The sequence below is a fragment of the Nakamurella sp. genome, assembly GCF_048594475.1.
Classification (GTDB): domain Bacteria; phylum Actinomycetota; class Actinomycetes; order Mycobacteriales; family Nakamurellaceae; genus Nakamurella.
Genome location: NZ_JBMDXT010000111.1, coordinates 1 through 47,858 on the forward strand (window position 1 = coordinate 1; position 47,858 = coordinate 47,858).

The 47,858-nt window shown below is 69.0% G+C and carries 49 protein-coding genes and 1 pseudogene; 29 read left to right on the forward strand and 21 right to left on the reverse strand.

Translation table 11 applies throughout. The annotated features are described in order from the left end of the window. From ACOJUF_RS05665 to ACOJUF_RS05685, 5 genes are all read right to left on the reverse strand, one after another. Positions 1-218, reverse strand: a 218-nt coding sequence (locus ACOJUF_RS05665; RefSeq protein ID WP_420120889.1) for an aldehyde dehydrogenase family protein, incomplete at its 3' end; no start/stop codon positions are given. Positions 219-300: 82 nt separating this feature from the next. Next, on the reverse strand, positions 301-1,251 hold the full coding sequence (locus tag ACOJUF_RS05670; protein WP_420120890.1) for a ketopantoate reductase family protein: 951 nt from the start codon (positions 1,249-1,251) through the stop codon (positions 301-303). 68 nt (positions 1,252-1,319) lie between these two features. Beyond that, the gene (locus tag ACOJUF_RS05675) at positions 1,320-2,630 is read right to left on the reverse strand and encodes an MFS transporter (RefSeq protein ID WP_420120891.1); all 1,311 of its coding nucleotides are present in this window, start codon (positions 2,628-2,630) and stop codon (positions 1,320-1,322) included. Positions 2,631-2,741: 111 nt separating this feature from the next. Further along, entirely contained in the window at positions 2,742-4,349 is a 1,608-nt protein-coding gene (locus ACOJUF_RS05680; RefSeq protein WP_420120892.1) for a thiamine pyrophosphate-dependent enzyme, read from the reverse strand. 150 nt (positions 4,350-4,499) lie between these two features. After that, entirely contained in the window at positions 4,500-5,267 is a 768-nt protein-coding gene (locus ACOJUF_RS05685) for an IclR family transcriptional regulator (RefSeq protein ID WP_420120893.1), read from the reverse strand. 295 nt (positions 5,268-5,562) lie between these two features. Here ACOJUF_RS05685 and ACOJUF_RS05690 point away from each other — a divergent pair, with 295 nt between their 5' ends. The 5 genes from ACOJUF_RS05690 (at position 5,563) to ACOJUF_RS05710 (ending at position 11,196) form a co-directional block, all read left to right on the forward strand. Beyond that, complete coding sequence (locus ACOJUF_RS05690; protein ID WP_420120894.1) at positions 5,563-7,455, forward strand: beta-glucoside-specific PTS transporter subunit IIABC; 1,893 nt, start codon at positions 5,563-5,565, stop codon at positions 7,453-7,455. Continuing rightward, entirely contained in the window at positions 7,442-8,890 is a 1,449-nt protein-coding gene (locus ACOJUF_RS05695) for a glycoside hydrolase family 1 protein (protein ID WP_420120895.1), read from the forward strand. Before ACOJUF_RS05690 ends, ACOJUF_RS05695 begins: the two co-directional genes overlap by 14 nt. A gap of 37 nt (positions 8,891-8,927) precedes the next feature. Then, positions 8,928-9,776, forward strand: a complete 849-nt coding sequence (locus tag ACOJUF_RS05700; protein ID WP_420120896.1) for a PRD domain-containing protein — start codon at positions 8,928-8,930, stop codon at positions 9,774-9,776. 80 nt (positions 9,777-9,856) lie between these two features. Continuing rightward, positions 9,857-10,096, forward strand: coding sequence for a hypothetical protein (locus ACOJUF_RS05705; RefSeq protein ID WP_420120897.1), 240 nt, complete (start codon positions 9,857-9,859; stop codon positions 10,094-10,096). Between the two features lie 923 nt (positions 10,097-11,019). Next, positions 11,020-11,196: a hypothetical protein gene (locus ACOJUF_RS05710; protein ID WP_420120898.1), complete on the forward strand. Its 177-nt coding sequence runs from the start codon at positions 11,020-11,022 to the stop codon at positions 11,194-11,196. A gap of 88 nt (positions 11,197-11,284) precedes the next feature. Here ACOJUF_RS05710 and ACOJUF_RS05715 read toward each other — a convergent pair. The 3 genes and pseudogenes from ACOJUF_RS05715 to ACOJUF_RS05725 all read right to left on the reverse strand — a co-directional run. Beyond that, positions 11,285-11,464, reverse strand: a pseudogene (locus tag ACOJUF_RS05715) (hypothetical protein); the annotation flags it as partial. 98 nt (positions 11,465-11,562) lie between these two features. Continuing rightward, a complete protein-coding gene (locus tag ACOJUF_RS05720) occupies positions 11,563-12,180 on the reverse strand; it encodes an antibiotic biosynthesis monooxygenase (RefSeq protein ID WP_420120899.1) in 618 nt (205 codons plus the stop codon). Positions 12,181-12,242: 62 nt separating this feature from the next. Next, positions 12,243-13,538 carry an MFS transporter gene (locus tag ACOJUF_RS05725; protein WP_420120900.1) on the reverse strand — a complete coding sequence of 432 codons (1,296 nt, stop codon included), beginning with the start codon at positions 13,536-13,538 and terminating at the stop codon, positions 12,243-12,245. Positions 13,539-14,156: 618 nt separating this feature from the next. Between ACOJUF_RS05725 and ACOJUF_RS05730 the strand changes: the two genes are divergently transcribed. The 5 genes from ACOJUF_RS05730 to ACOJUF_RS05750 all read left to right on the forward strand — a co-directional run bounded on the left by ACOJUF_RS05730 (position 14,157) and on the right by ACOJUF_RS05750 (position 18,482). Continuing rightward, a complete protein-coding gene (locus ACOJUF_RS05730; protein WP_420120901.1) occupies positions 14,157-15,248 on the forward strand; it encodes an MBL fold metallo-hydrolase in 1,092 nt (363 codons plus the stop codon). A gap of 143 nt (positions 15,249-15,391) precedes the next feature. Further along, on the forward strand, positions 15,392-16,573 hold the full coding sequence (locus ACOJUF_RS05735; protein ID WP_420120902.1) for an MBL fold metallo-hydrolase: 1,182 nt from the start codon (positions 15,392-15,394) through the stop codon (positions 16,571-16,573). Between the two features lie 157 nt (positions 16,574-16,730). Continuing rightward, complete coding sequence (tatA, locus tag ACOJUF_RS05740; protein ID WP_420120903.1) at positions 16,731-16,988, forward strand: Sec-independent protein translocase subunit TatA; 258 nt, start codon at positions 16,731-16,733, stop codon at positions 16,986-16,988. A gap of 126 nt (positions 16,989-17,114) precedes the next feature. Further along, complete coding sequence (gene tatC, locus ACOJUF_RS05745) at positions 17,115-18,026, forward strand: twin-arginine translocase subunit TatC (protein WP_420120904.1); 912 nt, start codon at positions 17,115-17,117, stop codon at positions 18,024-18,026. Between the two features lie 60 nt (positions 18,027-18,086). Then, positions 18,087-18,482 (forward strand): hypothetical protein, encoded by a 396-nt coding sequence (locus ACOJUF_RS05750; RefSeq protein ID WP_420120905.1) that lies wholly within the window; start codon positions 18,087-18,089, stop codon positions 18,480-18,482. A gap of 78 nt (positions 18,483-18,560) precedes the next feature. Here the strand turns inward: ACOJUF_RS05750 and ACOJUF_RS05755 are convergent, their stop codons facing one another. Beyond that, the gene (locus ACOJUF_RS05755) at positions 18,561-19,421 is read right to left on the reverse strand and encodes an IclR family transcriptional regulator (protein WP_420120906.1); all 861 of its coding nucleotides are present in this window, start codon (positions 19,419-19,421) and stop codon (positions 18,561-18,563) included. A 61-nt stretch (positions 19,422-19,482) separates the two neighbouring features. Then, positions 19,483-19,608 carry a hypothetical protein gene (locus ACOJUF_RS05760; RefSeq protein WP_420120907.1) on the reverse strand — a complete coding sequence of 42 codons (126 nt, stop codon included), beginning with the start codon at positions 19,606-19,608 and terminating at the stop codon, positions 19,483-19,485. A gap of 28 nt (positions 19,609-19,636) precedes the next feature. Here ACOJUF_RS05760 and ACOJUF_RS05765 point away from each other — a divergent pair, with 28 nt between their 5' ends. The 6 genes from ACOJUF_RS05765 to ACOJUF_RS05790 are packed head-to-tail and all read left to right on the forward strand — an operon-like array spanning position 19,637 to position 25,124. Next, a complete protein-coding gene (locus ACOJUF_RS05765; protein ID WP_420120908.1) occupies positions 19,637-21,256 on the forward strand; it encodes an FAD-dependent monooxygenase in 1,620 nt (539 codons plus the stop codon). Positions 21,257-21,260: 4 nt separating this feature from the next. Next, a complete protein-coding gene (locus tag ACOJUF_RS05770; protein WP_420120909.1) occupies positions 21,261-22,523 on the forward strand; it encodes a DUF3500 domain-containing protein in 1,263 nt (420 codons plus the stop codon). Then, on the forward strand, positions 22,520-23,074 hold the full coding sequence (locus ACOJUF_RS05775; protein WP_420120910.1) for a quercetin 2,3-dioxygenase: 555 nt from the start codon (positions 22,520-22,522) through the stop codon (positions 23,072-23,074). Before ACOJUF_RS05770 ends, ACOJUF_RS05775 begins: the two co-directional genes overlap by 4 nt. Further along, positions 23,074-24,039: an alpha/beta hydrolase fold domain-containing protein gene (locus ACOJUF_RS05780; protein ID WP_420120911.1), complete on the forward strand. Its 966-nt coding sequence runs from the start codon at positions 23,074-23,076 to the stop codon at positions 24,037-24,039. The genes ACOJUF_RS05775 and ACOJUF_RS05780 overlap by 1 nt, the downstream gene beginning before the upstream one ends. Then, on the forward strand, positions 24,036-24,893 hold the full coding sequence (locus ACOJUF_RS05785; protein WP_420120912.1) for a fumarylacetoacetate hydrolase family protein: 858 nt from the start codon (positions 24,036-24,038) through the stop codon (positions 24,891-24,893). Before ACOJUF_RS05780 ends, ACOJUF_RS05785 begins: the two co-directional genes overlap by 4 nt. 57 nt (positions 24,894-24,950) lie before the next feature. Further along, entirely contained in the window at positions 24,951-25,124 is a 174-nt protein-coding gene (locus tag ACOJUF_RS05790; RefSeq protein ID WP_420120913.1) for a hypothetical protein, read from the forward strand. A gap of 294 nt (positions 25,125-25,418) precedes the next feature. On the opposite strand, the gene ACOJUF_RS05795 is transcribed toward ACOJUF_RS05790, so the two are convergent. Continuing rightward, complete coding sequence (locus ACOJUF_RS05795; protein WP_420120914.1) at positions 25,419-26,309, reverse strand: alpha/beta hydrolase fold domain-containing protein; 891 nt, start codon at positions 26,307-26,309, stop codon at positions 25,419-25,421. Between the two features lie 265 nt (positions 26,310-26,574). Here ACOJUF_RS05795 and ACOJUF_RS05800 point away from each other — a divergent pair, with 265 nt between their 5' ends. The 3 genes from ACOJUF_RS05800 to ACOJUF_RS05810 all read left to right on the forward strand — a co-directional run bounded on the left by ACOJUF_RS05800 (position 26,575) and on the right by ACOJUF_RS05810 (position 28,963). Then, positions 26,575-26,805, forward strand: a complete 231-nt coding sequence (locus tag ACOJUF_RS05800) for a hypothetical protein (protein ID WP_420120915.1) — start codon at positions 26,575-26,577, stop codon at positions 26,803-26,805. A gap of 569 nt (positions 26,806-27,374) precedes the next feature. Continuing rightward, positions 27,375-28,049: a hypothetical protein gene (locus tag ACOJUF_RS05805; protein WP_420120916.1), complete on the forward strand. Its 675-nt coding sequence runs from the start codon at positions 27,375-27,377 to the stop codon at positions 28,047-28,049. Further along, on the forward strand, positions 28,049-28,963 hold the full coding sequence (locus ACOJUF_RS05810) for a helix-turn-helix domain-containing protein (protein WP_420120917.1): 915 nt from the start codon (positions 28,049-28,051) through the stop codon (positions 28,961-28,963). The genes ACOJUF_RS05805 and ACOJUF_RS05810 overlap by 1 nt, the downstream gene beginning before the upstream one ends. A 573-nt stretch (positions 28,964-29,536) precedes the next feature. On the opposite strand, the gene ACOJUF_RS05815 is transcribed toward ACOJUF_RS05810, so the two are convergent. Beyond that, positions 29,537-31,654: a KAP family NTPase gene (locus ACOJUF_RS05815; RefSeq protein ID WP_420120918.1), complete on the reverse strand. Its 2,118-nt coding sequence runs from the start codon at positions 31,652-31,654 to the stop codon at positions 29,537-29,539. 621 nt (positions 31,655-32,275) lie between these two features. Between ACOJUF_RS05815 and ACOJUF_RS05820 the strand changes: the two genes are divergently transcribed. The 8 genes from ACOJUF_RS05820 to ACOJUF_RS05855 are packed head-to-tail and all read left to right on the forward strand — an operon-like array spanning position 32,276 to position 40,440. Beyond that, positions 32,276-32,572, forward strand: a complete 297-nt coding sequence (locus ACOJUF_RS05820; protein ID WP_420120919.1) for a DUF6112 family protein — start codon at positions 32,276-32,278, stop codon at positions 32,570-32,572. 10 nt (positions 32,573-32,582) lie between these two features. After that, positions 32,583-33,290 carry a hypothetical protein gene (locus ACOJUF_RS05825; protein WP_420120920.1) on the forward strand — a complete coding sequence of 236 codons (708 nt, stop codon included), beginning with the start codon at positions 32,583-32,585 and terminating at the stop codon, positions 33,288-33,290. Beyond that, positions 33,287-34,453 (forward strand): M15 family metallopeptidase, encoded by a 1,167-nt coding sequence (locus tag ACOJUF_RS05830; protein WP_420120921.1) that lies wholly within the window; start codon positions 33,287-33,289, stop codon positions 34,451-34,453. The genes ACOJUF_RS05825 and ACOJUF_RS05830 overlap by 4 nt, the downstream gene beginning before the upstream one ends. Continuing rightward, entirely contained in the window at positions 34,450-35,193 is a 744-nt protein-coding gene (locus tag ACOJUF_RS05835; protein WP_420120922.1) for a DUF6112 family protein, read from the forward strand. The genes ACOJUF_RS05830 and ACOJUF_RS05835 overlap by 4 nt, the downstream gene beginning before the upstream one ends. 34 nt (positions 35,194-35,227) lie before the next feature. Continuing rightward, complete coding sequence (locus tag ACOJUF_RS05840; protein ID WP_420120923.1) at positions 35,228-36,682, forward strand: hypothetical protein; 1,455 nt, start codon at positions 35,228-35,230, stop codon at positions 36,680-36,682. Next, a complete protein-coding gene (locus ACOJUF_RS05845) occupies positions 36,679-38,142 on the forward strand; it encodes an SCO6880 family protein (RefSeq protein WP_420120924.1) in 1,464 nt (487 codons plus the stop codon). The genes ACOJUF_RS05840 and ACOJUF_RS05845 overlap by 4 nt, the downstream gene beginning before the upstream one ends. A 2-nt stretch (positions 38,143-38,144) precedes the next feature. Beyond that, positions 38,145-39,674 (forward strand): ATP-binding protein, encoded by a 1,530-nt coding sequence (locus tag ACOJUF_RS05850; RefSeq protein ID WP_420120925.1) that lies wholly within the window; start codon positions 38,145-38,147, stop codon positions 39,672-39,674. 7 nt (positions 39,675-39,681) lie between these two features. Next, a complete protein-coding gene (locus ACOJUF_RS05855) occupies positions 39,682-40,440 on the forward strand; it encodes a hypothetical protein (protein WP_420120926.1) in 759 nt (252 codons plus the stop codon). Between the two features lie 6 nt (positions 40,441-40,446). On the opposite strand, the gene ACOJUF_RS05860 is transcribed toward ACOJUF_RS05855, so the two are convergent. From ACOJUF_RS05860 to ACOJUF_RS05885, 6 genes are all read right to left on the reverse strand, one after another. Next, the gene (locus tag ACOJUF_RS05860) at positions 40,447-40,647 is read right to left on the reverse strand and encodes a hypothetical protein (protein WP_420120927.1); all 201 of its coding nucleotides are present in this window, start codon (positions 40,645-40,647) and stop codon (positions 40,447-40,449) included. Continuing rightward, a complete protein-coding gene (locus ACOJUF_RS05865; protein ID WP_420120928.1) occupies positions 40,631-40,915 on the reverse strand; it encodes a hypothetical protein in 285 nt (94 codons plus the stop codon). The genes ACOJUF_RS05860 and ACOJUF_RS05865 overlap by 17 nt, the downstream gene beginning before the upstream one ends. Positions 40,916-41,024: 109 nt before the next feature. After that, positions 41,025-41,621, reverse strand: coding sequence for a hypothetical protein (locus ACOJUF_RS05870; RefSeq protein WP_420120929.1), 597 nt, complete (start codon positions 41,619-41,621; stop codon positions 41,025-41,027). Continuing rightward, positions 41,618-42,088, reverse strand: coding sequence for a hypothetical protein (locus tag ACOJUF_RS05875; RefSeq protein WP_420120930.1), 471 nt, complete (start codon positions 42,086-42,088; stop codon positions 41,618-41,620). Before ACOJUF_RS05875 ends, ACOJUF_RS05870 begins: the two co-directional genes overlap by 4 nt. Beyond that, a complete protein-coding gene (locus ACOJUF_RS05880; RefSeq protein WP_420120931.1) occupies positions 42,088-42,324 on the reverse strand; it encodes a hypothetical protein in 237 nt (78 codons plus the stop codon). Before ACOJUF_RS05880 ends, ACOJUF_RS05875 begins: the two co-directional genes overlap by 1 nt. Before the next feature lie 88 nt (positions 42,325-42,412). Next, a complete protein-coding gene (locus ACOJUF_RS05885) occupies positions 42,413-42,664 on the reverse strand; it encodes a hypothetical protein (protein WP_420120932.1) in 252 nt (83 codons plus the stop codon). 404 nt (positions 42,665-43,068) lie between these two features. On the opposite strand from ACOJUF_RS05885, the gene ACOJUF_RS05890 reads away from it, so the two are divergent. Together ACOJUF_RS05890 and ACOJUF_RS05895 are read left to right on the forward strand one after the other, a co-directional pair. Continuing rightward, positions 43,069-44,925 (forward strand): type IV secretory system conjugative DNA transfer family protein, encoded by a 1,857-nt coding sequence (locus tag ACOJUF_RS05890; protein ID WP_420120933.1) that lies wholly within the window; start codon positions 43,069-43,071, stop codon positions 44,923-44,925. A gap of 73 nt (positions 44,926-44,998) precedes the next feature. Continuing rightward, entirely contained in the window at positions 44,999-45,289 is a 291-nt protein-coding gene (locus ACOJUF_RS05895) for a hypothetical protein (protein ID WP_420120934.1), read from the forward strand. A gap of 37 nt (positions 45,290-45,326) precedes the next feature. Here ACOJUF_RS05895 and ACOJUF_RS05900 read toward each other — a convergent pair whose 3' ends face one another. From ACOJUF_RS05900 to ACOJUF_RS05910, 3 genes are all read right to left on the reverse strand, one after another. After that, positions 45,327-45,914, reverse strand: coding sequence for a dihydrofolate reductase family protein (locus ACOJUF_RS05900; RefSeq protein ID WP_420120935.1), 588 nt, complete (start codon positions 45,912-45,914; stop codon positions 45,327-45,329). A 94-nt stretch (positions 45,915-46,008) separates the two neighbouring features. Next, positions 46,009-46,956, reverse strand: a complete 948-nt coding sequence (locus tag ACOJUF_RS05905; protein ID WP_420120936.1) for a hypothetical protein — start codon at positions 46,954-46,956, stop codon at positions 46,009-46,011. Further along, a partial coding sequence (locus ACOJUF_RS05910) for a hypothetical protein (RefSeq protein ID WP_420120937.1) occupies positions 46,953-47,858 on the reverse strand: 906 nt, incomplete at its 5' end. The genes ACOJUF_RS05910 and ACOJUF_RS05905, both read right to left, overlap by 4 nt.

A 47,858-nucleotide genomic window follows, 5' to 3' on the forward strand; every position in this document is an offset into this window, starting at 1 on the left:
ACCGCGGCCCGCCGGTCATAGGACAGGGCGGCCCAGTCCCGCTGGGCGCCGGCGGCGGTCTCGGCGGCCCGGCGGACGTCCTCCGCGGTCGCCGCGCCGACCTGGGCCAGCGTGTCACCGGTGGCCGGTTCGGTGGCCGCGAACTCACCGCCGGATCCGGGCACCCAACCACCCGAGTAGATCTTGCCTTCCCACGTGCTCCGATCGAGCAGACTCATGGTCGTCACCTCTCTGTGTCGGTTGTTGCTGTGGTTGTCGTGCTGTATTGGCGGTGCGGGGTCTGGGTGGTTCCGGTCGGCGTCAGTGCGGCAGCTCGCTGATCCGCTGGTCGCGGGTGGCCTCGGCCATCCGGATCAGGTGCCAGATGAGCTCGTTGTGTGGCGTGGGGATGTCGTGAGCGCGGCCGCGGCGGACGATCTCACCGTTGAGGTGCTCGATCTCGGTGGGCCGCCGGTTGATCAGGTCCTGCAGCATGGACGGCAGGTGGTGCCCACTCATCTCGGGATCTGTTGCCGCCGCGATGGTCTGGCGCACCTTGGCGCCGTCGACGGTGACGTTCTCGGCCGCTGCGACCTGCACGATCTCGTCGATGATGCCGCCGGCCACCGTCCAGAACTCGGGGTAGGCGGGCAATGCCGATACGGGGGCGTACATCTGGGAGCACAGGGTGTTCAGCACCGAGTTGAAGGCGACCTTGCTCCAGATCATGATCTGCACGTCGGGTGAGACGTCGACCGTGATCGGTGACCCGTCGAAGGCCGCGAGCACGGTGCCGACGGTCGAACCCTGCCGCCCGTCGGCCTGCATCACATGGGTGTCGCCGTCGCCCAGCGAACGGATGCGGCCCGGTCCGAGCAGCTCGGTGCCCAGGGTGGTGACGCCGGCGACGATGCGATCGACCGGCATGAATTGCGCAATCGCCTCGATGTTGCCCAGCCCGTTCTGGAGGGTGAGCACCACCGTGGTGTCGGTGATCAGATGCCGCACGGCCCCGATCAGCGATGCGGTCTGCATGGCCTTGCCGAACACCAGGATCAGCGTGGGGGAGCCGGTGCCGTCGGCGGGCAGGTTGGCGGTCAGCTCGACCAGCCGGCTGGACGACTCGTCCTCGACCAGCAGGCCACCCTGCCGGGTGATCGCCGCGACATGGTCGACCCAGGGATCGACGAGCTGGACCTGGTGCCCGGCGCTGTGCAGGGCCGCGCCGAAGCGGCATCCCATGGCCCCGGCGCCGACGACGGCGATCTCCACGACGAATTCCTTCCCGATGAAATGCTTCTGATGAGTGAGTGGGGGCGGGCCGGCGCGGCCGGCCGGGGTCAGCGGTCGACCAGCTTGCTCGGGACCTTGAGCATCAGGCCGACACCCAGGAGCAGCACGACGGCCAGCACGACGGTGGCCCAGGTGGTGCTTCCAGTCAGGGTCGTGATCCAGCCGACCATGTAGTTGGCGACGAAACCGGCCAGGTTGCCGATGGAGTTGATGGTGGCCAGCCCGACCGCGGCGGCGCCACCCGCCAGGAAGGCGGTGGGCAGGCTCCAGAACAGCGGCAGCGCGGTGAAGACGCCGGCGGTGGCGAGCACCAGACCGATCATGGTGAGGATGAGGTGCCCCCCACCGGCGGCGCTGACGATGAACAGGCCCGCGGCGCCGAGAACCGCGGCGCCGCCGACGTGCAGCCGGCGCTTGCGCGTCTTGTCCGAGCTCTTGGCGGCCACCACCATCAGGACGATCGCCGCACTCCAGGGGATCGCGCTGAGCAGGCCCACCTGCAGGAAATCGCTGACGCCGGCGCCCTTGATGACCTGCGGCAGCCAGAACGCGATGCCGTAGGAGCCCAGGACGAAGCAGAAGTAGATCGCGGCGAGCAGGAGGACCTTGGGGTCTTTCAGCCCCGCCCAGGTGCTGTGCACCGGCTTCGCGGTGTCCTCGGCGCTGAGATCATCCTGGACGACTGTCTTTTCCTCGGTGGTCAGCCACTTGGCCTTGGCCGGCACGCTGGGCAGCCAGATCAGGACGGCGATGCCGAGCAGGACGGCGGGAATGCCCTCGATGAGGAACATCCACTGCCAGCCGTAGAGGCCCTTGGCGCCGTCCAGCGCGGTGAGCGCCCACCCGGACAGCGGGCCGCCGACGACTCCGGCGAACGCGACGGCGGTGAAGAAGAAGGCGGTGGCCCGGGCCCGCCGGGCGTTGGGGTACCAGTAGGTCAGGTAGAGGATGACGCCTGGGAAGAACCCGGCCTCGGCGACGCCGAGCAGGAATCGAATGAGGTAGAACTGCCAGGCCTCCTGGGTCACCATCAGCAGCGCCGACAGGATGCCCCAGCTGATCATGATCCGGGCGATCCAGACCCGGGCGCCGTACTTTTGCAGCAGCAGGTTGCTGGGGATCTCGAACAGGAAGTAGCCGATGAAGAAGATGCCGGCGCCCAGGCCGTAGACGGCGGCGGAGAACCCGAGGTCCTCGCTCATCTGCAGCTGGGCGAAGCCGATGTTGACCCGGTCGACGTAGCTGAAGACGTAGGCCAGGAACAGCAGCGGGAGGAGGCGCCAACCGATCTTGCGATAGGCGCGGTTGCGGATGCCGGTGTCGCCCGGCAGCTCGGTGGTGGTGTCGGGGGTGGTCATGGGTGCTCCGGTTTCGGTGGGCAGCACGAACTCCGGCCCGGTCGGCGGGCCGTTGGTGGCAGAAAGGGGGGTGGGGGTCCGGTCGGGCCGGCAGCGGGTGGGTCGCCGGAACTACTGGACCGCGACGTCCAGGACGAGCGGCTCATGGCGCTCGCTCAGGGTCGGGACGATCTCGTCCAGGGCGGTGATGAGTTCGTCGTAGGTCTCGATGCGCCGGGCGGGACAGCCGAGCCCGTCGGCGATCCGGCTGACGCGAAGGTCTTCGAAGGACGGCCAGGGCGCCGATCCGCGGCCGTCCGGGGTGGTTTCCCCGTGCATCCGGGCGAGCCGGTCCATGATCGCGTAGCGGCCGTTGGACATGACCACGACGAGGACACCGGTGCGGTACCGCGCGGCGCTCCACAGGGCCTGGATCGCGTACATCGACGACCCGTCGCCGACGACGGCGACGACCGGCCGGTCGGGCTGGGCCAACTTGACTCCGATCGAGGCGGGCCGGCCGAACCCGAGGCCACCCATCGCCGCGCTGAGGAAGCCCAGGGGTTCGCGGGCCGGCAGCAGGGCATGCAGCGACGCCCGGCTCGACGGGCTTTCCTCGACGATGACGGTGTTGCGCGGGATGCGGTCGGCCAGCGCGGCGAAGACCTGGGGGGCCTGCATCGCACCGTCCCCGACCGGGCGGCCGGGGTGCTCGACGGCCGGCCGGATCTGTTCGGCCGGCGCGGGACGGGCGGTCAGCCGCTCGGCGAGCAACGCGCACACCGCGGCCGGCGGAGCCACCACGGCCAGATCCGCGGGGCTGCCGTTGGCCTCGGCCGGGTCGTCGGTGATGATGGCGATCCGGGTGCCCGGCTCGACCAGCGGCCCGGCCTCGTGCGGGTACTGCCGGAAGACCGGCGCGCCGACGGCCAGAATGACGTCGTGTTCGGCGAGCACCTTGCGCAGGTCGGATCGGCCGGAGGGCAGGTGGCCGGCGAAGTAGGGGTCGTCCTGCGGGTAGCCGGCGCGGGCACCGAAGGCCTCCTGCCACACCGGGCCCTGGAGCCGGCCGGCCAGCGACTGCAGCGCGGCCCAGGACTGCTCGTCATCGGTGCCTGCGCCGACCACGATGACCGGGGCGGTCGCACCGTCCAGGAATGTCACGAGCTCGTCGACGGCTGCCGTGTCGACCCCGGTGGCCCGGACCACGCGGGCCGGCGCGGCCACCGCGTCGTCCCCGTCCGCCGGTGCGTCCCAGTCGTCCATCGGGACGATGACGATGGCCGGCCCACGATGCTCGGTGGCCTCGTGCCAGGCCCGGGCCAGGGCACCCGGCACGTCCTGCGGGCGGGCCGGTTCGTTGACCCATACCGGGTAGTCGCCGGCCAGCTCGTCGAGCCGGTGACCGGCCAGGAACGGGTTCATCGCCAGGTGCCGTCGGTCCTGCTGGCCGACCAGGACGACCAGCGGCGCCTTGTTGACCCGGGCGGTGGCCAGCGCGCCGACGGCGTTGCCCAGACCCGCGGTGGTGTGCAGGATGACGACGGCCGGCGCCTGGTTCGCGATGGCCCAGCCGGTGGCCATCCCGACCACCGATCCCTCGTGCAGGGCGAGCACGAACTTCAGATCCTCCGGAAGGTCGGTGAGCAGGGAGATCTCGGTCGACCCCGGATTGGAGAACAGAGTGGTGCCGCCGAACCGGCGGAGCACGTCGAAGGCGGCGTCGCGAACGGTGCGCATGAATCGTTCCTCACTGAACAGGTCAAGCAGGGTCTGGGCGGGTGGGGCGCCAACTGGAGGTTCCGGTGGGCGACAGGTTGAAGTGTCCGGCGTGGGCAATCACGCCGTCCACGACGTCTCTCGTTCAACGGAAAATTTTGTGCGGGGCGGTCAGGACTCCGGTGGCGGGCCGGCCAGGGCCCGGGACAACCCCAGGGCAGCCATCCGGACGGGGGGAACCAGCAGGGTCAGCGACCGGTCGTCGCTGGGCACGACCACCGACACCGCGGCGATGACCTGGTTGCGCGCGTCCCTAACCGGCGCCGCGACCGAGGACGTACCGTCGGTCATCTCGTCCCGGGACAGGCAGAAACCCTGCTGACGGATCGCGGCCAGCGCCTGCCGCAAGGCCCCGGGGTCCGTGATCGTCCGCTTCGCGTGGCGGTCGAGCCCGGCCGCGATCACCTCGTCGAGCAGGGGCGGCGGGGCGTGGGCGAGGAGTACCTTGCCCGGGCCGGTGGCGTGCAGCGGCAGCCGCCGTCCGACCTGGGACTGCACCGCGATATCCGGTCGGGCTTCGAGTTTCTCGATGTACAGGGCTCGCCGGGCGTCCAGCACGACAAGGTGCACGACCTCGTGCGTCACCTCCAACAGGTCCTGTAGAAACGGCAGCGCCAGATCGCGCAGTGCCCGTCCGGCCGGAGCCTGCGACCCGAGCCGCCACAGTTGCATGCCGATCCGATAGCGGCCCCACGCCGTGCGCTCCACCGCGCCCCAGGCGACCATCTCCGCCAGCAACCGGTGCACTGTGGCCGGTGAGAAGCCAGTGGCCCGGGTGATCGATCCGTGGGTCTGCTCCGGGTGGTCCACGAAGGTGTCCAGGATCGCGAAGGCCCGGCTCAACACGGTCAACCCGGCCGTGTTCGAACGACCCGACACCGCCCACCTCCTCGTGGCTGTGGTCACCGGCGACCCGCCCGAGTATCCGCCACCATGGGATCTGACGCGGCCCGCTCAGCCGGCGGCGCGTGGCCGAGCCGGTCCGGTCGACCGCGAAAAGGCACGGTTGACAGCGCTGGAGATCCGTGGTCTCCTGATTTCGGACATGTCACTGGTTAGGCCAGGCAGGATCCAAGTGAGTTCGGCGCACCTAGGGCGCGGTTCTGGCTTGGGTCCTTTTTTTGTGCCCTTTTCCGGTAGATCAGAGCAGATTCCTACTCACGAGGCAGGCATGATGGACTACAACAAGACTGCGGCAGACATTCTGCAGCAGGTCGGCGGCGCGCCGAATGTCGGTGCCGTTTCCCATTGCTCGACCCGGCTCCGGTTCAACCTGGTCGACGACGGCAAGGCCGACCTGGAGGCGCTCAAGCGCATTCCCGGGGTGCTCGGCGCGGTGCAGGCCGGCCAGACCCAGATCGTCATCGGCAACGAGGTTGTCGAGGTTTACGGGGCGCTGCTGCGGCTGCCCGGTGTGGGGGTCGGGGCGGCGACCGCTGCCCCGACGGGCGAGAAGAAGAAGCGTGCCCACCCCGGCCGGGTCTTCGTCGACTTCCTGGTCGCGGTGTTCCAACCGCTGGTCCCGGCCATCGCCGGCGCCGGCATCCTCAAGTCACTGCTGATGCTGCTGACCGTCCTGGGCTGGATGGATCCCAAGGGCGACGCCTACGCCATTTTGATCGCCATTCCCAACGCCGTCTTCTATTTCCTGCCATTGATGGTGGCGGTCACCACGGCCACCAAACTCGGGACCGACAAGTTGGTCGCATTGGCCGCGGTCAGCGTGCTGATCCTGCCGTCCCTGACTACGCTGGTCGCCTCGGACACCGGCCTGCACCTGTTCGGCTTCGCGGTCACCAACGTCAACTACAGCACGCAGGTCTTCCCGGCCATTCTGGCCGTGCTGTTCCTGTCGGTCAACGAGCGATTCTGGACCAGGGTCTCGCCCAAGCCGATCCGGATCTTCTTCGTCCCGATGATGAGCCTGCTGATCACCGTGCCGGTGACGCTGTTCGTGCTGGGCCCGCTGGGCTTCCAGGCCGGCACCTGGTTCACCGCCGGGATCGTGTGGCTGTACGCCACGCTGGGCTGGGTCGCCACCGCGCTGCTGGCCATGCTGCTGCCGTTCCTGATCTCGGTGGGCATGCACAAGGCGCTGCTGCCGCCGACCATCAACCAGATCACCACCACCGGCAAGGAGAGCCTCTACAACCCGGCGTCTTTGGCGCACAACATCTCCGAGGCCGGGTCGAGCTTCGGCGTCGCTATCCGCACCAAGAGCCCGGTGCTGCGCGCTACCGCCATCTCCGCGGGTATCTCCGCGCTGTTCGGCATCACCGAGCCCTCCCTGTACGGCGTCACCCTGCAGAACAAGCGCGCCCTGCTCAGCGTCCTGTCCGGTTGTTTCGCCGGCGGTGCCTACCTGGGCCTGACCCATGTGACCAGCTTCGCCGCCGTCGGCCCGGGCCTGGCCAGCATGTCGATGTTCCTGGACCCCGACAACCCGATGAACCTGGTCAACGCCGGCATCGGCGCGGGCATCGCCTTCGTCGTCGCCATGGCCGTCTCGCTCACCCTGTGGAAGGACTCGGCGTCGGCCACCCTGATCGTCGCGCACGACCCGGCCGCCACCGCCGACCAGCACACGGTCACCGCGGTCAGCCCGGCCGCCGGCATCGCCCTGCCGCTGTCGGAGGTCAACGATCCGGTCTTCGCCGGTGGTGTGCTCGGCGCCGGCCTGGCCATCGTGCCCCAGTCGGGGGAGTTCCACGCCCCGATCTCCGGCACCGTCGCCATGGTCTTCGACTCCCACCACGCGATCGGCCTGACCACTGACGACGGCGTCGAACTGCTCATCCACGTCGGCCTGGACACCGTGCGGCTGAACGGCGAGCACTTCACCGCCCACGTCGCCAAGGGTGACCGCGTCGAGGCCGGGCAGCTCCTGCTGACCGCCGACCTGCCGGCGATTGCCGCGGCCGGCTACGACATCACCACGCCGATCGTGGTCACCAACTCCACCGCCCACGCGGTGACGCCGATCGCCCCCGCCGGCCATGTCGCCGCCGGCGCCCCCCTGTTCGGCATCGCCGTGGACGCGAAGGAGTCGGTCGATGTCGTTTCCTGACGGCTTCCTCTGGGGTGGCGCCATCGCCGCCAACCAGACCGAAGGGGCATGGAACGTCGACGGCAAGGGACCGTCGGTCGCCGATGTGGCGATGTACCGGCCCAAGCTGGACCCCAAGGACTACGCGGCGCACCACGCCGTGTCCACCGCGAGCATCGAGGCCGCACTGGCCGACCCCGACGGCACCTACTACCCCAAGCGGCGCGGCATCGACTTCTACCACCGGTACCCCGAGGACCTGGCGCTGTTCGCCGAACTGGGCCTGAAGGTGCTGCGGGTCTCCATCGCCTGGACCCGGCTCTACCCGACCGGGGAGGAGACCGAACCGAACGAGGCCGGGATCGCCTACTACCAGGCGTTGTTCACCGAGATGCGACGGCTGGGCATCGAGCCGCTGGTCACGCTGTCGCACTACGAGAGCCCGGTGGCGCTGTCCGTGAAGTACAACGGGTGGGCCGACCGGCGGGTGGTCGAGTTGTTCACCCGGTTCACCTTGACCTGCTTCGAACGGTTCGGGTCGCTGGTGAACCGGTGGCTGACGTTCAACGAGATCGACAGCGTCATGCGGCATCCGTTCACCTCGGCCGGGATCATCCCGGAGAACTGCCCGGACGGGGTGCAGGCGGCGTGCTACGCCGCGCTGCACCACCAGTACCTGGCGTCGGCGATCGCGACCGAGCAGTGTCACCGGCTGATCCCGGGCAGCCAGGTCGGCTGCATGCTGACCAAGCTGACGACCTACCCGCGGACCTGCGCGCCGGAGGACGTGGCGGCCACCCAGCACAAGAACTTGGACAACCTGTGGTTCGGCGACGTGCACGTCTTCGGGGAGTACCCGCGGCTGATGTTGGCCGACATCGCGCGGAAGGGCGTCACCCTGCCCATCGAGCCCGGTGACGAGGACATCCTGCGGTCGCATCCGGTCGATTTCGTGTCGTTCAGCTATTACCAGTCCTCGACCGAATCGGTGGACCCGGATGCCGAACGCACTCCGGGGAACACCATCCTCGGGGTCAAGAATCCGTACCTGCCGTCCAGCGAGTGGGGGTGGCAGATCGACGCGGTCGGCTTCCGAATCTCGTTGATCGAGCTGTACGACCGCTACCGTAAGCCGTTGTTCGTGGTGGAGAACGGCATCGGCGCGATCGACCAGGTCACCGAGCAGGGTGAGATCCACGATCCCTACCGGATCGCCTACTTCCGGGAGCACTTCACCCAGATGAAGCAGGCCGTGGACGAGGGCGTGGAGCTGCTCGGCTACACCAGCTGGGGCACCATCGACCTGATCAGCGCCTCCAGCTCGCAGATCACCAAGCGGTACGGCTTCATTCATGTCGATCAGGACGACCTCGGAGCCGGCACCGGCGCCCGTCGTCGCAAGGACTCCTTCTGGTGGTATCAGAAGGTGATCGCCACCAACGGCGAAGAACTCTGAACCACCCGACAACTCGGCGAAGGGAGCGACGAGGCTCATGCTCATCATCAAGAAAGTGCTCAACTCGAGCGTGATCCTCGTCGAGGACCCGCAGGGCCGGGAGTCGATCCTGCTCGGGAAGGGCATCGGGTACGGCCGGAGACCCGGAACCCCGGTGCCCACCCGGGGGCAGGGCGAAGACCAGGACCAGGTCTTCATCCCGGTGGTCAACACGGACGTGCAGAACCTGGTCGAGCTGCTCACCGCGATCCCGACCGACTACCTGGAGATCACCCGTGAGATCGTCACCCACGCCCAGCAGCTGGGGATGACGCTGCACCCACACATCTACCTGGCGCTCACCGACCACCTGCACTTCGCCGTCGAACGGTCCCGAGAGAACCTGGTCGTGACCAACCGGCTGGCCTGGGAGATTCAGCACTTCTACCCGGAGGAGTACGCCGTCGGCCGCCATGGGCTTACCCTGCTTCGCGACCAGCTCGCCGTGGAACTGCCCGAGGAGGAAGCGGCCAACATCGCGTTCCACGTGGCCAACGCCCGGCACGGGGATGCCTCGACCACGTTCGACACTCTGCAGGCGGTCAAGCTGATCGACGCGGTCGTCACCATCGTCCGGTACAGCATGAACCTGCAGCTGATGGACCAGAGCCTGCACTTCGCGCGGTTCATGAGCCACATGCGTTACTTCGCAACGCGGTTCCTGGAGAACCGGATGCTCACCAGCACCGACGACTTCCTGTTCGGGCAGGTCAGCCGGCGCTACCCGCACGCCCACGAATCCGCCGAGAAGATCCGCACCCACATCGCGGCCCAGTACGGCCAGCAGATCTCCAACGAGGAAGTCGCGTATCTCACGCTGCACATCGAGCGGCTGGCGTCCCCGTGAACAGCCCGGGACTGCATTCCCGGAGTGGGGCAGTCCGGATAACGGTGGATACGGGTCTGGTCTGACCGAGGGAACGGGCCATGGCTGAGACCATCGAAGTCGTGACGGATGGCGAGGAACGGGTTGGTTGCAATCTCAGGATGCGCAGGTTGCGTGGTGACCTCTACGAATTCCACACCGTGATCTCCAATGTGACGGTGTCGCCTTCTTGGCTTGTAAGTCGGAGAGTCGCGAACCATTCATTTGAAAGTCGCAGACAATGTAAGGGGACGTCGCTCAATTCGCTGACTGGTATCGACGTGTTGGGCTTGCTGCTGTAGGTAGTCAGAGTCGAACAAGTGTCGAAATCGGCTACGGATCGATTCGGAGCTTTCGCTACATCGACGTACCACATGTCGAGTACGCCGACGATGTATTGTACGGACCCACTTTCCGTCGAGCCGGTGTAGTAACTCTTAGCTCCCCATTTCGGATCGCTTGGTGGCGACAGAAGGCATACGCCATCGCCGTCTTCGGCGAGAGTGACGCTACCCTGATGGTAGACGGAGCCACCTGTCGGCGCAGCCTGGCTCGTGGTCGGTGACAAAGTAGGCCGTTAACGTGCCGAAAAGAGCTGTGGCACAAGTAAGAAGAGCCAGTAGAGCCTTACCGACGGTGCTAAGCCGGTCAAACCAACTGCGCGATGTCGGGGATCCCTGGTGGCGGTGTCCCCGTACCCGCAGAACCATTGCCCATCGTGGCCCCCTAGTGCTAGCTGTTGCGTCGCGAAGCTACCGCGGCCTAGGTAGTCGCTCCGACCAAGTTGAGACATTCGGGGATTCACGATCAAACGATTGGCCCACACTTGGACGACCAGATCAGCGTTACTTGCGCTGCAGCGCTTCGCCCCGCTCCTTGTCGAAGGAGGGCTGCCCGGCGCGCCTGGCTTGATCACGAGCCCCGTGCGGCTCGGACGGCGCCGGCCGACGGTTGGGCCGTGCTCGATCTGTGGTGAGGTCCACGACGGGGACCCCGACGAGTGCCCGTGGGACCTGTTCGCACAGGGCATTGGGCCGCGCCCGGAGCGCCAGAATGGCCCACCCGGCGAGCCTGTAGGTCGCCGGAGACGTGAAGACCTGGTGGAGGTCGAGATGCCGATGGACGCGCCGGAGAAAGCCGGCAGGAGTTCACCTCGCCAGCCGGCCAGTGTGGAGGAGATGCAGACTTCGGCGATGTCGACTCGGTGACCCGGGCGGTCTGCCTCATGGACGAGTTGGCCGCTCCGCCCGAACTGGTCGATGAGATCGAGGTCGCCGGCGTACCAACGGAGGAGGCTGCGCTTGCGGATGGCATCCGCGAACTGATTGAACATCTTTGGGTCCAGGCTGAGGCAATCGCCTCGCTGGGGGATCGGCTCGAAAGGATCGCACCGCCTCGGTGATCTGGCCGTCCGCACCCCCTCCCTCGACCGCGGGCTTCTCCAGCGCCCCCCACTCCACCAGCTCTGCCGCACGACGATGGACGGTCGGCAGAGAGACGCCCGCTCGGCGGGACAGCTCGCTGAGCGTCAGGACTGGCGATTCGGCGGAAAGGCGGCGAGAATCGCGAGCACCTTGGCTGCCACGGACTTCTGCGCCTGCGTCGTGGACCTCTGTCCGAACTTCCTCCGAGACGCGTATGGGTTCACGCTGCCACAGCCGTGGAAGCAGATTTCAGCATCACCAACGGTGCCGCCGCCACCCGAAGACGTCCGCTCCACCGCGGAACGACCGGGCGGCGCAGGTTCTCGCATCGCGCCCGTTGTCGGTCACGACCCTCCGATACCGGTGCCGGAGGGGCCAATAGCGGCAGTGCCGCCACTTTGGGTGCGGGTGCCGTACAGCCACCCGGCGAGCCACCTGGACAGCCGCGGCATGACGATCCAGGTCATGATCGCCACGACCGGCAGGACGACGGTGATCGAGCGGACGATGAGTGGCCAGGTGCCGATGAGTGGGCTCAGCGCGTAGGTGAACGTGAGTTGCAGGATGAGAATGACCGTGGCGGTCATCAGGAAGGTCTTCCATCGCGGTGGGGGTCCGGTCGACGTCACCGGTGGTGCGGTCCATTCATCGATTTCCTGGATTCGCCTTTCGGACACCGTCCGCATGAAGTCTGCGCCGCTGGCGAGCAGGCGCGTGCGGTCGGGTGATGCTTCCCAGGTATCGAGGTGTTCGGTGGTGTCGAACCGATAGACGATGTTCCAGTCCCGGCTGTCGGGTGCGCTGCGCAGCAGGCCCCACCCTAGGAAGCCCGGGTGTTGGCGGGCGGCGTCGGTGATTGCTTCGGCGAGTTCGCGGAAGTCGTCCTCATGGCCGGTCGTGACGGTCCGCTCGACAATGACCGTGGTGGGCTTCCGGTCGGGTGCCGTTCCTGGTACCTGCATCAGAGCCTCCTTCTTGCCCCTGTGGTGAGCCGGTCGGTGCGGGCCTGTCCGCGGTTGTCCGGCTATCGGATGCGGCGGACGAACATGACCGCGACGGCGGACAGCAGGGCGAGGACGGCGAGCACGAGGAAGAACACCGGGTAGTTCTCCCCGCCGCTGACGGTCAGCACGGCGACGGCAGCGATGGGGGCCAGGACGTTGGGCAGCAGGGTGGCGACCTGGAAGACGCTCATCGCCTTGCCGGCCTGGGCGTCGTCGGGGACGACCGCGGCGGCGATCGCGATGTCGACGGTGAGGTAGATCGCCTGCCCGACGGTGAGAATCAGCCAGGCGACGAGGAAACCGGTCAGGCTCTGGGTGACCGCGGCGATGACCAGGGCGCCGGCGATCAGGATCGCACCCATGACGACGAACGCCTTCCGCCGGCCGAGGCGGTCGGACAGGAATCCGGAGACCAGGAAGCAGACCACGGAGACCGGCGTGGAGATGGCGGTGATCCGGGCGTACTCGCCGGCCGCGGCCTCGGTGCTCAGGCCGGCGGTATCGGACAGGAAGAACACGGCGAAGGTCTGGATGCCGACGTAGGCGACACCGAGCAGCAGGCGGCTGACCCAGTTCCAGGCGAAGTCCCGGTCGCCGTTGGTGCGCAGCCAGTAGCTGCCCAGGAACTGCCGAACGCCGAATCGGGGCCAGGCGATGTCCATCGGGCGATCGACCTTCTTGATGGCCGCGGCCAGGGCGAGCGCGCCGATCAGGGCGACGATCGCCGGCAGGCCGAGCATCAGCGCGGGAAGGGTGACCAGCTGGCTGCCCAGGACGACGCCGACCAGCACCGCGATCGCGACGACGAAGCCGATCAGGCCGGACAGGCGCGCCCGCAGGTGATCGGGAACGAACTCGGGAATGAGGGGGAGGAAGCCGGCGAACGCCCCGGCGTACCCGAGAGAGGCCAGGGCATAACCGATTGCGACCGCGGGGATCGACGGCACCGTTCCGGCGATGCCGAGACCGATCAGGCCGATCACCGCCCCACCCACCAACCAGGGCCGGCGGCGGCCGAACCGGCTGCGGCTGCGGTCGCTGAGCGCCCCGCACAGGGGCAGGGCGGCGATCGAGACGACGGCGCCGATCAGGATCACGGTCGACAGCGCAACGGTCTTGCCCTCGGGGTCGATGCCGGCGATCCGGACGGCGAGGGTGATGATCGGTGGGGTCAGGCTGGCCAGGTACAGGCCGAATGCGGCCAGCACCAGCAGCGGAATCAGCACCTTGGGGGCGGGCGCGTCGTCATGCAAGGCGCCTTCGGCGACGCTGCCGCCGCCGATGTGATCGGCGGTCACGGGTGCCGGAGTGGTCATCGTTGACTCCAATGGTTTCGGCTTGACTGGAGGGTGGGCCACGACCGTGGTGGGTTCTGCGGCGCGGTGCCCATGGGAACAGGCGGCGTGGTCTCGCCGGAAGGTACTTCGCCACTGAGTGGCAATCAGGAACGCGAGGCGCGCCAACCCGGGACTGCCGGCCCGGGTCGATCCCCGCTCGGCGATCCGCGGGGTCAAGGCCGGATCGGCCCAGGTCAGAGCCACAGCCGGCGCGACTTCGAAGAAACATTGCCACTGAACGGCATAGCCGGTTGGCGACTCGACGACCAGGTGGTCAGATCTGTCGACCAGCCGAGAGGGCACGTGACCCGAACCGGCGGCAAGCCGTAGGCAATGAGTCTCTCACCGACGACGATGACAGGCGGACATTCATGGCGATCTCTCAGCACATTCGGTCGCTGATGCGTTCCGTCACCCGCCCATCCGATCGGTCCGCAGCCAACCCGCACCGCTTTTCGGTCGGCCCGGTGTAGAGACGCAACATCGGCGCCGGGCCGGCGATGCGCGGTCGCCGCGCACCCCGGTCCAGGCCACACCCCCATCCATCTATCTAGCCGGACCTTCCGGCCATTTCTCCCACCGAAGCGAGGACAGCCCATGTGTGACAACCCTGCGGTGCACGATCAGATCCACGAAGGTGCGGGCGGTGAGCTGGTCGTGCCGGCGGCGTCCCGGCGGACCATCCTGAAGTCCGCGTTGGCCATCGGCGGGGCGACGCTGGCCGCGGGCGCCCTGGGCACCGCCGCGGCCGGCGCCGCGTACGCGGACAGCGGCAGCGCCGGAAGCAGCCGGCCCGTGACGGGTGATCGCATCGTGATGCTGGGCGTCAACGGCGGCCCGGTAGCGGACCCGGGGACGACCAAGCCGGCGATCGCCCTGGTCGCCGGGACCGGCACCTACCTGATCGACAGCGGCCTCGACACCGCCCGCCAGCTCGTCGATTGCGGGCTGGGATACGCCGCCATGAGCAACGTCTTCATCACCCACCACCACTTCGACCACACCTCCGGGTTGCCCGGACTGGTCATGCACGGCTGGGTCAGCCGGAAGTTGCCCACGCTGAACATCTGGGGGCCGCCGGACACCGCGGCCAAGCTGGCCGGCATCAAGCAGACGTTCAACCAGGACATCAACACGTTCTTGAGCGGTGGCGGATTCGGGCCCTTTCCGACGGTGAACACTACCGACATCGCGGTCCCGGCCGACGGCACACCGACCCGGGTGATGGAGGACGCCAACGTCGTCGTCGACGCCACCCGGGTGTTCCACGGCCCCGAGGTCGCCAACGCCTACGCCTACCGGTTCACCATCAAGAGCACCGGCAAGGTCGTGGTGTTCTCCGGTGACACCGCCGCCCCGGACCAGAACCTGATCAACCTGGCCAAGAACTGCGACGTGCTCGTCCACGAGACGCAGAACAACCTCAAGGTCGACCAGATCGCCGCGAGCCTGCCGCCGGCCCAGGGCGACGCGCTGCGCAAGCACCTGTACGAGTCGCACTCCAACGTCGTGGACCTTCCCGGCGTCGCCAAGGCCGCCAACGCCAAGAAGCTGGTGTTCTGCCACTACACCCCGGACTACACCGACAGGCCGCAGGTTTACCTGAGCCAGGCGCGCCCCGCCGCCCGCAAGGTCGGCTACCGCGGCGACATCATCGCTCCGTCGGCCCTCGACGTCATCCGCCTCTGACCCGACCCGACCGCGACCCGAGGTGCGCTCCCGGCAGTCTCCGCGACCCCGGGAGGCTCCGCGCTGCGGTCCTCGCCAATCCTGCGCCGACCCCACGAATCTGAGAGGTCTGAAAGCATATGTGTGACGTCGTTTCTCGCGCGTTGAGCGCGGTCCCCGAGCCCAATCGGCGCAGCGTGCTCAAGACGCTCGGCCTGACCGCCGCCGTCGGCGGCCTGGCCGTGGCCGGCGCCGTGCCGGCTGGCGCTGCGCCCGCCGCGACGGCCGCATCCGCGGGCACCGGCAATGCGTCCCGGTATCGCACCCAACTGGTCATGCTCGGGGTGTCCGGCGGTCCGATCATCCTGGGCAGCGAGTATGCCGGCATCAGCACCGCGATCGTCTACGGCGGGAAGGTCTACATCGTCGACCTCGGCCTGGGGTCGCTCGGCCGGCTCGCCGACTCCGGGCTCGGCGCTCCTGACGTGCCCAACGGCGCGTTCTCCAACGTGGCCGGCATGTTCTTCACCCACATGCACAGCGACCACCTGACCGATTTCCCGGCCGCCTGGGCGATCGGCACCACCAACAACGTCGGCCGCACGCTGCCGCCGATCCAGGTCTTCGGCCCTGGCAATCGCGGCACCCTGGCCCGGGTCTTCCCGCCCACCCGGCCGACCCCGCCGGTGGTCAACCCGGACAATCCCACGCCCGGCATCACGCAGACCTCCGCCTACCTGTCCCAGGCCTGGTCGAACGACTTCAACGACCGGATCCGGGACAGCGCGTTCACCCCGCCGGAGGCGCTGTTCACAGTGAACGACATCAGCCTGGCCGGGATCTGGGACGTCGACCCGAGCGGTGTGCCGCCGCGCCTGACCACGCCGATCCCGGTGTGGCAGGACGGTGATGTGAAGGTGACGGCAACGCTGGTCGATCATCACCCGACCGCCCCGGCGTTCGCGTTCCGGTTCGACACCCCCGACGGCTCGATCGTGATCTCGGGCGACACCACGGTCAGCCCGAACCTGATCGATCTGGCCCGCGGCGCCGACTACCTGGTGCACGAGGTGATCGATACCGCCTTCGTCGACCGGCTGGTCGCTTCGCTGCCCCCGGCGAATCAGGCCGCGGTGCGCGAACATCTGCTCGGCGCCCACACCACCATCGAGCAGGTCGGTCGGGACGTCGCGCAGCCGGCCGGGGTGAAGAACCTGGTGCTGAGCCACCTGGTGCCCGGCAGCAACCCCGACAGAGTGTGGCGGGCCGCGCAGAAGGGCTACTCAGGCAACCTCATCATCGGTAAGGACCTCATGCAGCTCGGTGTCGGCAAGCGGCGTCGATAACTGGCGCCCGGCCTCGCCTTTGATTGACCTCGGGTCACCCGGCCCCGCCGATCTCTCGCCGTCGGCCGGCATCCACGCCCGCCGACCGACCCGACCGGGGTCACGCACACTCACACGTCTTGAAATCCACACGTCCGGCAATCGAAAGGAACTCGTCATGGGTGGACTGTCCTGGTGGCACTGGCTGATCATCATCGCCGTCTTCGTGCTGCTGTTCGGCGCCAAGAAACTCCCCGACACCGCTCGGGGTCTGGGGCGCTCGCTGCGCATCCTGAAGTCCGAAGTGTCCGCCATGCATGAGGATTCGGCGGCGACCATGCCCACTGCGTCGACCGCTCCGGTCGAGCCGACGGTCGGCCAGCCGGTCGCGACCCCGGTCGCGGGAACGTCGCCGACCATCCGCGTCGCCGGCTAGATCGGTCGACCGGTCATGAATCTCTCACTCGCGGCGCGCCGATCCGGCGAGGCGGCCGGTGACGGTCGGCGGGTTGGCCGCCCGTGGCTGCGGCGACGGGCCGGCCGACGCCCGGCCGATGGGCAGATGCCGCTCATGGAGCATCTTTTCGAGTTGCGCCGGCGCATGTTCGTCGCGGCCGTCGGAATCGTTCTTGGCTCCGTCGTCGGGTTCGTCTGGTACGGCCAGGGCATACCGGCCCTGGGGGTGCCGTCGCTGGGGGAGATTCTGATCGCGCCGTACTGCGCCGTGCCCAGCCCTCCGCGCATCACCTTCGACGGCGCCGGCTCGTGCACCCTGCTGGCCACCGGCCCGTTTTCCATCCTGGAGGTACGGCTGAAGGCGGCCGTGCTGACCGGGGCGGTGCTCAGCTCGCCGATCTGGCTCGGTCAGCTCTGGGGTTTCGTCACCCCCGCCCTGCACCGCCGGGAGCGCCGTTTCGCGCTCACCTTCGTCGCGGTCGGTTCGACCCTGTTCGTAGCCGGGTCGGTGCTGGCCTACGTGGTGATCCGGGAAGGCCTGCAGGTGCTGCTGGGCTTCGGCGGAGACACCGTGGGCGCCGCGCTGTCCCCGGATTCCTACTTCTCGTTCCTGATCGCCATGCTGCTGATCTTCGGAGTGTCGTTCGAGCTGCCACTGCTGCTGGTGATGCTGAATCTCGCCGGCGTGGTTCCGGCCGCGGCCCTGTCCCGATGGCGTCGCTACGCCTATTTCGCGATGATTCTGTTCGCCGGCTTGGTGGTGCCCGGGAACGACCCGGTGACCATGCTGGCCCTCGGGGTTTCGCTGTGCGTGCTTTACGAGGTGGCGGCCCAGGTCAGCCGAATCCACGACCGGCGGGCCGCGCGCCGGGCGGTCGCCCAGGAACGAGAGTTCGCGCTGGACGGAATCGCGGAGCCGGCACCGGTTCTCGCGGCGAGCACGACGCCGGTGGCGTCCCCATTGCCAAGCCCCACGCCGCACCCGCTGCCGCACCCGCGGACCGATCCGAACGGCTGACCCGCGGCCGGTCGGTCGCCGGTCCCGTTCGTCCACTGATTCTAGGAGGTGAGCCCGGTCATGTTCGGGTTGTCATGGGGACAGATCGGCATCATCGCGGTGATCGCGATGTTCCTGCTCGGTCCGGAGCGCATTCCGGTGGCGATCGCCTGGACGTCGCGGTCGTTGCAGACGGTTCGCGGGATGGCGTCCGGCGCCCGGTCACAGCTGGGGGAGCAGTTCGGGCCCGAGATCGCCGAGCTGCGGGAACAGATCGCCGAGCTGCAGTCACTCAAGCAGGCGCTGAACCTGGGCGACCTGCACCCGGCTCACCTGCTGAGCCGGATCGGCGAGGAGCGGCCGCCGGTCGCGCCGACGTCGGCGGTGTCGTTGTCGAAGTCGTCCGAACCGGCCGGCACGTCGGAGGTCGCCACCGCAGCCGAGCCCGGCCGGGTCCGCGGGTCCGAGGCAGCCTGAGGGGTGTCCTCGGGTGCTCGACGGTGGCCTCGCACGCTCGGCCAACTATCTCGATGGCGGCCTCGCACGCTCGGCCAACTATGTGGTCGACGTCAACGCGATGGATCCGACGTTGGTGACCGCGGGACCGGCGACGGGCGGGGAACCGTCCGTCGCCGGGTCCGGCAGCACGGTCGCCCCGGGTGATCCAAGCCCGCGGGAGATCGCCCGGGCGCCGGCCACCACCGCCGGGCCGACCCGGGCCGGGTCGAAGCTGCCGGCCCGCATCACCACCGAGAGCGACGCGATGACGGCGTCGGATTCACCACGCACCGGGGCCGCCACCGCGACCAGCGGTGCGGGTGCGCCGCGGCGCAAGGTGATCACACCGTTGCGCCGCACGTCCGCGAGGGTTCGCCGCAGGGCGGTCGCGTCGACGCGGACCTGCTCGGGGACATGCATCAGCGGTCGCTGCAGGATCTCCTCCTGCCGTTCGGGGTCCATGTGGGCCAACAGCACCAACCCCGAGGCGGTCGAGTGCAGCGGCATCCGGCCGCCCACCCGATACAGCACGGGGACCGCCGCCCGACCCGACAACCGTTCCAGCAGGACCGCCTCCGTGCCGTCCAGGACCACGAGCAGGACGTGCTGCTGGGTGGCCGCCGCCAGGTCCCCCATCACCGGCATCGCCACGTCCCGAAGGCCGAGGCTGCGGGACAGCGAGGCGATCTCCCACAAGCGCACACCGATCACGTACTTGGTCCCTCGCCGTTCCAGGGCGCCCAGGGTGACCAGCCGCCGGATCAGCCGCAGCGCGGTGCTGACCGGCAGGTCGGCCCGCCGGGCCAGCTCGCTCAACGACAACGTCCGGTTGCCCGGGTCGAAGCTGTTCAGCAGGGCGAACGCCCGATCCAGGACCGGGTCGGCCGGCCCTTCCTGGCCCCCGGGTCGGCCGGCCATCGGACCTCCCTCGGGAACGCAGCTCTCGACGACGGTGTACGACAGACGCAGGAAAATTCTATCACTGAGCGGCAAACCGGGTGGTCAGCGAAATTGTCGCTGCGACATCATCGAGTTCGCCGCGCTGCCGTCCGGCGAGCGTTCCCCATCCGATCAACGTTGTTTGGAGCAGTTCCGTGACCGTCATCGAGTCCTCCACAGATCCTGTGCTCCGTGTGCCGGTCCTGATCGCCGGTGGCGGTCCGACCGGGCTGTCCGCGGCGATCGAACTGGCCGAGCGCGGGGTGGCCAGCATGGTGGTCGAACCCCGGGTGAGCGTCGATACCGACCGCCCTCGGGCCAAGACCACCAATGCCCGCACCATGACGCACCTGCGACGCTGGGGGCTGGCCGACACCGTGCGGGCCGCGGCTCCGCTGCCGGTGGACTACGCCCAGGATGCGGTCTTCGTGTCCACGCTGATGGGTCAGGAAGTCACGCGGTTCTCGGAGATCTTCCAATTGACCGTGCGCCGCCCCGATCAGGCGCCCGAGCGCGGCCAGCAGGTCGGGCAGCCGGTGATCGAGGAGGTGCTGCGGGCCAAGGCCGCCGGTCTGGACCTGATCGACCTGCGGCTGGGCGCCCGGGTGACCGAGGTGCAGCAGGGTGACGGCGTCGCCTGCGCCGCCGTCGTCGACGCCGACGGATCCACCCGGACCGTCGAGGCAACCTACCTGCTCGGGTGCGACGGCGGCGGCAGTGTGGTCCGGCCGGCGCTCGGGGCGACGTTCGAGGGTGGCTCCGGCGCCCGGCCGAATCTGTCGATCCTGTTCTCCGCGCCGGGACTGGCGGAACAGGTGCCCCATCAGGGCGCGATCCACTACTGGGTGCTCGCCCCGGGCGCGGGCGGCATCGTCGGACGGATGGACCTGAAGGACACCTGGTGGGCCATCGTGCAGGGCGTCGACGTGTCCGCCGCCGAGGCCGACCCGGTCGGCATGCTGCACACCCTCATCGGTGACGACGTGCCGGTGGAGGTGATCGCCACCGATCTGTGGAACTGCCGGATGTTGCTGGCCGACCGCTACCGGTCGATCGACCGGCCGAACCTGTTGATCGCCGGCGACGCCGCCCACCTGAACCCGCCGTGGGGCGGCCACGGCTTCAACACCTGCGTCGGCGATGCGGTCAACGTGGCGTGGAAGCTGGCCGGAATCCTGCAGGGCTGGGCCGGTCCCGCGCTGCTGCCCAGCTACGAGTCGGAGCGTCGGCCCGTGGCGGCCCGCACCATCGCCGACGCGTCGGCCAACAACAACGCGCTGGCGCACCACTTCGCCGACGAACTCCTGGGCGTCGAGGGTCCGGCCGGGGACGCTGCCCGCGCCCAGGCGGCGGTCGAACTGCAGGTGAAGAAGAGCGAATTCCACTCGCTGGGACTCGTTCTCGGTTACTCCTACCACGGGTCGCCGGTGGTGACCGACGACGGCACGGACGCCCCGGGTGACGATCCGATCCAGTACACCCCGTCGGCCCACCCCGGCTGCCTGCTGCCGCACGTGTGGCTGCGGGACGGCCGCTCGGTCTACGACGCGCTCGGAGCGGGATTCACGCTGCTGGTCGGACCCGGAGTGGACGCCGAACCCGCGGCGACGGCCGTGCATGCGGCGGCCGCCGAACACGGGATCCCGCTGACCGTGCTGCCGCTGGCCGATGCCCGGACCGAGGTCGGCCCGGCCGACCTGCGGGCGCTGTGGGGTGCCGACCTGGTGCTGGTCCGTCCCGATCAGCACGTCGCCTGGCGCGGTGCCGACCCGGCCGCGGCCGCGGCCGGTCTGCTGCGTGCCGCGGGCTGGTGACCCGATGAGCACCAACAACTTCCGCGACCACCTGCTGCCGGCCGACGATCCCCGGCTGACCGACCTGCGCGGCCTCACGGTGCGCGAGTACGCCGAGTACGCCACGACCGACCGCTTCGCCGGACCGATGATCAGGGGATGGGCCGCGCTCTATCCCCAGCCCTTCCACGGGGTCACCGCCGACGGCACCGTCGTGCCGGACCTGTTCCACCTCGGTGACGTCCGACCGGGCGAAGAGGCCCCGACCAAGGACATGGTGGTGGCCGCCGAATCCCTGCTCGCCACCCTGGATCAGACGAGCCGCGCCCGCGTGAGCTACCCGGTGGACGCGCACGAATGGCGGTCCTGGGCCAACCCGGAGTTCCTGCAGCACGACACCGGAGTGCGCCTGGACGAGATGGGCACCGCGACCCGGGACGCCGCACTGGCCCTGCTGGCCGCGACGCTGAGCCCGGCCGGGTTCGCCCTGGCCCGGACCGCGATGCGGATCAATGGGTATCTCGGCGACATCGTCGGACTGCCCCAGTTGATGAACGAGTTCAGCTACAACCTGGCCATCTACGGGGAGCCGTCACCGACCGAGCCGTGGGGATGGCAGTTGTTCGGGCACCACCTGGCGCTCAACGCCGTCGTCATCGGGCCGCGGCTGGTGCTCACCCCGGTGTTCTTCGGCGCCGAACCGAACACCACCGACGACGGCGATCCGGCCGGCCCGTTCGGATCGCGGATCGCTCTGGCGCGGGCCGTGATGGCCGCGCTCCCGGACGACCTGCGGGACCGGGCCGTCACCTACCGACAGATGGTGGACCCGGCGATGCCGGAGGGCCGGCTGCACCCCGGGGACGAACGCACGCTGGCCGGGTGCTTCCAGGACAATCGGGTGATCCCATACGAGGGGATCAGGGTGACCGACATGACCGGCCCGGCGGCCGGCCTGGTCCGGGAGATCATCCGGGACGCCCTGTCCTACCTGCCCGCCGGGCCGCTGGCCGCCCGGCTGCGCGAGGTCGAGGACCACGCGCAGGACACGTGGTTCTCCTGGATCGGCGGCTGGGCCGACCCGGAGCCGTTCTACTTCCGCATCCAGAGCCCGGTGCTGCTGCACGAACTCGACCACCACTGCGGGGTGTTCCTGGACAACACCGAACCCGCACCGTTCCATATCCACACCACCGTCCGCACACCCAACGCCGGGGACTACGGCAAGGCGCTCCTTGCCCGACGGTCTCCCGCCGGGACCGACTCCACCGCAGGGGAGCACCGATGACCTTCGAATACCTGATCAAGCCCGGCCAAGGTCCGCAATGGAAGGGTGTCCTGCCCGGCAAGCCCGAGCCGTACGTGCTGCGGCGCGGGGAGGGCGAGCACGCCATGCTGTTCGGTGACCTGTTCACCGTGCTGCTGTCCGGCGACGAGACCGACGGCCAGTTCGGTGTGATCACCAGCGACTCACCCGTCGGGGATATCATCCCGACCCACTCGCACGACGAGACCCACGAAACCTTCTACGTGCTCGAGGGCAAGGTGCGGCTGTTCTTCACCGACGCCGGCGGTACCAAGACCAGCCGGCTGCTCACCCCCGGCGACTTCGCATACGTGCCGGCCGGCACCCCGCACGCCTACCGGGTGGAGGAGGCGGCGCGGATGATGGGCACGATGACCGGCGGATTCGAACGGTTCTTCCAGCACATGGGCACGCTCACCGACCACAACACCAAGGAGCAGCCGCCATTCATCCCGGATTTCGGCCGGATGAAGGCCGCCGCCGGGGACCACCGGATGGCGTTCATGCCCGACTACCAGTGGCCGGACGCCTGATGACGCCTCCCGCATCGGCCGGGACGCCGACGCTGCCGCTCCCCGGGCCCCGGGTCGAGTGGGCGGCGTTGCCGCCCGCCCGGACCACCGCCGACGGGGTGCGGGTCCTCGCCGGCGTCCCGTACGCCGGGCTGCCCGGGGCTCGACCGCTGGAGCTCGACCTGTGGCTGCCCGCCGCACCCGGGACGGCCGCGACAGCCGTCCCGGCCGTCGTGTTCCTGCACGGCGGCGGCTGGCGGCTGGGCAGCCGGCACAGCGTCGGCCCCGCCTATGCCGGCGAGTCACCCTCGCCGTTGGAACGGCTGGCCCGGTCCGGGATCGCGGTCGCCAGTGTGGACTACCGGCTTTCCGGCGAGGCGGTCTTCCCCGCCCAGCTGCACGACGCGAAGGCCGCCGTCCGATGGCTGCGGGCCCGGGCCCCCGAACTGGGCATCGACCCGGACCGGATCGCCGCCTGGGGCGAATCGGCCGGCGGGCATCTGGCCGAACTGCTCGGGCTCACCGCCGGTCATCCCGTCCTGGAAGGCGCCGTCGGGGTCGACGGTTCCGCCGGCGAGTTGTCCAGTTCGGTGGCCGCGGTCGTGGCCTGGTACGCACCCTCCGACGTCGCGGCCGTCGCGGCCGATGCCGGCGCCGACCCGCTGGACGCCACCACCCGCGAAGCGCAGTTGCTCGGCGCGCCGGCCGCGGCCGTGCCCGACCGGGCCGCGCTGGCCAGCCCGATCGGTCACGTCCACCCTTCCGCGCCGCCGATGCTGCTGTTGCACGGCCGCGCGGACCGGTTCGTGTCGTGCCGGCAGAGCGAGCGGCTGCATGCCGCCCTGGTCGCCGCCGGCGTGGGCGCCCAGCTGCACCTGTACGACGACGCCGACCACATGTGGCTCGGCGCAACGGATGCCGCCGCCGACGCGGTGACCCGAACGATGACCTTCCTGCACCACCACCTTCGCGGAGAGCACCCATGAGAATCGTCGGCATCGACCGGCCCGGCACGCCCGGGGTCGAGGTCGCCACCCTGTCCGAGAACGGCGACACCGTCACGGTCATCGCGACCCTGCCCGACTACTGGGTCGACCCGGCCGGGTACCTGGCCCAGGAACCGGCCGGGCCCACCCTGGCGACCACGTCCGTCCGGCTCGTGCCGCCGGTCCTGCCCGAGGCGCGGGTGATCTGCATCGGACTGAACTACCTCAAGCACGTCGCCGAGGGGTCGTATAAGGATCAGGAGCTGCCCGAGCACCCCACCCTGTTCGCGCGATGGAGCCGGTCGCTGACCGTTGACGGCGCCGAGGTGCCCGTCCCTGCCAACGAGGACGGATTGGACTGGGAAGGCGAGATCGTCGCCTGGGTCGGTGCCCGCCTCGTCGACGCCACCCCTGACGAGGCCCTGGCCGCCGTCGTCGGATACTCCACCTTCAACGACCTCACGGCCCGACGCGCGCAGAAGCTCACCTCGCAGTGGATATTGGGGAAGAACGGCGACCGGTCCGGGCCGCTCGGGCCGATGGTCCCCGCGGCCGACGTGGGCGACCTGCGGGACGGACTGCGTCTGCAGACCCGGGTCAACGGCGTCACCGTCCAGGACGGCACCACCGACCAGATGGTCTACACCGTCGGTGACACTCTGGCCCACATCTCCCGGACGTTCACCCTGGAGCCCGGTGACCTCCTGGCCACCGGAACCCCGTCCGGCGTCGGTTACGCCCGCACCCCACCCTGGCTGCTCCAACCGGGGGACGTCGTGGAGGTCGAGGTCGACCGGCTCGGCACCCTGAAAACCATGATCGTGGGCCCCCACGAGCGCAAAGATCCGGCATGAAGACGATTCCAGACTGACCTGTACCAAACCGGGCTCATGCCAAGAGACATCATGTACATGCCCCGCACACTCGGCACTCCGACATCGGTCACCGGCCGCGTGGTCGCCATTCTCGATGTGTTCACCGACGAACCCGACGCACTGCCGCTGGTCACCATCAGCGAGCGTTGCGGTGACCGCTGTCCACCACCTGTCGGCTGGTCACCGAACTCCTCGCTGGGCGGCTCCTGAGCAGAAACGAGGACCGGGCCTATCGTCTCGGCCCCCGGATCTTAGAGTTCGGCCGACCGCGTCCACAGGGACTACCGCGCTGACGGGGTCAGCGGAGGACTGCGACTCCGACCGCGCCGCCAAGGTGGACCGGCGGACCCCGTCCTTGCTCGCCCAGGCCACAGTTCGGGTCTGGCGGTCCGTCCCCGGTCACCGGCCAACCGGGAACGGGCCGTTTCGATTCCGTTCCTCGGGGTGAATCGATGGCCCGGCGGAGGCGGTGGGTGATCCTCGATGGTCCCTTCCCGCCGGACGTCAGTTCGCTGGGAGCGGTGCGCGGAGGTGCTGGCCCAGGAAGTCGATGGTCCGGCGGAGCGCGTCGATTGCGGCTGGTGGGGAGCCAAGCCACATGTGGTCGGCGTCGTCGTACAGGTGGAGGCTGACGTCGACGTCCCTAGCGGCGAGGGCGGCATGCAGTCGTTCACTCTGCCGGTGGGAAATGAAACGGTCGGCCCGCCCGTGCAGCAGCAGGAACGGGGGCGCTCCGCCGTGCACGTGGTTGAGCGGGCTGGCCTGGGCGGCCAGTTCGGGAACGGAGACGGCCGGGGCCCCGAGTAGCATTGCCTCCCTGGTTGTTTCGTCGAGCGGGTCGGCGTGGGCGTCGGTGGCGACCGCAGCCAGATCGCTGGGCCCGTACCATGCGACGACCGCACTGACGTGGGTAGCCGGTCCGGTCGCTCCGACTTCGCCGTCCAGAGCAGCCCCGGCCAGGCCGAGTAGTTCGGCGAGGTGCCCGCCGGCCGATTCGCCCCAGGCGGCGATCCGGTCCGGGTCGACGCCGAGTTCGGTGGCCCGGGCCCGCAGCCACCGGACTGCGGCATTCGCGTCGTGCAGCTGGGCGGGGAAGACCGCCTCGCCGGAGAGCCGGTAGTCCACGCTGGCCACTGCAATGCCGGCTTGAGCGACCATCTCGAAGGGATTCGGCGAGGCGCCGGCGTAGGCCGGGCCTATTGTGTGCCGACTGCCCAGGCGCCATCCGCCGCCGTGAAAGAAGATCACCAACGGGTGCAGTGTGGTGCTGGCGGGTGGGAGCCACAGGTCCAGCTCGAGGGGTCGGGCGCCGGGCAGGCTGCCGCAGGGAACTCCCGCGAGCATCCGGACCCCACCGGCGGCGGGCCGCGCGGGCGGCAGGGGTGCCGTTTCCACCGGTGGAGGGGAGGCGCACCCGCCGGCGAGTCCGGCCGCGGCCGTCGGTGGACGACCAGCCGGCGCCGGCTCAGCGGCCGGGAAGCCGTCCGCGGGTGGAACTCCATCCGGGGCAGCCGGATCCGGACGGTCGACCACCGGCGCACAGTCCGGCGACGATCCGTCCACCTCGGATGTCGGGGTGGAGCCGGCGGGTCCGTCGGCGACGGCGGCGACCGGTGCCCCGGTGGCCGGGGAGTCGCCGGACGGGGTGCAGTGGCCGCGGATGAACGAGTACTTGAACCGAGAGGCGCAGGAGGGTGGGGACCACCCGTTGGTGCATCCAGCTGGTGCGGCGCAGGCGTTGGCGATCCCGCGGTCGCAGGCGGACCGGATGTTCCTGGTCGCCGAGACCCAAGGTGTGCTGAGTCCGCAGCAGGTCGACGGTTCCCGCCGGCTGCTCACGACCAGCCCACCGTCGACGCCGATCCTGACTGCTGGAGGTTCCCGCGGATGACGACCACCGAGAGCAAGACCACGAGTGCGCCGCGGACGGCGCGGTTGGCGCGTCGGTCCCGCCGCGCTGAACTCGACCGAACGCTGCGGTAGGACGCCGCTGCTGTCAAATGCTGCTGTCTAAACGGCCAGCAAGATCACCAGGGATCAACTACATGGCTTCTGACCTGCGCAAACACTGCGCGCCCGGAGGGATTCGAACCCCCAACCTTCTGATCCGTAGTCCCGGCGGAGGTCAATCAGCCTGTGTCGCAGGGTCTCTGACGTGCGGCGACGTGTCTGCCGGTGTCGGGCAGGATGTGTCGAAATCGGCACCTATTGCTGTCAACTGCTGCTATCAAGTTCGCTTCCGGACCCCTGGGATCGCAACCACTTCGGCAGCAGTTCCGCAGACCCTCACGGCGCCTTCAAGTATGCCACCGGGCGACGCTGATGTCCGCGGCTGATCGTGCACAGACGACAATGGACGAATGCGGTGAGGCTCGTTCGGGTGACGACCTGAGTGGGCTCTTGGCGGCGGTCGCCGACGAGGGATGGGGCGGCGACGCGGGCCGACGGGCGGTCGGCATCATGCGGTCCGCGTGCCGGCGGGAGGCGATGCACTGGACCCGCAGGGCCGGCTGGCTGACCGACGAGGGACTGTCCGAGGTGTGGGAGCAGTTGGATCGGCTCGTGCGTGCGGGCCGTTTCGCCGACGCGCCCGGGCTGCTGCGGGTCGCGGTCCGCCGGGCGTACGCGGCGGAGGCGGCGGCCGCGCAGACGTGCATGGGGTCGGCGTCGACCCGGGGTCTGATCGGCGCGGTCCGTCGCGCCGACGTGCATGCCGTCACTGGCCTCGACGAGGAATCGCAGGTGGTCGAAACCGGTGGGTCGAGTCGGCCCGCGGCGCCGGCCTGGATGCGGACCGTGGCGGCGGTGCTGGCGATGGAGGGCTGGTCGTGGCCGGTCCCCCCTCTTGATGCGGTGATGGCGTCTGCGGCCGGCGCGGCGAGCACGTCCCGGCGGTGTCGGTCGACGATGGCCGCGCACCGGACGGGGGTGCCGGCGGCGACGTGGTCGGCGCTGGAGCTGTTGACGTTGGGGTCGGGGCCGGGGTGTCGTCCTGAGGCGCGGGCGACCGGGGCCGCGATGCAGATCGATGCCTTGGGCGCGGCCGGCGTTCGCGCCAACCTGGAGCTGATGCGCGTGGTCCGGGCGGCCGTCGAGGGGCGTCCGGTTCGGACGGGTCGGAAGCGGGCGGCGTGATGGCCCTGCACTCCGTCGACGGGCCGGACGCCTTCGGTGCCGATGAGGGCGTCGACGTCGATGCGGATGCCGGGTTTTTCGACATGTCGCCGGCCGGCGCCGAGCAGGTGACCCTGCAGATCCGGTCGATGATGGAACGGGCGTGGGAGTACATCGCCATCGCCTACCAGGGCCGCGCGCACATCGCGCTGGGCTACGAGACCTGGGACGAGTACGTCGACGACCGCCTGAGCGACCTGCGGCTCACCGTTCCGCGTCAGGAGCGAGGCGCAGTGGTGCGGTCGTTGTCGCGGGCGCAGATGTCGCTGCGGGCGATCGCGAAGGTCCTGGGCGTCGACGTGGCGACGGTGCACCGGGCGCTGGGCGGGACCGACCCGGCCGGCCGGGCAGAACGTGACGGGGCCGACGAGGCCGCGCCGATCCGCGGGCGTGATGGCAAGCAGTACCCGCGCCGGCGCCGGCCAACGGCAACGCCTTGCGCGATCTGCGGCGAGGTCCACGACGGGGACCCAGACGAGTGTCCGTGGGACCTGTTTGCGCAGGGGCTTGGCCCGCGGCCGGAGCGCCGGGATGGCAGGTCTGGTGCGTCGGTGGATGACCGGCAACGTGGGGAAATGGTGGAGGTCAAGGCGGATCGCCCCGACGACACTGGCGCAGATTCGTCTCCGCAGTCAACCACCGCCGACGAGGTACAGGCTGCGACGATCCTGGACTCTGTGACACGAGCGGTCTGCCTGGTCGACGAACTGGCCATGCTGCCCGAACTGGTCGACGAGATCGAGGTCTCCGATGTGGCAGCGGGGCCGGCTGAGCTTGCGGCCGGCATCCGCGAACTGGTCGAACACCTTCGGGTCCAGGCCGCGGCGATCGGCTCCCTGGCCGATCGGCTCGAAAGGATCGCACCGACGAGGTGATCTGGGTTTCGCGCCCGATGCGAAGTTGAAAGGCGTCGTCCGACGACGCCGTCTCACCGGGCAGCACCTGGGAACAATCCTTGGCGCAGTTGCATAGCTCGATACTCTTGGTCGGGGCAGGGAGGTGTCCGCCGCATCTGATGCGGCAATCGCGCCCGGGCCGGTTCCACTGGCCCGAGACCTGGCCGGCCGGTTGATGGCGCCCGGCACGCGCATCTCCCTCGATGTCCTGGTGGCCGACTTCAAGCGGGAGAAGACTCCCGAGTCGATTCATGACGCCTACCAGGCCCTACCAGGCCGTGTCCTTGGCCCGATGTATATGCGATCTTCTCCTCCTACCTGCGTCATCGCGCGGAGGTGGAAGCATTCACCTGGCGGAGCAGGAACGAGAGGGCCGAGATCCGATCCAGGATCGAGGAGATCGATCCGTCGGAGGGCCTGCGCGCCAGGCTGCTGGCCCGACTTGACTCGTGAGTCCGCGCTTCCTCGCTGACGAGAACATCAATCAGGACCTCAACATCGCAGAGGTCCGGCGGCGAGCGGCTACTAGCCGTTCTTGATCGAATGGAGCACCTATTCGGTCGGCTCGCCAGAAGGAGGAGGGGTGGAGTCGGTCGCGTCGCTGCGCTGAGGCCGTCTAACCCGACCTTTAATGAAGAGTCTCCTGTTCTCCCATGTAATAAGATGGACATTGACTGTGGGATCGATCTCTGAATGATAGATGGGATCGTCACCCTCGGGAGCCAAAGCATCCCACCAATCATTGTAGAATTCGGTCATCCTCCAGCCGGAAGTGCGCGAGGTGTAGCTCCCTAGGCCGACCATCCGCACCGCCAGGTCCGACATCCCCGCGCCAACCGATTCCACTGCCTGACCCAATCGTGTACGCAATTCGATAACAGCGCCGTGCGTCAAGGCGAAGTGCAGGTAGCGCCCGACCGGTTCGTCGAAAGGAGCCGAGTCACCCAAGAGCAGACTTTCCATGAAAGCGGCGATTGCGCGATCGATCAAAGTTCGATTGACGGATTGAACCCAATCCTTCGTGCTCGCGGCGAGATGTTGTCGCCGTGAAACACTATCCCACAAGTCCAGTGCTGATGAAGTGGGAAGGACCGCGAGTTCGCGTACCAACTCCTCCGCGGAATTGGTCGATTCGAGGCCTGCAATTAAGTCTGCCGCCCAATTGACTAGGCCGTCCCGAGCATTGAAAACAAGACCGTATTCTTGGCCCATCTCTGGAATGCACTGGATCAGGATTCGGATAAGGGCCAGCCGCTCTTCGGCCGTCCGGTCGGTTGGGAGGCTGCTTGCGGCACCTTTGGAGATCGCGAGATAGACCTTTCCCTCTTCTGGATCGAGGAGCCTACTTCGTAGGTAGCCCCCGTCGCCTGATAAAGCGTGAAGTACCGCATCTTGAACCGCGCGGTCGGAGACATCATGTGCCGGAATCGACATGGCGAAGTATCTATCGAAGTAGTCTTCATTGCAGACGCGAAAGCTTTCTGAATCAGAGACCAAGCCGAAGTCATTCTTTGCTCGCAGCTTAGGGAACAATTCCTTTAGGAGGGACTTTGCATCATTGTGACTCGAAGAATCCACGTCCGCGATTAACGGCTCGATGTCAGCAGGCTCGAAGGTGGGCCCCCCGCTGGCATATATCAGCTTTCCTGCATGTCCGCTGAGCAGCACTGGCTTCCACTGGGGAAGTTGTGCGTAGACGCTCGGGAACGCGACACGAAGGAGGGTGAGGAGCGTGACGTCCACGTCATCAATCTCGCCAACGTCAACCATCGGAAGGTGATGACGCAGTTGGGCAATGAACCGGTCGATCGCCCTTGGCGTCGTGAGCTGATTGCGCAATACATCTGCTACCGCAGAGATCCTGCGCGAAGTGACTTCTTGACGTCCTGCAGCCCGAAGGGCTGCATCAATGCCCTCCTCAAGGCGCTTAATCAGTTGATATCCAAGTAGGGGTGGCACGACCAGCGGATATTGGACAATCTTCTCCATGAATTGCTGAGCAGCCTTGATGTCGTCGTTCAAACTTGCTCGTAAGGCGCGAAAGATCGTCCCTTCATCGTATGCAAGCAGATACTGAACGCCCGGGAATCTACCAAGAAGTCGAACGACCTTCAGGAGGCCAAGTAATTCCTCAATTTGCAGACGATCAATATCATCCGCCACGATGAGAACGGGAGTCTGGATATCGCGAAGGGTTGCCGCTGCTTCTGCGAACGCCTTCTCCCAAGGGGGCGAATCCGTCAGGATCTTGCCGCCGGCCTTGATGGCTTCGGCAACAGATCCGCCTGCGAACGGAATAAGTGTTGCTGTCGGGGCTGATACTTGAGCCAGCGTTCCAAGTGCCCTTCGAAACGTTTTTCCGCGCTTGCGAGGGACTGCCTCGGATAGGCATGAGTAGAATTCGCTCAAGAGTCCCGCAGTGTCACTTGTCGACCATGGTGTGAACCTTGCGACACACCAGTCCTGATCCTGCTGTCGGAGGCTCTCGACAATCATTGCTATGAGCGAGCTTTTCCCGCTGCCCCAGGGTCCCGTGAGTCCGAAGACGACGCTAGAGTCCCATGAATGGCTATTCCGGATCAGGTGGGCGGCCTTTTCTGCGTAAGGTGCTCGACCGAGCCCATCCTCGGCCTTGTTATGGATTGGGTCGTCATTCCAGTTTGCCGTCACAGTTTCATTCCCGCCTTATGCAGCGAAGTTACCATATCTGAGACTGACCGAGCTATCTGTCTTTTGGGCTACCTTGCGTGCTGGACTGGGCGCATCCCGCTCGATGGCGCGACCAAATGCTCTTAGCTGCCACGTCTGCCTGGCGTCTCGATCGACGCCAGGTTTCAGCCCGAGGTAGAAGTGTTGAAGGCAATCGGCCCAGGCGGCTGCCCTTGCGTCAAGCGCTGTCCAGCCCGGGCTGCGGGCGGGCAGTCGGCCGAAGTCGATGTCGATCACTCTCCGATGGAACCACATTGTTTGGGTGCCGTTCGACCGTGTTTGTAGACCTTGGTTTGTGGTTCCGCGCCCGCCACGGATGAACCGTGGTGCGGAGCTTGGCGGAGCTTGCGTTCGTGGTGCGTATGAGCATTGACCTCGGGTGGTCTACACGTGGTTTATAGCTCGCGGATCCACTCAGCACAGGTAGGTGATGCATCCGTCGCCGGCTGATCCGGCCGAACCTGTGGGAGCCTGCTCATGCTACGAGTCCTGTCCGCCCCTGATGACACCTCCGCGCCGGCGACACCGGCGCCCGCGCCGGCTGGCGGGAGCAATCCGCTGACCGGCGCGACGGAGACGACGTTGCCGGGTCTGGCGACGTTCAAGGGCCTGGTGCTCGGCCTGATCCCGTACGCCTTGGTCGCTTGCGTCGCCGCGTTCCTGATCGGCGCGATCCTGTGGGCGGTGGGCGCGTTCGGTCACAATCCGCAGCATTCGTCGCGGGGCAAGACGACGTTGATCGTCGCCCTTGTGGCGGCGCTGCTCGTCGGCGGCGCCGCTTACCTGGTGGGGTGGTTCCACGGGATCGGCGAGACGGTGTCGGCGCCGGCGGCGGTGACGCACCTGTTGGAGCCGGCCGCTTCGTTCGTGTCGGTCTGAGGCCGCGGCGATGTTGACTCCCGAGCGCCCGAACGGGCGCCGGCGGTGGCTGCTGGTGACCGCCGGGCTTGGCCTGGCCGGCCTGGTCGTGGTGACTGCGCTGGTGGCGTTGTCATCGGATGATTCGTCGGCAAGTCGTGCGTCGGTCATCACGCCAGCGCGGTCGTCGCGGCAGGCGGTGGTTGCGTCCACCGCGCCGGTGTCGACGAGTTCGTCGGTGATGTTGCCGGGCGGCCGGCCGGACTCCGTGCTCATCGGTGGGCAGACCAACCATCTCGAGTTCGCTCGTCTGGTCGCGACGGCGCTGTGGGCGTACGACCCGTCCACGGACTTCGACGCCCGGAACCAAGATCTGCTGTTCGCGTCGGCGCCCGCCCCGTACGGGGACCAGGCCCGGCTGGCGCAGGATCTCGCGGCGCTGACTTCGTCCGGGTCGGCGCTGGACTCAATGCGGAAGAACCGAACCACGGTGACGGTGGAGCTGACCGACATCGAGGTGTCGGTGTGGGCGGCCAACCGGCTGGCCGGGATCGGTGCGTCGCCCGGGGTGTACGGGATCGACGTCACCGGTGAGCAGACCATCACCACCAAGGGCGGCCCGCCCATGGTCGTGCCGGTGCAGTTGGGGTTGACGGTGGCGTGCCCGCCGGCGACGACGTTCTGCACGTTGGACGGGGTGCTGCCGGCGCACCTGCAGGACGCGTTGGGGTCGAAATGATCTCGACCGTCCGCAAGGTCCAGTTGATCGCGCCGGCCACGGTCGTCCTGCTGGTGGCGATGGCCGCGGTCGTGACGGTCGCCGCGGTGGCGCAGCCGGACACGTCCGTGGCCGTGCCGGGCGGGTCGGCGTGTGTGCCGGTGACGGGCAGCACCGGCGGCGCCCTGGATGCGGCGCAGGAACGCAACGCGAGAATCATCATCGGCGTCGCGCTGGCCCGCGGCCTCGGTTCGACCGGGGCGGCGATCGGGGTCTCCGTCCCCCTGGCGGAGTCGACGCTGTTCAACTACGCGAACGACGGCACCTCGACCCTGGTCGGGTCGGCGGAGGGCCGGCAGCTCAACGACACTGAACGGGCGGTGGCCCGGGAATCCCTGGCGTTTCCGCATGATCGGGTCGGGAACAACCTGGACTCGATCGGTTTGTTCCAGCAGCGGCCGATGACCGGCTGGGGCACGCCGGCGGAGCTGATCGACCCGGCCACGGCGGCGGGGAAGTTCTTCGACCGGCTGGTCCAGGTGCCGGGGTGGCAGGGCATGCCGCCGTGGAACGCGGCGCAGACGGTGCAGGGTTCGCCGTCGTCGGACGGTGGCATCTACCGCGACATGTACCGGCAGGCCACCGGAATCGTCACCGACCTCAGCACTACCAGTGCCGGCGAACCCTCAGCCGCTGCGGCGGCGGCTCCGGGGTGCGGGTCGGCGTCGGTCGCCCAGGTCGCCGCCACCGGCGGTGGTGGGTCGGCGGCGTGGGGCGGGTATCAGAACGGGCGGATTCCGGCGTCGGCGTTGTGCCCGGTGCCGTCCGCACCTGCACTGTTGTTGGAGTGCCGGGCGGCGGCGGCGTTCGACCAGCTGAACACGGCGTTCAAGGCGGTGTTCGGGCAGGACATCGGGATCACCGACGGCTACCGCTCCTACGACGAGCAGGTCGCCTGCCGGGCGGAGAAGGGCAGCCTGTGCGCCGACCCGGGAACGAGCAACCACGGGTGGGCCAAGGCTGTGGATATCGGCGCCTGCTGCGCCGTCAACAGCGGCAGCGGGGCGGCGTTCGACTGGCTGACCGCCAACGCGGGCCGGTTCGGCTGGGTCCATCCGCCGTGGGCGCAACCTGGCGGGTCGAAACCTGAACCGTGGCATTGGGAGTACGGGGCGATCTCATGAATTGGCAACCTCAATCGGGCACCGAGGCGATCACCGGGTGGATCAACCAGGGCGTGCTGTTCGCGTTGGTCCTGGCGGTCGCGGCGGTGGTCGTGTGTGCGGCGACGTGGGCAATCGGTTCGCTGGCCGCGAACGGCGCTGTCGTCTCGAGGGCGCGGACCGGTGTGGCGGTGAGCCTGGCCGCCGCGCTGCTGCTGGGCGGCGGTGTCACGTACGTGCACTGGACAGACGGTCAGGCCTCCGCGTTCGCCGGCGACCCCAAGGACTACGGCATCCAGGACGCGCCGCAGACGCCGGCGCAGTGGGAGTTCATCGACCTGTCCGACCGGTGGACGGGGAACATCAACGCGGTCCGGGCCAAGGACGGCCTGCCACCGCTGAGCACGGATGGTGGGCTGGCGGAGCGGGCGCGGTCGTGCGCGAGCAGCCGCGCCGGGCAGGGCGGCGACTGCCCCCGCAACTACTTCTCCTGCCGGCAGGACACCGGGATGGTGTACGCGGCGTGGGACTACGGGCCGGGGGACCTGGACAAGCTGAACCAGGACCTGGCCGAGGACTTCATCCGGAACCCGAACCCGTGGGGCGGCAACGACACCCACCGCACCCTGGACCCGTCGGCGGATATGCGGTCGGCGTGGGTGGCGTTGCGGGACAACGCGAACAAGAAGGCCGTGGTCGTCGCCCTGCTGGAAAACGGGGCCGGGCTGGCGGAGTGGAACGAATGCGGCACCTTCCAATGACCCACCCTGAACCGATGACGACAAAGGAGCTCTCGTGACCACGATGGTGGCGGCGGATGGGGTGCAGGACTGGTTGTCCGACGCCTCGGACGACGTGCTCAAGCGGATCGCCGCCGGCGCGGTGAACGCGAACCAGTGGATGATGCTCAAGGCGATCGACCAGATCAACTCCGGGCTGCGGATCAACCTGGGCGCGGACTGGCTGCAGGACGTGCTGAGCATGATGCGGTACCTGGTCCTGCCGGTCGTGGGCCTGTTGTTCGTGTTCCAGGTGGTGACCGCGATGCTGGCCCGGTCCCCGTCCGGGCTGTGGCGGGCGGTATGGGGCAGCGCCCTGGGCTTGTTCCTGGGGTCGGCGTGCGCGGTGCTGACCGCCGGCCTGCTGCTGATCGTGGACCAGTTCTCCAACTACCTCCTCGGCGGGGCGCAGGCCGCGGCGCAGGACGGCATCAAGAAGGCGTTCGCGATGCAAGGCGCCATCGAAGGCTCCGGGTGGCTGGTCGTGACGTTGCTGGCGGCGTTCGGGACCCTGGCGTGGGCGACGATCATCGTCATCCTGTTCCTGCGGAAGGCGATGATCATCGCGACGATGGTGTTCGCGCCGTTCGCGATGGCCGGCCTGGCCTACGGGAAAACCAAGTCCTGGGCCGTCAAATGGGCCGAGCTGGTCTTCGCGCTGGCCCTCTCGAAATTTGTCATCTGCGCGATCCTGACCCTCGCCTACAGTGCGGTCGCGTCGTCGGTCACCGGGGACATCTCCGATGCCCTGTTGGGGTCGGTATGGGTGCTGCTGGCCGCGTTCAGTCCGTTGGCGGTGCTGCAGTTCGTGCACTTCGCCTCGGAGCAGATCACCGCCGCGAACTCCACCGGCACCGCCGCCGCCCTGCGAAACGCGAGCCGTGGGGTGGGGATGACCCGGCACGGCACCGCCGCCCTGGCCGGCGGCGCGGGTGCGGTCGGCGGCTGGCTCGCCGGCAAAGCCGCCACCGGCGGTAAGGCCAACCAGCCGACCAGCCCCGCATCGGCCGTCGGCGGACGACCGACCGCCGCGGCCGGCGCTGGAGCCGGCAAGGCAGGTACGGACGGGACCGCCTCGGGCGCAAACGGATCCGGAACCGCCTCGCCTTCGGCGACTGGCGGTGACGGGCCGGCGCCGGCCGCTCTGAGTGAGGTCGAGCCGGTGGGTTCGTCGCCGGCGGCCGCGACCGGATCCCCGGTCGGGGAGTCTCCGGACGGGGTGCAGTGGCCGCGGATGCGGGAGCACTTCAACCAGCAGTCCCAGGCGGGTGGGCATCACCCGACGGTGCACCCGGCCGGCGCCGCGCAGGCGTTGGCGATCCCGCAGTCGCAGGCCGAGCGGATGTTCCTGGTCGCCGAAACCCAGGGGCTGTTGGGCCCGCAGCAGGTCGACGGCTCCCGCCGGCTGCTGACCACCAGCCCGTCGTCGACGCCGATCCTGACCCCGACTCCCGGAGGCACCCGAGCATGACCACCACCGAGAAGCCCACGAGCACGCCGCGGACCGCCCGGTTGGCGCGGCGGTCCCGCCGCGGCCTGATCCTGAACCTGACCGCGCCGCAGGCCATCACGCTGATGGTCGCGATCCTGCTGGTCGCCGCCTGTGTCCCGATGCTGGGGATTAGCGCGGCGTTCTGGGTGGGGCTGCTGGTCGGCGGTCCGCTCACCGGGCTGGCGTTGGTGAGATACGACGGGTTTCCGCTGGTCGAGTGGTCGCCGATCCTGTGGCACTACTGGCGGCGCCGCCGGACCCGGCAGAACGGGTTCCGCGCCACCGCCACCCCCCGCACGGCGGGGCGGCTCGCGCTACCCGGGCAGGAAGCCCGGCTGATCACCCTGACCGCACCCGATGGGTCGGTGACCGTGCACGACCCGTGGTCCGGCGGGTACACCGCGGTGCTGCGGTTGCGGGCGCCGGCGTTCCTGCTGCTGGACCCGGAAACCCAGGACGCCCAGGTCAACGGGTGGGGGCGGGTGCTGGCCGGGATCTGCCAGTCCAACCTGATCAGCCGCATCCAGGTGCTGGAACAGTGCGTCCCGGACTCCGGCGACGGCCTGCGCGACTACCACGCGACCCACGCGCACGGGCAGGACCTCTCATCGTGGGCGGCGGAGAACTACCGGGACCTGATGGATTTGGCCGGCCCCGCCTCGTCCCGCAGCGACGTCCTGCTCGCGCTGACACTGGACTCGAAACGGTGCCGGGGCCTGGTGCGGAAGTCCGGCGGCGGGCACACCGGCGCCCTGAAGGTCCTGGCCGGGCAGCGGCGGGTCGTCGAAGCCGCGCTGGCCGCGTCCAGCCTGGCCGTCGAAGGCTGGCTCACCCCGGCCGAGTTGGCGTATGAGTTGCGGTGCGCGTACGACCCGGCGATACGCCCGATGCTGGACTACCGCCCCACCGCCGGCCGCGACCTCTCTTCGGCGGGACCGTTGGCGGTGCAGGAACACTGGGACTACCTGCGCACCGACACCGCCTACCACTGCGTGCTGTGGCTGATCGAATGGCCGCGCAGCCTGGTGTATCCGACGTTCCTGGCGCCGTTGGTGCTGACGCCGGGGATCGACCGCCGGTTGAGCCTGATATACGAACCCGTCCCGACCGGGAAGGCGCTCAAGCAGGTCCAGCACGACAAGACCGAGCTGATCTCCAACGCGCACGACCGGCACCGCCTGGGCCAGGTGGAGAACCTCGCCGACACCGACGAACTCGCGGACACGTTGCAGCGGGAGGCCGAGATCAACGCCGGCCACGGCGACATCGGCTACGCGGGCCTGCTCGTCGTGTCCGCTTCGACGTTGGATCAGTTGACGTTGGCGGTGGGGGCGGTGCGGCAGGCCGCTATCCAGGCCGGCTGCGAGGCCCGGGTGCTGGCCGGGCAGCAGATGCAGGCCTTCGCCGCCGCCGCACTCCCACTCACCCGAGGATTCTGACCATGCGCGAAAATGACACGATCACCGCGCATTCCGGCGGCTACCTGCCCGACGACGCGAAGCGCCAGGACCGGCGCACCGCCAGACGGGATTGGCGCGCCGCCGCGGACCAGTTGGTCCGGGAGCAGCAGGACCGGGCGGCCGCGGCGAAGGCGGCGGAGATCGCCGCGCGGAAGGCGGAGTACCGGTCCCGCACCCCGAAGTCGGGAGAGAAGCGGCCCTGGGCCGGCCGCACCACCCACGGGCTGAAGCTGCGCAAGCATCGGGCGACGACGGCGAACCTGTCGCACGTGTACCCGTTCCTGGCCGACGGCGGCCTCGGTTCCGCCGGTGTCTACGTGGGCCGGGACTCGTACTCGGGGGCGTCGTTCTGCTACTGCGGGTTCGACCTGTACAACCGGCGCCCGAGGTTGGTGTCGAACACGAACATCATGATGGTCGGCAACATCGGCTGGGGAAAGACGAACACCGCGATGGCCCTGGCCGTACGGAACCTGCCGTTCGGCCGCCGCATCGTCGTCCCCGGCGACCCCAAGGACGACTGGCTCCGCCTGGCCATCGCCCTCGGCGGGCAGGGCATCCGCCTGGGCCGCGGCCTACCCGCCCGGCTCAACCCGCTGGACGGTGGTGTCAAGCCGGCAGGGAAAGACCCGGCGATGTGGCATTCCGAGGTGTGGTCCCGCCGGCAGAAGCTGCTCATTGCCCTGGTCGCCACCGCCGCCCCCGCGATCGCACCGCTGGAACCCCTCGCTGTCGCTGCCCTCGACCTGGCGCTGGCCGCTGCCGTCCAACATTCGGGCACCCCGACCCTGCCGGACGTCGCGCATCACCTCGCGGCACCGGACCCGGACCGGGCCAAGGCTGCGGGGTATGACGCGGAGTTGCTGCGGCGCCGTGGGCAGCCGGTGTATGCGGTGTTGTCGTCGTTGATCAACGGTCACCTGGGCGGCCTGTTCGACGGGCCGTCGACGGTGCGGTTCGACCCGTTGGCGCCGATGATCGCCCTCGGCTCGGCGGCGTTGGGGGATGACGACCTGCTGCAGTCGCTGGTGATGCTGTGCTGCTCGGCGTGGGTCGGGTCGACGATGTCGGATCCGGCGTTCGGGCAACGATTGTTCGTGTACGACGAGGCGTGGCGGATCATCAGCGGGGAGGCGCAGCTGGACCGGATGAACGCCGACCTGCGGCTGTCCCGGCATTACGGCATCGCGAACATCCTGGCCATGCACGCCCTGTCCGACCCGGACAAGGTCGGCCACGCCGATTCCGCCGCCGTCAAAAAGGCCCAAGGGCTCCTGTCGTTGTGTGACACGAGGGTGGTGTTCCGGCAGGCCCCCGGTGAACTCGACCGCGCCACCGCCGATCTCGCTCTCACCCAGGCCGAACGGGAAGTCGTCGCCGGCGCCGGCGTCGGCGAAGCCCTCTGGAAACTCCCCACAAAATCGTTCCGAGTACAGACCATCCTGTCCGACCGCGAAAAGCAGATGTTCAACACCGACCAGCGCATGACCAACATGTCGAAAGCCCTGTGAGGACAACATGTTCAAGACAATCGCGCAACTCGCTCACCGTACTCCGAACCGGGCCGCGACGTCCAGCGACGACCGGACTTCTATTGCCGCCATGGCCCGGGTGACCGCCGGCGCCGTCATCACCGACCAGGCCGTCGTCGGGGGCAGTGCGGTCGCGCTCGGCGCGGTCACCATCGCCGGGCGGGCGCAGCTGGTCGAGCACGGCATGCTCGGCGGCACCGCCCGCCTGCAGAGCCGGGCTGTGCTCTCCGGGTGGGCCGCCGCCATCGAAGAATCCATCATCGACGGGGATGCCTGGGTGTTCGGCCGGGCCGTCGTCTCCGGCCGGGCGAGCGTCGCCGGCCACGCCCAGGTCTTCGGCGACGCCACCGTCACCGCGGGTGCCGTCGTCGACGGCCACGCCTGGATCCACGGCCACGCGATGGTCACGGGGCAGGCCTGGGTGAGCGGGCGGACGCAGGTCGGCGGCCACGCCATGGTCTGCGGCGACGCCAGCATCAGCGGGGCGTTGCGGATCGGCGGGCATACGGTGATCGGCGACGGCGCCGACATCACCCGCCCCACCGACTTTGAGACGCACCGGCTCAGCTGGGGCGAGTATGTCACCCTGTACCGGTGCGACGACGGCACCGTCGGGCTCGGCCGCAGCGAGAACAACCACGGACCGGTCACTCTCGGACGCACGCACCTGCTCGACGGCAGGCTCACCGCCCGGATCGAGGAACTCACCGAACTCTGGTCGGCTCCATCGACGGGCGAAGTCTGACCGCGGTCAGTACATGCCGGACATCATCCGGGCGGCCACCCGGGCCAGCCACAGGCCCAGCACCAGACCCAGGAGCAGCGATCCGATGACCACGAGGAAGTACAGGACGACCGCCGCGGCGGCGGTGCCCAGCACGATCAGGACGCCGTTGCCGACGTAGCGGGCGATCGTCCATCCGCGGGTGGTGGTGTCAGGTGCGTGCGGCATCGGTGGCCTCCTCGGTCAGGACCTGCCGGACGGTCTGCAGGTGCCGGTGCACGTCCCGCACGGTGTTTCCCGGGTCGTAGACGGTGATCTGCCCGGCGGTGACCCGGCCGCTGGGGCAACGGATCTCCCACCGCACCTTGCGTCCCGGCTCGACCCACTGGTCCAGGCCGTCGCGCAGGACATCCATAGTGGACTGGACGTCCTCCCGGAGGGATGTCTCGGCGTCGGTGCCCAGCACCGTGATGGTGATCGTGTACATGGGGTTCACTGTCGGCTCCTTCGAGCGGTGTGCGGTGAAGGGCGGGAAAGTTGTGGATGGATCCGGAGCGATGTGGACAACTCACGCCGGGTGCCAGGAACTCGAACCGGGCTGGAAGTCACAGGGTGGGTCGCGGTCCGCGGATCTCGGCCCAGGCGGGTCGCTGTTCGTAGTCCTTGGTGGCCCGGGGTTTTGCCGCCTGGTAGCGGTTCACGGGCAGGACCAACGGCGCGAGCGCGGACAGCTCCCGCCACTTGCGTTCGGTGGTGGCCCAGGCCGCCTGGTCGTGGATCCGCCAGGTCAGGCCGCCGATGCGGATGATGGCCAGATTCTGGGTGGCGTCGAAGACGTGGTCGACGGTGTCGGTGCCGTGGGCGCGGACCATCATGACCGGTCCGTGATCCGCTGGCCCGGTGGTGACGGTCTTGGGCAGTCGGGAGGCGTTGTACCAGGAGTCGATCCACGCTTCGGCGTACTGGCGGGCGGCGAGCTGGTCGTGCAGGTAGATCAGCAGGTTGTCGGTGGAGACCGCGATGTGACCGCCCCAGTCCTTGCGGTTGCCGGATCCGTGGGTATCCAGGGTCAATTGTTGTTCGCCGGCGATGTCGACGGTGGCCAGGATCTGCTGGCCGGCGCTGGGCGGCTTCTCGGCCCTCGTCTGGGTGGCCCGGCGGACCGCCGCGGCGAGCGGGTCTCGTCCTTGGTGGACGCTCATCGGCCGATCCCGCCTGGATGGCAGGCAGTCTCGGCTGGTTCGGTCTGGTCCCACCGGTAGATCGCGCCGGGCCGGGCGAACGCGACCGTGCCGTCGGCCCGCACGGTCAGCTGCTTCTGCTCGTGCGTGCCGGAGGCGTGCGCGACCCCGGCCAGCACCAGATGCAGATGAGTGCGGTCCAGACCGGCCAGCGCGCCGCCCAGGTTGACCTGGGTGTCGTTGCCGGACAGGGAGGCGGCGATCTGCAGGAACCGTTGCTCACCGCCGGACAGTGCACCCATCTGGGCGGGGATGGCGTCGAAGTCGATCCAGTGGCCGGACCCGGTGGGGTGCACCCACGGGCAGCCTGGGTCGGCGAACCGGCCGTCGAAGCCGCGGATGAGCAGTTCGGTTGCGGCCTCCAGGCCGTAGATGCCCTTGGCCCAGGCGCGCAGCTGGGCGTGATGCCGTTCGACGTCGCCGGTCATCACAGGCTCCGGCCGGCGGGCAGCGACGTGGTGGCGTCGGGGATCTCGATGAGCAGGGGCATGGTCGGCGGGTAGTAGCTGGTCGCGCCGGGGATCTCGGCGAACTGCACCGCCACGACAGGACGCGCACCCTGCAGCCGGTGCAGGGTGACGTGCCGACGGGGACCTGTGTCGGGGATGACGACGTCCCCCAACTGCAGCTGCATGGCCGTGATGGTGCGGACGAGGTAACCCATGACGCTTCCTCCTGATCGTCGGTTGTCGCTGTGTGGTGCGGGGAATCGGCGGGAGCTGTTGCCCCCGGCCGCCGTTGCGGCGCGCGTTTCAGGGGCCGGCCTCGGCGCGGACGTCGGCGTAGAAATCGATGTGGCCGCACGGGTTCGTCCAGCCGTCGCACGCGAGGCGACGGGACCCCTCGTAGGAGATCGCTGGGGTGATGTCGCCGCGGGGTCCGCTGCAGGTTCGGCAGACCCACCGCAGGGTGAGCGTGATCAGGTGTTGGCCGGCGTGGTCGGCGCTGCCCGGGATCCGGACGGTGCGGTAGTCGGTCGGCTCGTGGTGCTGGCTGGCGGTCATGTCTCGTCCCGTCTGGTGGAGTACTTGTGGGCAGAGCCTTTTCGGGGCCAGCCGTTCTTCCGGCGGGCCGATCACGGCTGTGATCGGGGGTCGAGGCAAGGGGCCGAAGGCGCGGCGATGGGCGCGACTGGTCCGGCCGGTGTGGATGTGCGGAGGAGCGGAGCGGGGGAGCGGATTCGCCCGGGCGGATCGGTGGCGAACGACGCCGCCGTAGCCCTTGACTCGGCCCCGTACGATCGACCGCCAGGTCGGCCCGCCGGGAGGGCGGGGAGCCCCACTGGGCGACCCCAACTGTCAGGCCGCTCCCGCGGCCTGTCCATCAGGCAGTTCGGTCCCCTGCGCCACCTCTGGCCGCTGGACGTCGCAGGTCGGTTGCTCGCCGACGCTCGACGTCACTACCAGGTGTGCTGACCTCGAAGACCAAGACCCCGCACCGCTCCGCCGACCTGGACCGGCTGCTCGTCGGAGTCGTCCTGCTGGTCGGCATCGGTGGCCTGCTGCTCTGGGTGGGTGGGCAGGTCGCGAGCCTGATCACCGGCAACGGCTTCGCCGCCGGCCCGATGACCGCCGGCGCCCGGGCGCTGCTCGCGGACCGCGACAACCCGTCTGCGGCCTGGGATTCGCCTCTGCCGGACCCGGCGGCCTACTGGTGGATCACGACCACCGTCACGGGTCTGCTCCTCGCCCTCGGCGCCGTCGGGTTCGCCAAGGTTCGCGGACGGGTGCGGTTGCGGGGCCGGCTCTCGGAGATGGCCACCCGCCCAGGCATGGCGACCTCCCGCGACATCAAGGCTACGGTCGGTCCGAAACGGTTGCGGCGCAGCGCCCCCGAACTCCGTCCCACCCTGGCCGGCCGAATCGGCCCGAGGGAGTTGGGGTGGTGCTGGGGCACCGCCCGCGGTATCGGGGTCTGGACCAGTGTCCGGGACTCCGTCGTCCTGCTCGGGCCGTCCGGTGCGGGTAAGGGCGTGTACGTGGTGAACAACCGCATCCTCGATGCCCCCGGTGCGGTGGTGGCGACCTCCACCCGCCCGGACGGCCTGTCGGTCACCATCACCCACCGCCGCACGGTTGGTCCGGTGGCGGTGATCGCGACCGACGGGTCGATGGACGGCCTACCGGAGATCGTGCGCTGGTCCCCGATCCAGGGCTGCCGCGACGGCCGGGTCGCCGCCGCCCGCGCCCATGTCCTGGCCGCCGGCTCCTCAAGCGGTGTGGAGGACGCCTCGTTCTGGCAGGGCTGGACCGAGAAGGTCATCAAGACCCTGCTGCATGCCGCGGCCTGGTCGGGCACTGGCATCGACGACCTGTGGCGGTGGTCGCAGTCCGCCACAGCGGCCCGGTCCGCCCTCGCGGTGCTGCAGGACCTGGACGGCCGCGACACCGGCACCGGGCAGCAGGTTGAACCGGGATGGGCGGACACCCTGGCCCAGGTCGTCGAGGGCGACGATAAGTTCCGCGGCAACGTGTGGGCCGGCGTCGGCAAGGCCCTAGCCGGGTTGGACCTGTACTCGGTGCGGCGCCGGTTCGACCCCCGCCCCGGGGAGAACTTCGACCCGACGGCGTTTCTCGCCGACCGGGGCACGCTGTATCTGCTGGCCGAGGCGGACGACCCCGCGTCCCGACTGCTGCAGTGCCTGGTCGCCGACATCACCCGTACCGCCAAGGACCTGGCCGATCACTCACCGAAGTCACGCTTGGATCCGCCGCTCACCTTGGTGTTGGACGAGATCGCGAACTGGGCACCGCTGCCGGCGTTGCCGACCTATGTGTCGGCGTACGGGGGTTCCGGGGTGGTGACGATTGCGGTGATCCAGTCGCGGGCGCAGATGGCCCGCTCCTGGGGCAGCGACGCGGCGAAAGCGATCTGGGATTCGGCGACCATCACCGGCATCCTCGGCGGCGTGACCGATGCGGAGAACCTGCGGGACTTCGCCGCGATCGCCGGCGACCGCGACGAAACGTCCTGGCAGGCCTCCACCGGCAAGGACGGCGGCCTGCTCGGTCTCGGGTCCGGCCGGTCCTACAGCGAGCAGACCCGGACCCGGGCGGTGCTGACCACCGGGGAGATCCGTGGCCTGCCCGAAGGCACGATGTTGATGTTCTACAAGGGCCTGGATCCGATGCTGGTGCGGATGACCGCGTACTACCGCCGCAAGGACCGCAAGACGCTGCTGGCGGGCCGGGCCGGGATCGAATCCAGGATCAGCGGAACCGCCGCCGCCGGGCCGGTGGTCGTTGAACCGGTCGAGGAGACCTGACATGCGGCCGCCCCGGCCCGGGTCGGCGTGGACGTCCAGCCGATGGGCTCGCCGCGGCTGGTACGCCGACTACATGAACAGCCCGGCCTGGGTGAACCGCAAGAAGCGCTGGTTCCGGGAACATTGGGCACGGACCCACCAATTCGCCGCCTGCATCGTCTGCGGCGGCCGTCCGGTCGAGCTGCACCACATGGATTACGGGCGCCTCGGAAACGAAAAGCACGAGGACATCACCGCTCTGTGCCGTTCGCACCACGCGCGTATCCACGCCGCCTGGGACGCGACACCCCACCTGCGTCGCCTGGGTCGCCGAGCCGCGACAGTCATTCTGGTGCAGGCGATGCGACGCGATCCGGGCCGCTGACGTGGTGAAGATCGGGGAGGGAATTGGTGAGCGACGTTCAGCCGGTCGGCCAGGTGCGAAGGGTGGGCCGGTAGACCAGTTCCTGGATGCGGCCGTCGTAGGTGCGGGTCTGCAGCAGGTCGAGGTCGAAGTCGCCGGCCCCGGTAAAGATCGGCTCGTCGCCGGTCTGGGCGCAGATTACCGGGAAGACGGTGATCTGGATCCGGTCGACCAGGCCGGCGGCCATCAGCGCGCGGTTCAACCTCAGGCTTCCGTGCGAGCGGATCGGCACATCCGACTCGTCCTTTATGCGGCGGACGACATCCACGGCGTCACCGCAGGCCACGGTGGCGTCGGGCCAGTCGAGAGGGCCGCGCAGCGTCGATGAGATGACGGTGGTGGGCAAGCTGACCATCCGGTCGATCCACGGGTCACGGTCGTCGCCCATCGTCGGCAGCATCTGTAGGAAGAGGCCGAATGTGGTGGCCCCGAAGACCATCCGCTGCTGTCCGTCGTAGGCCTTCAGGCGCTGGTCGAGGAACTCGGGACCGTGCTTGCCCCAATAGCCGCCCCAGTCGCCGGGCGGTCCGTAGGAAGCGTGGCCGTCGAGGCTGGTGAACACGTCGAACGTGTAGGTCGCGGTCATGCAGGTGCTGACCCGGCCGCCGGCCGGAACTCATCGGCGAGTCGGGTTCAGGTGTTGCAGAATGCAACACCTGATCCCGGACCGGTGGACGCGGCTACGGCAGCAGGTCGTCGATGTCGGAGCGGCGACGCCGGGCGACGCGTTGATCGACCGCGGCGGTGCGGGCGTTCGCCGCTGCCGTGGCCCGGTCCGCGGCAATCGCGGCAGGCAGGAGCTTCTCGAGGGCATCGAGCCACCGCTGGGCGAATTCGTCGGACGCGGGCGGCGCCGGGTCGGCGGGAGTGGCCGTGGCGAACCGGTGGGCCAGGTCGTCCCGGGCCTGGGCGACGAGGCCTTCGCGGTCGGTGTGCTGTTGGGCGTCGAGGACGGTTCGGGCGGCATCCAGGGCGGATTGGGCGGCGCGATCGAGGGCGTCCTTGGCGAGCTGATGCAGGCGCCCGGCGACCTCGGTGCGGTCGTCGTCGCCGGCGTTGGCGGCATTGTCGGCGACCTCGGCGAGGATCGCCGGCGCCAGCTCGTGGCGCAGCTCGGCGGCCTGCAGGATCTCGACGGCCTGGTCGACGGCCGCCTGCCGGGCGACCGCGTGGACGCGTTCCCGGGTCTGGGTGTCGAGGTGGTCCTGCCATAGCTGTTCGGCGAAGGCCGGCATTGCCGGTGGGGGTTCGGGTTCGGCCTGGTGGCGGGTGGCGGTGCAGCCGGTGATGGCGGTGGCCTCGCGGAGCCGGCTGATGGCGGCCTCCCGGCGTTGGTCCCAGTCGAGGCCGATCATGCCGACGCCGGCGTCGGGGTGCCGAGTGAGCAGCCACCCGGTCCACAGGTGGCCGATGTCCTCCCTGATCCCGGGGTGGGTGAACCAGCAGGGCGGGATCACCGTGGCCGGGATCCGGAAGGTGACCCGGAACCAGGCGATCCAATCGGCCAGTTCGGTCAGCTCGTGGGTGTACTCGTCGGGGGACAGGTCGTCCCAGCACACCACCATCGGGACGGGAGGTGTGCCGGGCTGACCCCCGAACATGCTCGGGTCGAACGCCGGTTGGCTCACCGGCTAGTCCCGCGGGCCGGCTGTGGCCGCCGGTAGGCCGCTTCGGCGAGCGAGCCGAGGCTGGCCTGAGCGGCGTGCAACCGTCGACCTTCCTGTTCCTGGCGGAGCTCGCGGGCTTCGGCGACCGCGTCGACGAGCCCGATGAGGTGCCGGCGGACCTGCTGGCCCAGGTCGTCGTACCCGGCGACCCGCGCCGGGTCGGGTTCCCCGTCGCCGGCAGCGATCATGCCCAGGGTCTGCGTGTCGGCGCCGTGCTTCGTGTGGCGGGTGCCGGGCGTATCGGCCAGGAACACGTAGCTGAACGGGCCGATCTGCCCGGGCGGGCGCAGGACGGTGACGGTGCGGCCCGCGAACGAGGCGTCCAAGCCGATGATGTCGTCCCAGTCGTCGCCGGCCCGCACGGTCTCCGGTCGCAGGGCCGGCTCCAGTGCGGCCGGCTCCGGCGGGTTCGCCGGCTCGGGGTCGTTGGCGGTGATCGAGTCCCACACCGGGGACTCGTCCAGCACCAGCCGGAGCTGGTGTGCGAGTTCGACCTGGTCGGTGGTGAACTCGTTGCGGTGGCCTTGGTCTCGGATCATCGCCAACGCGGATTCGGTCGCTACCAGGTCGGCTTGCACGGCCTCGGTGCGGGGCCGGTCGAGGTCGTCGCCGACCTGCCGGTTTACCTGCCCCGACCCATCGGTGCGGCCGGATCGTTGGGCGTGGGCGCGTTGTTCGGCTTCGCGGGCCAGGACGACGGTCGGTTCGACGGTTGGGGTCCACCAGCGGTAGGCCTCGAACGCGGCCTGGTCGGGGGTGGACCAGGCGGTCTTGCGCTGCAGGAACAAGCTGACGGCCCGCTCGGCTTCGTCGGGGCGGAGCCGGTAGTCCTCGCGGAGCGACTGCAGGACGTAGGCGGTGAA

Excerpts from the sequence above, each read along its gene's own strand:
- ACOJUF_RS05690 (WP_420120894.1), top strand. The coding sequence starts at position 5,563 with ATGGACTACAACAAGACTGCGGCAGACATTCTGCAGCAGGTCGGCGGC.
- ACOJUF_RS05870 (WP_420120929.1), bottom strand. The coding sequence starts at position 41,621 with ATGAGCGTCCACCAAGGACGAGACCCGCTCGCCGCGGCGGTCCGCCGG.
- ACOJUF_RS05895 (WP_420120934.1), top strand. The coding sequence starts at position 44,999 with ATGAACAGCCCGGCCTGGGTGAACCGCAAGAAGCGCTGGTTCCGGGAA.
- ACOJUF_RS05805 (WP_420120916.1), top strand. The coding sequence starts at position 27,375 with ATGCGGTCCGCGTGCCGGCGGGAGGCGATGCACTGGACCCGCAGGGCC.
- ACOJUF_RS05680 (WP_420120892.1), bottom strand. The coding sequence starts at position 4,349 with ATGCGCACCGTTCGCGACGCCGCCTTCGACGTGCTCCGCCGGTTCGGC.
- ACOJUF_RS05725 (WP_420120900.1), bottom strand. The coding sequence starts at position 13,538 with ATGACCACTCCGGCACCCGTGACCGCCGATCACATCGGCGGCGGCAGC.
- ACOJUF_RS05700 (WP_420120896.1), top strand. The coding sequence starts at position 8,928 with ATGCTCATCATCAAGAAAGTGCTCAACTCGAGCGTGATCCTCGTCGAG.
- ACOJUF_RS05770 (WP_420120909.1), top strand. The coding sequence starts at position 21,261 with ATGAGCACCAACAACTTCCGCGACCACCTGCTGCCGGCCGACGATCCC.
- ACOJUF_RS05885 (WP_420120932.1), bottom strand. The coding sequence starts at position 42,664 with ATGACCGCCAGCCAGCACCACGAGCCGACCGACTACCGCACCGTCCGG.
- ACOJUF_RS05835 (WP_420120922.1), top strand. The coding sequence starts at position 34,450 with ATGAATTGGCAACCTCAATCGGGCACCGAGGCGATCACCGGGTGGATC.
- ACOJUF_RS05675 (WP_420120891.1), bottom strand. The coding sequence starts at position 2,630 with ATGACCACCCCCGACACCACCACCGAGCTGCCGGGCGACACCGGCATC.
- ACOJUF_RS05775 (WP_420120910.1), top strand. The coding sequence starts at position 22,520 with ATGACCTTCGAATACCTGATCAAGCCCGGCCAAGGTCCGCAATGGAAG.
- ACOJUF_RS05850 (WP_420120925.1), top strand. The coding sequence starts at position 38,145 with ATGCGCGAAAATGACACGATCACCGCGCATTCCGGCGGCTACCTGCCC.
- ACOJUF_RS05710 (WP_420120898.1), top strand. The coding sequence starts at position 11,020 with ATGGACGAGTTGGCCGCTCCGCCCGAACTGGTCGATGAGATCGAGGTC.
- ACOJUF_RS05730 (WP_420120901.1), top strand. The coding sequence starts at position 14,157 with ATGTGTGACAACCCTGCGGTGCACGATCAGATCCACGAAGGTGCGGGC.
- ACOJUF_RS05785 (WP_420120912.1), top strand. The coding sequence starts at position 24,036 with ATGAGAATCGTCGGCATCGACCGGCCCGGCACGCCCGGGGTCGAGGTC.
- ACOJUF_RS05720 (WP_420120899.1), bottom strand. The coding sequence starts at position 12,180 with ATGCAGGTACCAGGAACGGCACCCGACCGGAAGCCCACCACGGTCATT.
- ACOJUF_RS05750 (WP_420120905.1), top strand. The coding sequence starts at position 18,087 with ATGTTCGGGTTGTCATGGGGACAGATCGGCATCATCGCGGTGATCGCG.
- ACOJUF_RS05875 (WP_420120930.1), bottom strand. The coding sequence starts at position 42,088 with ATGACCGGCGACGTCGAACGGCATCACGCCCAGCTGCGCGCCTGGGCC.
- ACOJUF_RS05780 (WP_420120911.1), top strand. The coding sequence starts at position 23,074 with ATGACGCCTCCCGCATCGGCCGGGACGCCGACGCTGCCGCTCCCCGGG.
- ACOJUF_RS05900 (WP_420120935.1), bottom strand. The coding sequence starts at position 45,914 with ATGACCGCGACCTACACGTTCGACGTGTTCACCAGCCTCGACGGCCAC.
- tatC (WP_420120904.1), top strand. The coding sequence starts at position 17,115 with ATGCCGCTCATGGAGCATCTTTTCGAGTTGCGCCGGCGCATGTTCGTC.
- ACOJUF_RS05800 (WP_420120915.1), top strand. The coding sequence starts at position 26,575 with ATGAACGAGTACTTGAACCGAGAGGCGCAGGAGGGTGGGGACCACCCG.
- ACOJUF_RS05810 (WP_420120917.1), top strand. The coding sequence starts at position 28,049 with ATGGCCCTGCACTCCGTCGACGGGCCGGACGCCTTCGGTGCCGATGAG.
- tatA (WP_420120903.1), top strand. The coding sequence starts at position 16,731 with ATGGGTGGACTGTCCTGGTGGCACTGGCTGATCATCATCGCCGTCTTC.
- ACOJUF_RS05705 (WP_420120897.1), top strand. The coding sequence starts at position 9,857 with ATGGCTGAGACCATCGAAGTCGTGACGGATGGCGAGGAACGGGTTGGT.
- ACOJUF_RS05855 (WP_420120926.1), top strand. The coding sequence starts at position 39,682 with ATGTTCAAGACAATCGCGCAACTCGCTCACCGTACTCCGAACCGGGCC.
- ACOJUF_RS05830 (WP_420120921.1), top strand. The coding sequence starts at position 33,287 with ATGATCTCGACCGTCCGCAAGGTCCAGTTGATCGCGCCGGCCACGGTC.
- ACOJUF_RS05790 (WP_420120913.1), top strand. The coding sequence starts at position 24,951 with ATGCCCCGCACACTCGGCACTCCGACATCGGTCACCGGCCGCGTGGTC.
- ACOJUF_RS05880 (WP_420120931.1), bottom strand. The coding sequence starts at position 42,324 with ATGGGTTACCTCGTCCGCACCATCACGGCCATGCAGCTGCAGTTGGGG.
- ACOJUF_RS05860 (WP_420120927.1), bottom strand. The coding sequence starts at position 40,647 with ATGCCGCACGCACCTGACACCACCACCCGCGGATGGACGATCGCCCGC.
- ACOJUF_RS05825 (WP_420120920.1), top strand. The coding sequence starts at position 32,583 with ATGTTGACTCCCGAGCGCCCGAACGGGCGCCGGCGGTGGCTGCTGGTG.
- ACOJUF_RS05755 (WP_420120906.1), bottom strand. The coding sequence starts at position 19,421 with ATGGCCGGCCGACCCGGGGGCCAGGAAGGGCCGGCCGACCCGGTCCTG.
- ACOJUF_RS05845 (WP_420120924.1), top strand. The coding sequence starts at position 36,679 with ATGACCACCACCGAGAAGCCCACGAGCACGCCGCGGACCGCCCGGTTG.
- ACOJUF_RS05760 (WP_420120907.1), bottom strand. The coding sequence starts at position 19,608 with ATGACGGTCACGGAACTGCTCCAAACAACGTTGATCGGATGGGGAACG.
- ACOJUF_RS05695 (WP_420120895.1), top strand. The coding sequence starts at position 7,442 with ATGTCGTTTCCTGACGGCTTCCTCTGGGGTGGCGCCATCGCCGCCAAC.